The sequence below is a fragment of the Streptomyces longispororuber genome (assembly GCF_024448165.1).
GTDB classification, from domain to species: domain Bacteria; phylum Actinomycetota; class Actinomycetes; order Streptomycetales; family Streptomycetaceae; genus Streptomyces; species Streptomyces longispororuber_A.
In genome coordinates, this window is sequence record NZ_JAMOLN010000070.1 from 1 (window position 1) to 42520 (window position 42520).

48 protein-coding genes, 1 tRNA gene and 1 riboswitch are annotated in these 42520 nt (G+C 69.7%); of the genes, 31 read left to right on the plus strand and 18 right to left on the minus strand.

Features of this window, described 5'->3' with window-relative positions:
- Nucleotides 1-1045: RDD family protein (locus M4J07_RS20525; protein ID WP_255973980.1), on the plus strand; the 1045-nt coding region annotated here is incomplete at its 5' end.
- 222 nt (nucleotides 1046-1267) lie between these two features.
- Complete coding sequence (locus M4J07_RS20530) at nucleotides 1268-1984, plus strand: RDD family protein (RefSeq protein WP_255973982.1); 717 nt, start codon at nucleotides 1268-1270, stop codon at nucleotides 1982-1984.
- Nucleotides 1985-2049: 65 nt separating this feature from the next.
- On the opposite strand, the gene M4J07_RS20535 is transcribed toward M4J07_RS20530, so the two are convergent.
- Entirely contained in the window at nucleotides 2050-2343 is a 294-nt protein-coding gene (locus tag M4J07_RS20535) for a hypothetical protein (protein ID WP_255973984.1), read from the minus strand.
- A 347-nt stretch (nucleotides 2344-2690) separates the two neighbouring features.
- Between M4J07_RS20535 and M4J07_RS20540 the strand changes: the two genes are divergently transcribed.
- On the plus strand, nucleotides 2691-5111 hold the full coding sequence (locus M4J07_RS20540; RefSeq protein WP_255973986.1) for an immune inhibitor A domain-containing protein: 2421 nt from the start codon (nucleotides 2691-2693) through the stop codon (nucleotides 5109-5111).
- 133 nt (nucleotides 5112-5244) lie between these two features.
- The gene (locus tag M4J07_RS20545) at nucleotides 5245-5562 is read left to right on the plus strand and encodes a hypothetical protein (RefSeq protein ID WP_255973988.1); all 318 of its coding nucleotides are present in this window, start codon (nucleotides 5245-5247) and stop codon (nucleotides 5560-5562) included.
- Here M4J07_RS20545 and M4J07_RS20550 read toward each other — a convergent pair.
- Both M4J07_RS20550 and M4J07_RS20555 read right to left on the minus strand, forming a co-directional pair.
- Nucleotides 5559-6149 carry an isochorismatase family protein gene (locus M4J07_RS20550; protein WP_255973989.1) on the minus strand — a complete coding sequence of 197 codons (591 nt, stop codon included), beginning with the start codon at nucleotides 6147-6149 and terminating at the stop codon, nucleotides 5559-5561. The two genes, M4J07_RS20545 and M4J07_RS20550, sit on opposite strands and share 4 nt — an antisense overlap.
- 96 nt (nucleotides 6150-6245) lie before the next feature.
- Nucleotides 6246-7574 carry a nicotinate phosphoribosyltransferase gene (locus M4J07_RS20555; protein ID WP_255973991.1) on the minus strand — a complete coding sequence of 443 codons (1329 nt, stop codon included), beginning with the start codon at nucleotides 7572-7574 and terminating at the stop codon, nucleotides 6246-6248.
- A gap of 81 nt (nucleotides 7575-7655) precedes the next feature.
- Between M4J07_RS20555 and clpS the strand changes: the two genes are divergently transcribed.
- From clpS to M4J07_RS20585, 7 genes are all read left to right on the plus strand, one after another.
- The gene (clpS, locus tag M4J07_RS20560; protein ID WP_255973993.1) at nucleotides 7656-7973 is read left to right on the plus strand and encodes an ATP-dependent Clp protease adapter ClpS; all 318 of its coding nucleotides are present in this window, start codon (nucleotides 7656-7658) and stop codon (nucleotides 7971-7973) included.
- A 21-nt stretch (nucleotides 7974-7994) separates the two neighbouring features.
- Complete coding sequence (locus M4J07_RS20565; RefSeq protein WP_255973995.1) at nucleotides 7995-8597, plus strand: DUF2017 domain-containing protein; 603 nt, start codon at nucleotides 7995-7997, stop codon at nucleotides 8595-8597.
- Between the two features lie 358 nt (nucleotides 8598-8955).
- Entirely contained in the window at nucleotides 8956-10392 is a 1437-nt protein-coding gene (locus M4J07_RS20570) for an amino acid permease (protein ID WP_255973996.1), read from the plus strand.
- A 76-nt stretch (nucleotides 10393-10468) separates the two neighbouring features.
- Nucleotides 10469-10885, plus strand: coding sequence for a Mov34/MPN/PAD-1 family protein (locus M4J07_RS20575; RefSeq protein WP_255973998.1), 417 nt, complete (start codon nucleotides 10469-10471; stop codon nucleotides 10883-10885).
- 91 nt (nucleotides 10886-10976) lie between these two features.
- Nucleotides 10977-11078, plus strand: a complete 102-nt coding sequence (locus M4J07_RS48520; RefSeq protein WP_317453331.1) for a putative leader peptide — start codon at nucleotides 10977-10979, stop codon at nucleotides 11076-11078.
- A gap of 90 nt (nucleotides 11079-11168) precedes the next feature.
- Nucleotides 11169-11447 (plus strand): MoaD/ThiS family protein, encoded by a 279-nt coding sequence (locus M4J07_RS20580; RefSeq protein ID WP_255974000.1) that lies wholly within the window; start codon nucleotides 11169-11171, stop codon nucleotides 11445-11447.
- 9 nt (nucleotides 11448-11456) lie between these two features.
- Nucleotides 11457-12407 (plus strand): PLP-dependent cysteine synthase family protein, encoded by a 951-nt coding sequence (locus M4J07_RS20585; RefSeq protein ID WP_255974002.1) that lies wholly within the window; start codon nucleotides 11457-11459, stop codon nucleotides 12405-12407.
- Between the two features lie 225 nt (nucleotides 12408-12632).
- Here M4J07_RS20585 and M4J07_RS20590 read toward each other — a convergent pair whose 3' ends face one another.
- Entirely contained in the window at nucleotides 12633-13070 is a 438-nt protein-coding gene (locus M4J07_RS20590; RefSeq protein WP_255974004.1) for a type II toxin-antitoxin system PemK/MazF family toxin, read from the minus strand.
- A gap of 204 nt (nucleotides 13071-13274) precedes the next feature.
- On the opposite strand from M4J07_RS20590, the gene M4J07_RS20595 reads away from it, so the two are divergent.
- Nucleotides 13275-14027: an MBL fold metallo-hydrolase gene (locus M4J07_RS20595; protein ID WP_255974006.1), complete on the plus strand. Its 753-nt coding sequence runs from the start codon at nucleotides 13275-13277 to the stop codon at nucleotides 14025-14027.
- Between the two features lie 96 nt (nucleotides 14028-14123).
- Here M4J07_RS20595 and M4J07_RS20600 read toward each other — a convergent pair whose 3' ends face one another.
- A complete protein-coding gene (locus tag M4J07_RS20600; RefSeq protein ID WP_255974008.1) occupies nucleotides 14124-15386 on the minus strand; it encodes a PTS transporter subunit EIIC in 1263 nt (420 codons plus the stop codon).
- A 240-nt stretch (nucleotides 15387-15626) separates the two neighbouring features.
- Complete coding sequence (locus M4J07_RS20605) at nucleotides 15627-16913, minus strand: PTS transporter subunit EIIC (RefSeq protein ID WP_255974010.1); 1287 nt, start codon at nucleotides 16911-16913, stop codon at nucleotides 15627-15629.
- Nucleotides 16914-17019: 106 nt separating this feature from the next.
- On the opposite strand from M4J07_RS20605, the gene M4J07_RS20610 reads away from it, so the two are divergent.
- The 4 genes from M4J07_RS20610 to rdgB all read left to right on the plus strand — a co-directional run bounded on the left by M4J07_RS20610 (nucleotide 17020) and on the right by rdgB (nucleotide 19300).
- Complete coding sequence (locus M4J07_RS20610) at nucleotides 17020-17337, plus strand: PTS glucose/sucrose transporter subunit IIB (RefSeq protein ID WP_305127954.1); 318 nt, start codon at nucleotides 17020-17022, stop codon at nucleotides 17335-17337.
- A gap of 81 nt (nucleotides 17338-17418) precedes the next feature.
- Nucleotides 17419-18153 (plus strand): ribonuclease PH, encoded by a 735-nt coding sequence (gene rph, locus M4J07_RS20615; RefSeq protein WP_255974014.1) that lies wholly within the window; start codon nucleotides 17419-17421, stop codon nucleotides 18151-18153.
- 138 nt (nucleotides 18154-18291) lie between these two features.
- On the plus strand, nucleotides 18292-18684 hold the full coding sequence (locus M4J07_RS20620) for a type IV secretion system protein (protein ID WP_255974016.1): 393 nt from the start codon (nucleotides 18292-18294) through the stop codon (nucleotides 18682-18684).
- 10 nt (nucleotides 18685-18694) lie between these two features.
- The gene (gene rdgB, locus M4J07_RS20625) at nucleotides 18695-19300 is read left to right on the plus strand and encodes an RdgB/HAM1 family non-canonical purine NTP pyrophosphatase (RefSeq protein WP_255974017.1); all 606 of its coding nucleotides are present in this window, start codon (nucleotides 18695-18697) and stop codon (nucleotides 19298-19300) included.
- A gap of 42 nt (nucleotides 19301-19342) precedes the next feature.
- On the opposite strand, the gene M4J07_RS20630 is transcribed toward rdgB, so the two are convergent.
- From M4J07_RS20630 to bcp, 3 genes are all read right to left on the minus strand, one after another.
- Nucleotides 19343-19417, minus strand: a tRNA-Leu gene (locus tag M4J07_RS20630).
- Between the two features lie 119 nt (nucleotides 19418-19536).
- Nucleotides 19537-21039 (minus strand): glycine betaine/L-proline transporter ProP, encoded by a 1503-nt coding sequence (gene proP, locus M4J07_RS20635; protein WP_255974019.1) that lies wholly within the window; start codon nucleotides 21037-21039, stop codon nucleotides 19537-19539.
- A 134-nt stretch (nucleotides 21040-21173) separates the two neighbouring features.
- Entirely contained in the window at nucleotides 21174-21641 is a 468-nt protein-coding gene (gene bcp, locus M4J07_RS20640) for a thioredoxin-dependent thiol peroxidase (RefSeq protein WP_255974020.1), read from the minus strand.
- Between the two features lie 134 nt (nucleotides 21642-21775).
- Here bcp and M4J07_RS20645 point away from each other — a divergent pair, with 134 nt between their 5' ends.
- The 3 genes from M4J07_RS20645 to M4J07_RS20655 all read left to right on the plus strand — a co-directional run bounded on the left by M4J07_RS20645 (nucleotide 21776) and on the right by M4J07_RS20655 (nucleotide 22978).
- A complete protein-coding gene (locus M4J07_RS20645; RefSeq protein ID WP_255974022.1) occupies nucleotides 21776-22114 on the plus strand; it encodes a DUF3618 domain-containing protein in 339 nt (112 codons plus the stop codon).
- 44 nt (nucleotides 22115-22158) lie between these two features.
- Entirely contained in the window at nucleotides 22159-22503 is a 345-nt protein-coding gene (locus M4J07_RS20650) for a GroES family chaperonin (RefSeq protein WP_255974023.1), read from the plus strand.
- A 49-nt stretch (nucleotides 22504-22552) separates the two neighbouring features.
- A riboswitch (guanidine-III (ykkC-III) riboswitch) is annotated at nucleotides 22553-22625 on the plus strand.
- A 32-nt stretch (nucleotides 22626-22657) separates the two neighbouring features.
- Nucleotides 22658-22978 carry a DMT family transporter gene (locus M4J07_RS20655; protein WP_255974025.1) on the plus strand — a complete coding sequence of 107 codons (321 nt, stop codon included), beginning with the start codon at nucleotides 22658-22660 and terminating at the stop codon, nucleotides 22976-22978.
- Here M4J07_RS20655 and M4J07_RS20660 read toward each other — a convergent pair.
- Nucleotides 22923-25262, minus strand: a complete 2340-nt coding sequence (locus tag M4J07_RS20660; protein ID WP_255974027.1) for a transglycosylase domain-containing protein — start codon at nucleotides 25260-25262, stop codon at nucleotides 22923-22925. The two genes, M4J07_RS20655 and M4J07_RS20660, sit on opposite strands and share 56 nt — an antisense overlap.
- Nucleotides 25263-25416: 154 nt before the next feature.
- Here M4J07_RS20660 and M4J07_RS20665 point away from each other — a divergent pair, with 154 nt between their 5' ends.
- The 4 genes from M4J07_RS20665 to M4J07_RS20680 are packed head-to-tail and all read left to right on the plus strand — an operon-like array spanning nucleotide 25417 to nucleotide 28949.
- The gene (locus tag M4J07_RS20665; protein ID WP_255974063.1) at nucleotides 25417-26220 is read left to right on the plus strand and encodes an ABC transporter permease; all 804 of its coding nucleotides are present in this window, start codon (nucleotides 25417-25419) and stop codon (nucleotides 26218-26220) included.
- A gap of 40 nt (nucleotides 26221-26260) precedes the next feature.
- Nucleotides 26261-27037: an ABC transporter permease gene (locus M4J07_RS20670; protein WP_255974065.1), complete on the plus strand. Its 777-nt coding sequence runs from the start codon at nucleotides 26261-26263 to the stop codon at nucleotides 27035-27037.
- Nucleotides 27038-27043: 6 nt separating this feature from the next.
- Nucleotides 27044-28057, plus strand: coding sequence for an ABC transporter ATP-binding protein (locus tag M4J07_RS20675; protein ID WP_255974029.1), 1014 nt, complete (start codon nucleotides 27044-27046; stop codon nucleotides 28055-28057).
- Between the two features lie 19 nt (nucleotides 28058-28076).
- Nucleotides 28077-28949, plus strand: coding sequence for a DUF1707 SHOCT-like domain-containing protein (locus tag M4J07_RS20680; RefSeq protein ID WP_255974031.1), 873 nt, complete (start codon nucleotides 28077-28079; stop codon nucleotides 28947-28949).
- A gap of 156 nt (nucleotides 28950-29105) precedes the next feature.
- On the opposite strand, the gene M4J07_RS20685 is transcribed toward M4J07_RS20680, so the two are convergent.
- Entirely contained in the window at nucleotides 29106-30428 is a 1323-nt protein-coding gene (locus M4J07_RS20685; protein WP_255974033.1) for an SGNH/GDSL hydrolase family protein, read from the minus strand.
- Nucleotides 30429-30948: 520 nt separating this feature from the next.
- Between M4J07_RS20685 and M4J07_RS20690 the strand changes: the two genes are divergently transcribed.
- A complete protein-coding gene (locus tag M4J07_RS20690) occupies nucleotides 30949-32160 on the plus strand; it encodes a DUF445 domain-containing protein (protein WP_255974034.1) in 1212 nt (403 codons plus the stop codon).
- 307 nt (nucleotides 32161-32467) lie between these two features.
- On the opposite strand, the gene M4J07_RS20695 is transcribed toward M4J07_RS20690, so the two are convergent.
- Nucleotides 32468-32920, minus strand: a complete 453-nt coding sequence (locus M4J07_RS20695) for a GNAT family N-acetyltransferase (RefSeq protein WP_255974036.1) — start codon at nucleotides 32918-32920, stop codon at nucleotides 32468-32470.
- A 105-nt stretch (nucleotides 32921-33025) separates the two neighbouring features.
- On the opposite strand from M4J07_RS20695, the gene M4J07_RS20700 reads away from it, so the two are divergent.
- Nucleotides 33026-34045: a GlxA family transcriptional regulator gene (locus M4J07_RS20700; protein WP_255974038.1), complete on the plus strand. Its 1020-nt coding sequence runs from the start codon at nucleotides 33026-33028 to the stop codon at nucleotides 34043-34045.
- On the plus strand, nucleotides 34042-34401 hold the full coding sequence (locus M4J07_RS20705) for a VOC family protein (protein ID WP_255974040.1): 360 nt from the start codon (nucleotides 34042-34044) through the stop codon (nucleotides 34399-34401). Before M4J07_RS20700 ends, M4J07_RS20705 begins: the two co-directional genes overlap by 4 nt.
- A 3-nt stretch (nucleotides 34402-34404) precedes the next feature.
- Here the strand turns inward: M4J07_RS20705 and M4J07_RS20710 are convergent, their stop codons facing one another.
- The 3 genes from M4J07_RS20710 to M4J07_RS20720 all read right to left on the minus strand — a co-directional run bounded on the left by M4J07_RS20710 (nucleotide 34405) and on the right by M4J07_RS20720 (nucleotide 36022).
- The gene (locus M4J07_RS20710; RefSeq protein ID WP_255974042.1) at nucleotides 34405-34716 is read right to left on the minus strand and encodes a hypothetical protein; all 312 of its coding nucleotides are present in this window, start codon (nucleotides 34714-34716) and stop codon (nucleotides 34405-34407) included.
- Between the two features lie 111 nt (nucleotides 34717-34827).
- Nucleotides 34828-35220: a VOC family protein gene (locus M4J07_RS20715; protein ID WP_255974044.1), complete on the minus strand. Its 393-nt coding sequence runs from the start codon at nucleotides 35218-35220 to the stop codon at nucleotides 34828-34830.
- A gap of 10 nt (nucleotides 35221-35230) precedes the next feature.
- On the minus strand, nucleotides 35231-36022 hold the full coding sequence (locus tag M4J07_RS20720) for a hypothetical protein (RefSeq protein ID WP_255974045.1): 792 nt from the start codon (nucleotides 36020-36022) through the stop codon (nucleotides 35231-35233).
- A gap of 474 nt (nucleotides 36023-36496) precedes the next feature.
- Here M4J07_RS20720 and M4J07_RS20725 point away from each other — a divergent pair, with 474 nt between their 5' ends.
- Entirely contained in the window at nucleotides 36497-36970 is a 474-nt protein-coding gene (locus M4J07_RS20725) for an NUDIX hydrolase (protein ID WP_255974047.1), read from the plus strand.
- Nucleotides 36971-36984: 14 nt separating this feature from the next.
- Here the strand turns inward: M4J07_RS20725 and M4J07_RS20730 are convergent, their stop codons facing one another.
- The gene (locus M4J07_RS20730; protein ID WP_255974049.1) at nucleotides 36985-37185 is read right to left on the minus strand and encodes a DUF397 domain-containing protein; all 201 of its coding nucleotides are present in this window, start codon (nucleotides 37183-37185) and stop codon (nucleotides 36985-36987) included.
- Nucleotides 37182-38030 (minus strand): helix-turn-helix domain-containing protein, encoded by an 849-nt coding sequence (locus tag M4J07_RS20735; protein WP_255974051.1) that lies wholly within the window; start codon nucleotides 38028-38030, stop codon nucleotides 37182-37184. Before M4J07_RS20735 ends, M4J07_RS20730 begins: the two co-directional genes overlap by 4 nt.
- A 216-nt stretch (nucleotides 38031-38246) precedes the next feature.
- Between M4J07_RS20735 and M4J07_RS20740 the strand changes: the two genes are divergently transcribed.
- Both M4J07_RS20740 and M4J07_RS20745 read left to right on the plus strand, forming a co-directional pair.
- A complete protein-coding gene (locus M4J07_RS20740; RefSeq protein WP_255974053.1) occupies nucleotides 38247-38882 on the plus strand; it encodes an ATP-binding protein in 636 nt (211 codons plus the stop codon).
- Nucleotides 38883-39040: 158 nt separating this feature from the next.
- The gene (locus tag M4J07_RS20745; RefSeq protein WP_255974055.1) at nucleotides 39041-39973 is read left to right on the plus strand and encodes a YDG/SRA domain-containing protein; all 933 of its coding nucleotides are present in this window, start codon (nucleotides 39041-39043) and stop codon (nucleotides 39971-39973) included.
- Between the two features lie 18 nt (nucleotides 39974-39991).
- Here the strand turns inward: M4J07_RS20745 and M4J07_RS20750 are convergent, their stop codons facing one another.
- Nucleotides 39992-41029: an SEC-C domain-containing protein gene (locus tag M4J07_RS20750; RefSeq protein ID WP_255974057.1), complete on the minus strand. Its 1038-nt coding sequence runs from the start codon at nucleotides 41027-41029 to the stop codon at nucleotides 39992-39994.
- A gap of 382 nt (nucleotides 41030-41411) precedes the next feature.
- On the opposite strand from M4J07_RS20750, the gene M4J07_RS20755 reads away from it, so the two are divergent.
- Nucleotides 41412-42209 (plus strand): class E sortase, encoded by a 798-nt coding sequence (locus M4J07_RS20755; RefSeq protein WP_255974059.1) that lies wholly within the window; start codon nucleotides 41412-41414, stop codon nucleotides 42207-42209.
- An 11-nt stretch (nucleotides 42210-42220) separates the two neighbouring features.
- Nucleotides 42221-42430 (plus strand): DUF3311 domain-containing protein, encoded by a 210-nt coding sequence (locus tag M4J07_RS20760; RefSeq protein ID WP_255974061.1) that lies wholly within the window; start codon nucleotides 42221-42223, stop codon nucleotides 42428-42430.
- Nucleotides 42431-42520: the final 90 nt, after the last annotated feature.

Sequence of the window (42520 nt, forward strand, 5' to 3'; positions counted from 1 at the left end):
GGACGGCACCGTCGCGATCAGGGCCGTGCGCCCCGGCGCCGACAAGGCGCCGCGCGCCGACGGCACGATGGCGATCCGCGCCGTGCCGCAGCAGGGCGCGCCGTCCCCGGCCGAGCAGACGGCGCAGCCCGCCGCACCGTCGCAGGCGCAGGCCCGCGCGGGCCTCAACCCGCAGCCCGCGCCCGCCGCTTCCCCGGCGGACCCGCGCCTCGGCACTCCGGCCCAGGGCCCGGCCCACCAGGACCCGCGCGCGGCCGCCGCCCCGGCACCGGCACCGGCCCCCGCACCGGCTCCGGCGCCCGCCCCGAGCCGGCCCGCGCCCGCGTACGGCTACCCGCCCCAGCAGCAGGTGCAGCCCCCGCAGCAGGCTCAGCCGCAGCCCGTGCTCCCGACTCCCGTCACGCAGGGCCCTGGTGGCGGTTCGCCGTCGTGGGCGCAGCAGGTGCACCAGTTGGCGGGACCCGCCCAGGTTCCCGCCCCGGCCGCGGAGCCGGAGGGGCCGGTCACCCCGTTCAAGCCGGTGGCCAGCGACCCGTTCCTCGCCGCCGCGCAGGCCGCCGCGGCCGTCCGCCCGGCGGGCCTCGGCAAGCGGTTCGTGGCGCGGCTCATCGACACGCTCGTCCTGGGCGCGGTCACCGCGGCCGCCGCGGTGCCGCTCGGTACGAAGGCGATGGACCACATCGACGGCAAGATCGACGCGGCGAAGGCGTCCGGCCGGCAGGTCACGGTCTGGCTCCTCGACGGCACGACCGGCACGTACCTCGGCATCGTGCTCGCCGTCCTGCTGGTCTTCGGTGTCCTCTACGAGGCGCTGCCGACCGCGAAGTGGGGGCGCACGCTCGGCAAGAAGCTGATGGGGCTGAGCGTGCGGGACATCGAGGAGCACGCCTCCCCGACGTTCGGCTCGGCCCTCAAGCGCTGGCTCGTCTACAGCGTGCCCGGCGTCCTCGTCATCGGCGTCCTCGGCGTCCTGTGGGGCGCCTTCGACCGCCCGTGGCGCCAGTGCCTCCACGACAAGGCGGCCCGCACGTTCGTGGCGGGTTAGCTGCGGCTGCGTGGGGGCTTCTCGCGCACCGGGGAGAGGCCGCCCGAAGGGCGTGCCTCTCAGGGGCGCGGGGCTGTGTCACTGGCGGCTCCGCCGCGGGGCGCGAGCAACCACGACGAGACCCGCACCCGGCAACGATCGCCGCCCCGCAACGGCGGAAGGCCTCATCCGGACGGCCGCCCGCCGGGTGCGGCGCAACCCCGTTCGCGATCCACTCGGGCCATGAGTACCGAACCGCCGCCCAACGGCTCCGGCCAACCGCCGGAGGACGACCCCTTCCGCAAACCGCCGCCGACCACCCCGCCCGGCGGCGGATCGCCGTACGACAGCCCGCAGGACCCGTACGGCGGCCAACCCCAGAACCCCTACGGCGCCACGCCCCCGCCGGGCGGCGGCACCCCGCCCCCGTACGGCGGCGGTACGCCCCCTCCGTACAGCGGTGACCCCTACGGCTCCGGCGGCTACGGCGGCGGCCAGGACCCGCTCGCCGGGATGCCGCCCCTCGCCGACAGCGGCAAGCGCGTCCTCGCGCGCATCATCGACATCGTCCTGGTGTCGATCGTCGTGGGCCTGCTGTCGTGGGCGTTCGGGATCTCCGAGTACGAGACCGACCCCGACAAGATCGAGTACGGCAAGCAGTTCGGCCAGTCGCTGCTCGCGGCCGTCCTGTACATCGGCTACGACGTCTTCATGACGGCGAAGACCGGTCAGACGCTCGGCAAGAAGTGGCTGAAGCTGCGGGTCGCCAACCTCGACAACGGGGCCACGCCCAGCGCTCAGACCAACCTGATCCGCGCGGTCGTGCTGTGGGTTCCCGCCGTGTTCTGCTGCGCCTGCATCTGGACCGCGATCTGTGGCGGCTGGAGCTTCTTCGACAAGCCCTACAAGCAGGGCCTGCACGACAAGGCGGCCAAGACGGTGGTGGTCAGCAGCGCCTGAACCGGCGCGTCACAGCGCGACAGCGGCGACGTACACAGCACCAGCCGATCCGGCGGGTCCGTGCCTCACGGGCCCGCCGGTTCGCGTTCCCTGACGGACTCGGCCGCGGTGCCGCGCGCCGGGGACGGGATGCGCCGCGCGGTCACGGGCCCGTCCGCCGCCGGCTCGGACTGCGGCTGCGCGCCCGCTTTGCGCGTCGGCACGCTCATGGCCACGAACAGACCGAGGATGACCGCGGAGATGGCGATGACGCCGATCCCGGGACCCGAACTCGTCTGTGACAGCAGCAACATGGCGAGGGTCGAGAGAATGACGGTGGCCGAACCATAGGCGAGCTGTGCGACAGTCGGGCGAGGCATGGCGGTATCCGTCCTCGTGACATCGGGGGAGCAGGGTGCGGCTCGACCGGTGGGTGTGCCGTCGATCCGACTCTATTCCGACGTGTGCCCGAGTGGAACGGCCAGTAAGCATGACCTAACCCACAGTGCCGGTGCATGGGGGGCGCACGGAGTCATCACGTCCACCAAGTGGACGGTCGGACGCGCCCGTTGGGTTTCGGCGCGCATGTCCGGATTCCGGAGCGGCACCCCTGCATAGTGCAACGGAAACGCAACAGTCAAGGACTGTTATTTCTCCCCTACCTCCGGTCAAATGGCGTCACTTGTGATGCGTGGCTCTTCAGCCACGGAGGAGGGGAAAGACTCAAGTGACCACCAAGAGACGGGCGTTGAGATCCGCCGCCGTGCTCGTGACCCTGGCCGCCACCGCGGCCACGGGTTCCATCGCGGCGACGACGGCGCAGGCCGCCACCCCGGCCGACCCCGCGGCCGCCAAGCAGGCGGCCGACGTGAACCAGTCCGAAGCCGTCCTGGACAGCGAGGGCAACGTCGTCGAGGGCCCCGCGGCCAAGACGATGGAGCAGCAGCGCCGCACCGCCCTGGAGCAGGTGCTCGCGGGCAAGGCGAAGGTCGAGGAGAAGAACGGCTCGAAGGTCGTCAGGCTCGGCGGCGGCAAGTCCAAGTACGTCGAGCTGGGCCGCGAGCGCACGGACAAGATCTTCACGATCCTGACCGAGTTCGGCGACAAGGTCGACAACACGACGCTCGTCGACCGGCTCGACGACAACACCCCCGACCTGAAGCCGAAGTACGGCGGCACGCCGGGCCCGCTGCACAACCAGATAGCCGAGCCGGACCGCGCCAAGGACAACTCGACGGCCTGGCAGGCGGACTACGGCAAGAAGCACTTCGAGGACCTGTACTTCGGGTCGGGCAAGGGCGTCGACTCGCTCAAGACGTACTACGAGAAGGCGTCCTCGGGCCGCTACTCCGTCGAGGGCGAGGTCACCGACTGGGTCAAGGTCCCGTGGAACGAGGCCCGTTACGGGTCCAACTACTGCGGCGGCAACAACTGCCCGAACGTCGAGGACCTGGTCCGCGACGGCATCAGCGCCTGGGTCGACGAGCAGAAGGCGGCGGGCAAGTCGACCGCCGACATCAAGGCCGACCTCGCGCAGTACGACCAGTGGGACCGCACGGACCACGACAACGACGGCAACTTCAACGAGCCCGACGGATACCTGGACCACTTCCAGATCATCCACGCCGGCGAGGACGGCTCGGCGGGCGGCGGCGCGCAGGGCGGCGACTCCCTGTGGGCGCACCGCGGTTACGCCTACAGCCGCGACGACGGCGACACCGGTCCGGCCGACTACAAGGCGGGCGGCGTCGCGATCGGCGACACCGGCCTGTGGGTCGGCGACTACACGATGCAGCCGGAGAACGGCGGCCTCGGCGTCTTCGCCCACGAGTACGGTCACGACCTCGGTCTGCCCGACCTGTACGACACCACGTACGTCGGCGAGAACTCGGTCGGCTTCTGGTCGCTGATGTCGGCGGGCTCCTGGCTCGGCACCGGCAAGGAAGCGATCGGCGACATGCCGGGCGACATGACCGCCTGGGACAAGCTGCAGCTGGGCTGGCTGGACTACGACAAGGCCAAGGCGGCGACCTCCTCCAAGCACAAGCTGGGCGTGGCCGAGTACAACACCAAGAACCCGCAGGCCCTCGTCGTCGAACTGCCGAAGAAGACCGCGGTCACCGACATCGTGGCGCCCTCGCAGGGCTCCAAGCAGTGGTGGTCGGACTACGGCGACGACCTCGACAACACGCTGCAGCGCACGGTCGACCTGACCGGGAAGTCGAAGGGCTCCCTGGAGCTCGACGCCTGGTGGGACATCGAGCAGGACTACGACTACCTGTACACGCAGGTCTCCACGGACGGCGGCGCCAGCTGGAAGGCGATCGACGGCACCGCCGACGGCCAGACCATCACGCGTGACGGCGGCGACAAGCCCGCGATCACCGGCACCAACGGCAAGTTCCAGCACCTGGTCTTCCCGCTGGACGCCTACGCGGGCCAGAAGATCGACGTCCGGTTCCGCTACAAGACGGACGGCGGCGTGGCCCAGAAGGGCTTCGCCTTCGACAACCTGGCGGTCAAGGCGGACGGCGCCACGCTGTTCTCCGACGACGCCGAGTCCGAGGCGGCCGGCTGGACGAGCCGCGGCTTCTCCCGCGTCGGTGCCTCCATCAGCGGCGAGTTCCCGCAGTTCTACATCGCCGAGAACCGTCAGTACGTGTCGTACGACAAGACCCTCAAGGTCGGCCCGTACAACTTCGGCTGGCGTGACGGCGGTGCCAAGAACAACTGGGTCGAGCACTACTCGTACCGTCCCGGCCTGGTCGTCTGGCAGTGGGACACCTCGCAGCGCGACAACAACATCGGGCTGCACCCCGGCAAGGGCCTGATCCTTCCGATCGACGCCCACGCCAAGCCGCTGAAGTGGGCGGACGGCAAGCTGATCACGAACAAGATCCAGCCCTACGACGCCGCCTTCAGCTGGTTCCCGAACCCCGGCTTCTCGCTCCACAAGCTGGGCGTCGAGACGAAGGTCCCGGCGCAGCTCGGCGTCCCGGCCTTCGACGACCACAAGGGCACCTACTGGTACGCGGAGAACCCGACCGGCAGTGTCCAGACAACTGACACCAACACCAGGATCTCGATCGTCCAGCAGCCGCTGGACGGCTCGACGATCACGGTCAAGGTCGGTCCCTCGACCAAGTAGTCGGTAAAACCGCAGGTCACAAACGTGTCGGCCGCGACCTTGCTAGCTGGGGCTAGCGGGTCGCGGCCGATCGTGTTTAGGTGCGTCCTGTGGGTTTCTTATTGACACTACGTCTCACGGGGGTGTGACAGTCATGTCCGCAGGAGGGTTCTGCAAGCTGCCGGGCGGCAGCGTGGTGGTGGCTCTGACCCTGCCCGCACCGGGCTCGTCGGAGGGCGCCGTACGGGTCCTCGTGCACTCGGTGAACCGCGCCCGCGCCCTGACCCGCCTGCGCAATCTGGGCCTGCGCGCGGTGTACCTGCGGGGCAACGCGCACCCGCCGACGCCGGACGAGATCACCGCGGTGCTGCACCATCCGGACGGCCTGGTGTGGCGCACCGCCCCCGACCGCTCCACGGGTGAGTTGTGGCACCCGATACGGGCCCTGCTGCACCCCAAGGTCGTCGCCTAGGGCACGACGGGCTTGCCGCTGAGGTCGACCCCGGCCTCCTTCAGCTCCACGAGCGCCGCCTCGGTGGTGGCGGCGGCGACCCCCGCGGTCAGGTCCAGCAGGACCTGCGTGCGGAAGCCCTCCCGCACCGCGTCCAGGGCCGTGGCCCGCACGCAGTGGTCCGTGGCGATGCCGACCACGTCCACCTCGGTGATCTCCCGGGCCCGCAGCCACTCCGCCAGCGGCACCCCGTTCTCGTCGGCGCCCTCGAAACCGCTGTATGCGGCCGCGTACGCGCCCTTGTCGAAGACGGAGTCGATCGCGCCGGAGGCGACGGCGGGCGCGAAGTTCGGGTGGAAGCCGACGCCCTCGGTGCCGGCGACGCAGTGCGCGGGCCAGGAGTGGACGTAGTCCGGCGCGTCGGCGAAGTGGTTGCCGGGCGCGACGTGGTGGTCACGGGTGGCGACGACGTGCTGGTAGCCGCCGCCGGCCGCCTGGCCGATCAGATCGGTGATCGCGGCAGCGACATCGGCACCTCCCGCCACCGCGAGGCTGCCGCCCTCACAGAAGTCGTTCTGCACGTCTACGACGATCAGGGCGCGGCGCATGGTCGGTGTCCTCTGCTTGGAGACTACGAGCGTAGAAGCTTCAAGTGCGTTGCGGGAGAGGGCAATCGGGGCGCACCGGCCCGCTCCCGCACCGGGTCACGCGTACTCGGTGGGAAGGACGGCCTCGCCCCGGGACAGCTGCGTCGCCGACAGCGGGAGCCCGTCGCGCGCCGCGATGTGCCGCTCGCGCACCGCGTCCAGCGGCTCACGGGCCACCACCTCACCGCCCTTGACCAGCTCGACCAGGAGCTGCCGGTCCACGAGATCCGCCGGCACCGGGCCCGTGCCGACGACCTCGGCCTCGGCCACCCCGTCCCCGTCGAGCCGGCGCGCCGCCCACTTGCGGCCGCCGATGGACGTCTTGCCGCCCGCCGACTTCTTCGCGACGGGTACCAGCGGCGCCTTCGGGTCGGCGGACTCGGCGCGCGCCACCAGCTTGTAGACCATGGAGCAGGTCGGGTGCCCGGAGCCGGTCACCAGCTGCGTACCGACGCCGTACGCGTCGACCGGCGAGGCCGCGAGCGAGGCGATGGCGTACTCGTCGAGGTCGGAGGTGACCACGATCTTGGTGTCCTTCGCGCCGAGCTCGTCGAGCTGCTGGCGCACCCGGTGGGCGACGAGCAGCAGGTCACCGGAGTCGATCCGGACGGCGCCGAGCTTCGGCCCCGCGATCTCGACGGCGGTCCTGACCGCCTCCCGCACGTCGTACGTGTCCACGAGCAGCGTCGTGCCCTCGCCGAGGGAGTCGACCTGGGCGCGGAAGGCGTCCCGCTCGGAGTCGTGCAGCAGGGTGAAGGCGTGCGCGGACGTGCCGACGGTCGGGATGCCGTAGCGGAACCCGGCCGCGAGGTCCGAGGTCGTCGCGAAGCCGCCCACGTACGCGGCGCGCGAGGCGGCGACGGCGGCCAGCTCGTGGGTGCGGCGCGCGCCCATCTCGATCAGCGGCCGGTCCCCGGCGGCCGAGGACATCCGGGAGGCCGCCGCGGCGATCGCCGAGTCGTGGTTGAGGATGGAGAGGATCACGGTCTCCAGCAGCACGCACTCGGCGAAGGAGCCCTCGACGCGCAGCACGGGGGAGCCGGGGAAGTAGACCTCGCCCTCCGGGTAGCCCCAGATGTCGCCGGCGAAGCGGTAGTCCGCGAGCCAGGCCAGCGTCGGCTCGTCCACCACGTTCCGCTCGCGCAGGAAGCCCAGCACGTCCGCGTCGAAGCGGAAGTTCTCGACGGCGTCCAGGACGCGCCCGGTGCCGGCCACCACGCCGTAGCGACGGCCCTCGGGCAGGCGGCGGGTGAAGACCTCGAAGACCGAGCGCCGGTCGGCGGTGCCCGCGTGGAGGGCGGCCTGCAGCATCGTCAGCTCGTAGTGATCGGTGAAGAGCGCTGTCGACGGAACGTCCACCGGCAGGCCAAGGTCCGCTGTGTTCATAGGCTGGATGCTACCCCCGATTAGCGTCAAGGTGACGATTTCTGGAGTCCATTTGTGCGTACGGCGGGCGGTGGTGGCAGCATGGGCCGTGTGACGGCTCCAGCACCCCTTGAGATCGAGAAGCCCGAGACCACTGAGGACCTCTCCGTGGTCCCCGAGCCGGACGTCCCCTGGATCACGCTCGTCCACAACGACCCGGTCAACCTCATGAGTTATGTGACGTACGTGTTCCAGACGTACTTCGGGTACTCCAAGGACAAGGCCACCAAGCTGATGCTGGACGTCCACAACAAGGGGCGCGCCGTCGTCTCCTCCGGCACCCGTGAAGAGATGGAGCGCGACGTCCAGGCCATGCACGGATACGGCCTGTGGGCCACGCTGCAACAGGACCGCAAGTAGCAGGGAAGTAACGCCGTACTCATGCCTGGACACTTCGAGCCGATCCCCGGTGGCGGCGCTGCCGTCGCCCTCGACGACGTCGAGATCTCCATCATCCGCTCGCTCGCCGTGCAGCTCCTGGAGCTCATCGGGCCCGGGCCGGGCGGCGAGGAGTCCGACGACCCGCTCGCCGAGCTCTTCGCCGAGGGCCCCAGCGAACCGCCCGCCGACGCCGTCCTGCGCCGGCTGCTGCCGGACGCGTACGGCGGTCCCGGCGCCCCCGACGATCTGGCGTCGCAGGCCGAACTGGGCGCCTACTCCTCGGAGTTCAGGCGCTTCACCGAGAACGACCTGCGGGCCGGCAAGCGCACGGACGCGCTCGCGGTGATCCGCTCGCTCGACGCGCTCAGCCCCGCGGGCGACGGCGGGGCGGTCCTCAAGCTGTCCCAGGACGAGTCGGTCCAGTGGATGCGCGCGCTCAACGACCTGCGGCTCGCGATCGGCACCCGCCTCGACATCGTCGACGAGGAGGACACCGACCTCCTCTACCGGCTGCCCGACGAGGACCCGCGCAAGCCGATGGTGATGGCCTATCTGTGGCTGGGCGGTCTGCAGGAGACCCTGGTCGAAACCCTTATGGCCTGACGTGTCGGGACAAGGCGGGACAGTTCGACGTCACCGAATGTAAGCGCGTTCGCTCAGCGGACGCTCAAATCCGGATAACGATCGCGTCACCGCGCCGGACCTTTTTCCGGCGTGAAGGGACCTTTGTCCGGTTCTCCTCATGGCGTACGCCACATGTGCCTCGGCCGATCACTCCTGCCGCCGTGATAAATCTTCACGACCACCTGACGGACGCCACCCCTGTCCTGTCAGAGGGCGCCCTTACCGGCCGACCGCCGGTAGGCACAGCTCCATCCATCCAGGGGCCCAGCCCCGAAGGATCGTCACAGTCGATCCGAGCCGCGTACGGCACGGATCGGCATGGAGAAAGGCGCACTTCATGACCTCAGTGCAGGTCGACAAGCACAACGCCGGCAATGAGGCCGTGAGCGACCCGGCCGAGGGCGGCGAGGGTTACAAGCGCGGGCTCGGCGCCCGGCAGATCCAGATGATCGCCATCGGCGGCGCCATCGGCACCGGCCTCTTCCTCGGCGCGGGCAAGGGCATCTCCAAGGCGGGGCCCAGCCTGATCCTCGCGTACGCCATCGCGGGCGTGGTCATCTTCTTCATCATGCGGGCGCTCGGCGAGCTCCTCATGTACCGCCCGGTCTCCGGCTCGTTCTCGGAGTACGCGCGCGAGTTCATCGGCCCCTTCGCGGGCTTCGTCACCGGATGGACGTACTGGCTGTTCTGGGTCATCACCGGCATGACCGAGGTCACGGCGGCGGCCACCTACATGACGTACTGGTGGGGCATCCCGCAATGGGTGTCCGCACTCGTCTTCACGATCATCCTGTACGGCGCCAACCTGATCTCCGTGAAGCTCTTCGGTGAGCTGGAGTTCTGGTTCTCCATGGTCAAGGTCACCGCCATCGTCGGCATGATCCTGATCTGCGCCGGCATCCTCACGCTCGGCTTCTCCGACGCCGGCGACACGGCCTCCGTCACCCACCTGTGGGACCAGGGCGGCTTCTTCCCGCACGGCGTCGGCAACACCCTGATGACCCTGCAGATGGTGATGTTCGCGTTCCTCGCCGTCGAGCTGGTCGGTGTCACCGCGGGTGAGTCCAAGGACCCGAAGAAGGTCCTGCCGAAGGCCATCAACACCGTGCCGTGGCGCATCGCCGTCTTCTACGTCGGCGCCCTGATCATGATCCTCTCGGTCGTGCCGTGGACGGAGTTCCAGCCCGGCGTCTCGCCGTTCGTGCACGCCTTCGAGAAGATGGGCCTGGCCGCGGGCGCGGGCATCGTGAACTTCGTGGTCCTCACCGCCGCCCTGTCGTCCTGCAACTCGGGCATGTACTCCACCGGCCGCATGCTGCGCGACCTCGCGCTCAACGGCCAGGGCCCGTCCTTCTTCACCAAGCTGACCCGGAACGGCCTGCCGCTGATCGGCACGTCCTTCTCCGCCGCGATGATGCTCGTCGGCGTCTGGATCAACTACCAGTGGCCGGGTGAGGCGTTCAACTACGTCGTCTCCTTCGCCACCATCTCCGGCATGTGGGCCTGGATCATCATCCTGGTCTGCCAGATCCGCTACCGCCTCAAGTCCGACCGCGGTGAGCTCCCGAAGTCCGAGTTCCGGGCGCCGGGCGGCATCTGGGCGAGCATCTTCTCGCTGGCGTTCATCGCGATGGTGATCGTGATGATGGGCATCGACAAGGACGCCCGCGTGTCCCTGTACGCGGCCCCGGTCTGGGGCGTGATCCTGGGCGTCGCCTACGCGGTGCTCAAGAGCCGCAACCCGCAGGGCGCGGCCTTCGCCAAGCGGAGCTGACCTCGCACGTCTCACCAGCTGGGCCGCCTCGTACCGCACTCCGGTACGAGGCGGCCCTTCTGCTTATCCTGACCGCATGCTGAAGATTTCCCAGGCCCTGTTCGACCAGATCGTGGACCACGCCCGCAAGGACCACCCCGACGAGGCCTGCGGCGTCGTCGCCGGACCGGTCGGCGAGGGCCGCCCCGAGCGCTTCATCCCGATGCTGAACGCCGCCCGCTCGCCCACGTTCTACGAGTTCGACTCCGGCGACCTGCTCAAGCTCTACCGCGAGATGGACGACCGCGACGAGGAGCCGGTGATCATCTACCACTCGCACACGGCCACCGAGGCGTACCCGTCGCGCACCGACATCACGTACGCGAACGAGCCGGGCGCCCACTACGTCCTGGTCTCCACCGCCGACACGGACGACGCGGGCCCCTTCCAGTTCCGCTCGTTCCGCATCGTGGAGGGCGAGGTCACCGAGGAAGAGGTCGAGGTCACCGCCTGAACGGAGACCACATCCCAGCAACCGGACGATTTTCGACCGCATGCTGAGATCACATTCGGGGACCCCGGCCGGGAATCGATACGATGAGCCCATGGTTTTCCACGACGTGAGCGAAAAGACGCCGGGCATGCTGCTCGTTGCGCGGCTGCACGTCGACCTGTGCCGCCTCGCCAGCGCCATCTGTCCGCGCTGAGCCGCACCGCCGTACGGCCCCACCCCGCAGTACGGAAGCGCCTCCGCGCGCTCACCCACACGACTCCCGACTCCTGACAGGAGCCCCAGCATGGCCATCGAGGTCCGCATCCCGACCATCCTCCGCACCTACACCGACGGCGAGAAGGCCGTCCAGGGCAGCGGGGACACCCTCGCCGAGCTGTTCACCGACCTGGACTCCCGGCACTCGGGCATCGCCGCCCGCATCGTGGACAACGGCCAGCTGCGCCGCTTCGTGAACGTCTACCTGAACGACGAGGACGTCCGGTTCCTCGACGGCATCGAGACCAAGCTCGCCGACGGCGACAACGTGACGATCCTGCCGGCCGTGGCCGGCGGAATGCGCTGAGCGGGACGTATGCGTTACGACAGCCCCCTGGCCGCGGTCGGCAACACCCCTCTGGTGCGCCTGCCGCGGCTGTCGCCCTCCGACGACGTACGGATCTGGGCGAAGCTCGAGGACCGCAATCCGACCGGCTCGGTCAAGGACCGCCCCGCGCTCCACATGATCGAGCAGGCCGAGAAGGACGGCCGGCTCACCCCCGGCTGCACCATCCTCGAACCCACCTCGGGCAACACCGGCATCTCGCTCGCGATGGCCGCCCGCCTCAAGGGCTACCGCATCGTCTGCGTCATGCCGGAGAACACCTCGCAGGAGCGGCGCGACCTGCTCGCCATGTGGGGCGCCGAGATCATCGCGTCCCCGGCCGCGGGCGGCTCCAACACGGCCGTCCGCATCGCCAAGGAACTGGCCGAGCAGCACCCGGACTGGGTGATGCTCTACCAGTACGGCAACCCGGACAACGCGGGCGCGCACTACGCCACGACCGGGCCGGAGATCCTGGCGGACCTCCCCTCGGTCACGCACTTCGTGGCGGGGCTCGGCACGACCGGCACGCTCATGGGCGTGGGCCGGTTCCTGCGCGAGCACAAGCCCGACGTCAAGATCGTCGCGGCCGAGCCGCGCTACGACGACCTGGTGTACGGGCTGCGCAACCTCGACGAGGGGTTCGTCCCCGAGCTGTACGACGCGTCCGTCCTGACGACCCGGTTCTCGGTCGGCTCGGCCGACGCGGTGACGCGTACGCGGGAGCTGCTCCAGCTGGAGGGCATCTTCGCGGGGGTCTCCACGGGGGCCGCGCTGCACGCGGCGATCGGGGTCGGCAAGAAGGCGCTGAAGGCGGGGGAGTCGGCCGACATCGTCTTCGTCGTCGCCGACGGTGGCTGGAAGTACCTGTCGACCGGGGTCTACACGGCCGCGACGACGGAGGAAGCGATCGAAGTACTCCACGGTCAGTTGTGGGCCTGAGCGTCTGACCGATTCCGGGCTCGTCGGTCGGGTGCGGGCCGGTGGGGGCTGGTCGCGCTCCGCGGCGGAGCCGCTGATCGAACAGCCCCGCGCCCCTGAGAGGCACGCCCTTCGGGCGGCCTCTCCCTGGCGGGGGAAGGCTGCGCGTCAGCGCATGCCTTCCAGGGGCGCGGGGAACTGCGCGAGAAGCCCCACCGGCCCGCAGAATGGCGACGTACCCGCGGCTCAGCGGCCCAAGTGGCGGACCTGGTCCCACAGGACCGGGTCGACTACGCCCGCACGGCGCCGGAAGTCTCCCAGCGGGACCTCGCGGAGCTCGTCCGTCTCCAGGAAACTCGCCCGCCCCTGCGCATCCCCGACCGACCCGGGCGGCAGCGGGATCACTCCAGGCCGCTCGTCGTGATACCGGCTGGTGATCTTCGCGACGAGCGCGGTGTCACCCCGTAGCGACAGGACCAGGCACGGCCGGTCCTTGCCGCCGGGCCCGTCCTCGTAGGGCACGAGCGCCCACCAGATCTCCGTCGGCTGCGGCCCCCCGGCCACCCGCGCGCGCGGCGCGTGCCGGACCCGCTGCCGGGAACCGCGACCCCACCCGTCGACCAGCGCCGCGACCAGCGCGAGCAGTACGACGGCCGCGAGCGCCAGCCACCAGGACGTGTCCATAGGCATGACGGTACCGGTGGGGCGCGCGGGGCGCGCCACCGGACCGCGCCCGTCCGGAGCCCCCCGAACCGGTGACAGCGCAGGTGAGTTCGCCCACAACGGCCCGTGACGGAGGAGCCACTCGACCTTTTGCGCCTTACGCTCGACGGACCCCTTGGTTCAAGCCCCGCATTCCGACCGCCAGCGCGGAGGTTGAAGGCTCTTATGAAGCTCACCGTCGTCGGCTGCTCGGGGTCGTTCCCGTCCGCGGATTCGGCCTGCTCGAGCTACCTCGTCGAGGCCGACGGCTACCGGCTGCTTCTCGACATGGGCAATGGCGCCCTGGGCGAGTTGCAGCGCCACTGTGGTCTCTACGACCTCGACGCGATCTTTCTCAGTCATCTGCACGCGGACCACTGCATCGACATGTGCGCGTACTTCGTCGTGCGCTACTACCGCCACGACGGCGGCCGCTGCGACCCCATCCCGGTCTTCGGACCGGAGGGCACCGAGCAGCGGCTGACCACCGCGCACGCCGACACCCCCTCGGCCTCCGCCTTCAGTGAGGTCTTCGACTTCCACACCGTCAAGCCGGGCGCGTACGAGATCGGGCCCTTCTCCGTGCGGATGGAGAAGGTCTGCCACCCGGTCGAGTCGTACGCGATCCGCGTCGAGCACGGCGGCCGGTCCCTGACGTACTCGGGGGACACCGGGCCGTGCGCCGCGCTGGACGAACTGGCCCAGGACACCGACCTGTTCCTGTGCGAGGCCGCGTTCACGCACGGCAAGGAGAACATTCCGGCGCTGCACCTGAACGGCCGCGAGGCGGGCGAGTCGGCGCAGCGGGCCGGGGCGCGCAGGCTGGTCCTGACGCACATCCCGCCGTGGACGGACCCGCAGGTGAACCTGACGGACGCGCGCGCGGTGTACGACGGCGCCGTCGAGCTGGCCGCGCCCGGAGTGACGTACGAGATCTGACGTCGCGGCGCGACGCCGAAGGCCCCCGGAACCGAAGCGGTTCCGGGGGCCTTCGTGCGTGTCAGCCGTGTCAGCCGTGTCGGCCGGTGCGGGGCCTCACGCCTTGGTGAGGTCCTCGACCTCCTCCTCGGGCTCGCGGCCCGGGGTGGTGAGGTTGAACTTGATGATCGCGAACCGGAAGGTCACGTAGTAGATCACCGCGAAGACCAGGCCGATCGGGATGATCATCCATGGCTTGGTGGCGTGGGTCCAGTTCAGCGCGTAGTCGATGAAGCCGGCCGAGAAGTTGAAGCCGGCGTGCACCCCGAGGGCCCAGGTGATCGCCATGGACGCGGCGGTCAGCACCGCGTGCAGGACGTACAGGATCGGCGCGATGAACATGAACGAGAACTCGATCGGCTCGGTCACACCGGTGACGAACGAGGTCAGCGCGAGCGAGACCATCATGCCCATCACGGCCTTGCGGCGCTCGGGGCGGGCGCAGTGCGCGATGGCGATCGCGGCGGCCGGCAGGCCGAACATCATGATCGGGAAGAAGCCGGACTGGAACATGCCGGCCGACGGGTCACCGGCCAGGAAGCGCGGGATGTCGCCGTGGACGACCTCGCCCGCGGAGTTGGTGAAGTCACCGAGCTGGAACCAGGCGACCGTGTTCACGAACTGGTGCATGCCGATCGGGATCAGCGCGCGGTTCACACCGCCGAACAGGGCGGCGCCGCCGGAGCCGAGGCCGGTCATCCACTCACCGAAGTTGGAGATGCCGGTGCCGATGGGCTCCCAGACCAGGCCGAAGAAGACACCGGCGATGATGCCGACGAAGGCCATGATGATCGGGACGAGCCGGCGGCCGTTGAAGAAGCCGAGCCAGTCGACGAGCTTGGTGCGGTGGTACCGCTGCCACAGGATCGCGGCGAGCAGACCCATGACGATGCCGCCGAGGACACCCGGGTCGTTGTACGTCGCGGCGACGTCGACGCCCTTGTTGGCGGTCGTGTTGACGACGGCCTCGGTGACCGGGAAGGCCTGCAGCACCTTGCTGTAGACGAGGAAGCCGACGAGCGCGGCGAGCGCCGTCGAGCCATCGGACTTCTTGGCGAAGCCGATGGCCACGCCTATGCAGAACAGGATCGGCAGCGCGCCGGTGATGGCGCCACCGGCGTTGTTGAAGACAGCGGCGACCTTGTCCCAGCCGAGGCCGTCCTTGCCGAAGATGTCGTCCTGGCCGAGTCGCACCATGATGCCCGCGGCAGGCAGCACCGCGATCGGCAGCTGGAGGCTGCGACCCACCTTCTGGAGGCCCTGGAACAGGCCGGATCCCCGCTTCTTTGCGGGAGCCGCCGTAGCGCTGGCGGTGCTCATCAACTTCCTCCATGTGCTGGGGTGCTGCCGGGGACGGAATGGGAAAGAAGGGGGTTGGGCAGCAGCCAGATGGTCTACACCACTCAGTGGTGTAGACCTGTTGTAGCACGGTGAAGGCGGGATAAGGAACCCGTGATTCTTGTGGGGTGGAACATATGCGCCGCTGACGGCTCATACGTGACGAAGGGCCCCCGGACCAGAGGTCCGGGGGCCCTTCGCGAGGGGCAGTTGGGCGGGGTCTCACGCCTTGGTGAGGTCCTCGACCTCCTCCTCGGGCTCGCGGCCCGGGGTCTTCAGATCGAACTTGGTGATCGCGAAGCGGAAGATCACGTAGTACACGACCGCGAAGCACAGACCGATCGGAATGATCATCCATGGCTTGGTGGCCAGGCCCCAGTTGATCACGTAGTCGATCAGACCCGCCGAGAAGCTGAAGCCGTCCTTGACCCCGAGTCCCCAGGTCACCGCCATCGAGACACCGGTGAGCACCGCGTGCACCGCGTACAGCAGCGGGGCGATGAAGACGAAGGAGTACTCGATGGGCTCGGTGATACCGGTGACGAACGAGGTCAGCGCCAGCGAGAGCATCATGCCGCCGACCGCCTTGCGACGCTCCGGGCGTGCGCAGTGGTACATCGCCAGACAGGCCGCCGGGAGGGCGAACATCATGATCGGGAAGAAGCCCGTCTGGTAGATGCCCGCGGTCGGGTCGCCGCTCAGGAACATGTTGATGTCACCGTGCACGACCGTGCCGTCCGGCTTGGTGAACGAGCCGAACTGGAACCACAGCGGGACGTTCAGGAACTGGTGCAGGCCGATGACCAGCAGCGCGCGGTTGGCGACGCCGAAGATGCCGGAACCGATGGCGCCCAGGTCCTGCAGCCAGTTGGAGAAGGACTCCAGCGCGTCACCGACCGGCGGCCAGATCCACAGGCAGATCACGGCGAAGACGATGCCGATGAACGCCATGATGATCGGGACGAGCCGGCGGCCGTTGAAGAAGCCGAGCCACGAGACCAGCTTGGTGCGGTGGTAGCGGACCCAGAAGAACGACGCCAGGAAGCCCATGATGATGCCGCCGAACACGCCCGGATTCTGGTACGTGAACGCGGCCACCGTGCCGTCCGCCGCCTGGCAGCCCGTGGCCACCGCCTTCGCCCCGCTCGCACAGTCCACCGGGAACTGGTGCAGCACGCCCCGGTAGACGAGGAAGCCCGCCACCGCCGCGAGGGCCGTCGAGCCGTCCGCCTTCTTGGCCATGCCGATCGCGACACCGATGCAGAACAGCAGCGGCAGTCCGAGGTCGGCGTCGAGCAGGGCGCCACCGGCACCCGCGAAGACCTTCGCGACGTCGGTCCAGCCGAGCCCGTCGTCACCGAAGACGTCGGGCTGGCCGAGCCGGTTGACGATGCCGGCCGCAGGCAGCACGGCGATGGGCAACTGCAGGCTGCGCCCCATCTTCTGGAGACCCTGGAAGAAGTTGCTCCAGGGACTCGGCCGGGGTGCTGCGGCTGCGTTCGCGCTCATGGGCGTCCTCCCGGAACAAGCCACGTTTGGCGGTCGTTGGATACTGGTGTAGACCAGTTGCGGGACGGGTCGGTCCACGTGATCGTCATCATTCGTCACGGCAGGGATGACCGCGCGCGAAGTTGGTCCAACCGTGGGTTACCGTGACAAAGCGGCCCATAGGCGGGCCCGGGAAAACAGGGAGAACGAAATGGCCACCAAGGCTGAGAAGATCGTCGCCGGGCTCGGCGGGCTCGACAACATCGAAGAGGTCGAGGGCTGCATCACCCGCCTGCGGACCGAGGTCATCGACCCCTCCAAGGTCGACGAGGCGGCGCTGAAGGCCGCCGGCGCCCACGGAGTCGTGAAGATGGGCACCGCGATCCAGGTCGTCATCGGCACCGACGCCGACCCGATCGCCGCCGACATCGAAGACATGATGTGACCTGCTGAGGCCACGTCGGCGAAGGCCCCGCCCCCGCACACAGGGGGTGGGGCCTTCGCCGTACCCGATACGCTCACCCCTATGTCTCGCATCGACGGCCGCACCCCCGACCAGCTCCGCCCGATCACCATCGAACGCGGCTGGAGCAAGCACGCAGAAGGCTCCGTCCTCGTCTCCTTCGGCGACACCAAGGTCTTCTGCACCGCCTCCTTCACCGAAGGCGTCCCGCGCTGGCGCAAGGGCAGCGGCGAGGGCTGGGTCACCGGCGAGTACTCGATGCTGCCGCGCGCCACCAACACCCGCGGCGACCGCGAATCCGTCCGCGGCAAGATCGGCGGCCGCACCCACGAGATCAGTCGCCTCATCGGCCGTTCGCTGCGCGCCGTCATCGACTACAAGGCCCTCGGCGAGAACACCATCGTCCTCGACTGTGACGTCCTCCAGGCCGACGGCGGCACCCGCACCGCCGCCATCACCGGCGCCTACGTCGCCCTCGCCGACGCCATCGCCTGGGGCAAGTCCAAGAAGCTCATCAAGGCCGGCCGCGAGCCGCTCACCGGCACCGTCTCCGCCGTCTCCGTCGGCATCGTCGGCGGCGTCCCGCTGCTCGACCTCTGCTACGAGGAGGACGTGCGGGCCGACACCGACATGAACGTCGTCTGCACCGGCGACGGCCGCTTCGTCGAGGTGCAGGGCACCGCCGAGGCCGAGCCGTTCGCCCGCGACGAACTCAACTCCCTGCTCGACCTGGCCGTTTCCGGCTGCGACGAGCTGGCCGCCGCCCAGCGCAAGGCACTTGAGGGCCCGCTCGCATAACTGCTTGGCCAGGTAAAGAAATCCCCAAGTAAGGTGGCGGTCGTACAGCAACCGCACAGCCACCGACTGCGTCACTACGGACAGGTGGACGGCACACGACGCCGTTCTCCTGTCCGTACTTCAGGGGAGGACCGTTCCATGGCCGCGCGCCGTCACCGACGTACCGCCGTAATAGCCGTAGCCGCGGCACTGATCGCGGCCCCGGCCGCCGTCGGCTGCTCGGCAGTCGACAAGGCCCTCGACTGCGTCCAGACCGCCGACTCCATCGCCGACAGCGTCACCGACCTGCAGACGGCCGTGGAGAACGCGGCGAACGACCCGGGCCAGGCCGACGAGGCGCTCGACTCCATCGACAAGAACCTCGACAAGATCGGCGACAAGACCGACAACGCCGACGTGTCGAAGGCGGTCGACGACCTCAACAAGGCGGTGGGCAACGTCCGCACGGCCATCAAGAACGGCGACGAGACGCCCGACGTCACCCCCGTCACGGACGCGGCGGGCGAACTGACCAAGGTCTGCACCCCGTAATACTGGGGGCATGACCCGCCTCATCCTCGCCACCCGTAACAACGGCAAGATCGTCGAACTCCGCGCGATCCTCGCCGACGCAGGCCTGCCCCACGACCTCGTCGGCGCGGACGCGTACCCCGACGTCCCCGACGTCCGGGAGACCGGCGTCACCTTCGCCGAGAACGCCCTCCTCAAGGCCCACGCCCTCGCCCGGGCCACCGGCCTGCCCGCGGTCGCCGACGACTCCGGCCTCTGCGTCGACGTCCTCGGCGGCGCCCCCGGCATCTTCTCCGCCCGCTGGGCCGGCCGCCACGGTGACGACAAGGCGAACCTCGACCTCCTCCTCGCCCAGCTCGGCGACATCGACGACGACGTCCACCGCGGCGCCCACTTCGCGTGCGCCGCGGCCCTCGCCCTGCCGGACGGCACGGAGCGCGTGGTGGAGGGCCAGATGCGCGGCGTCCTGCGCCACGCACCGGCCGGCACGAACGGCTTCGGCTACGACCCGATCCTCCAGGTCGAGGGGGACACGCGGACGGCTGCCGAGCTGAGCCCCGACGAGAAGAACGCGATCTCGCACCGGGGGAAGGCGTTTCGGGCTCTGGTGCCGGTGGTGCGGGAGTTGTTGGGCTGAGCACGGGAAAAGCGCTCCCCGGAGGGAGCGCTTTTCTTCGCGTGGGCCCGGTGGGACTCGAACCCACGACACACCGGACCTAAACCGGCGCCCTCTGGCCAGCTGGGGTACGGACCCTTGCGGGCCACTCTACTGGGTGAGGTGATGGCGATCGGCGAAATGAAAATCGGACTGTCGCGCCCGAAATGCGGGACAGCCCGATGGGTGTGGGCGGACCGCATAAGGCGGGCGGGCGGTCAGAACTTCGGCACCGGAGCCTGCGCCTCCACCATCTCCGCCGCCTCCTCCTCGGTCTCCACCGACGGCGGGGACCCGGCCAGCGGCTGCTGGGCCGTCTCCTTCATGCAGGCCACCGCGATCACGCCGACCAGGGCCGCGGCCATCGCGTAGTACGCGGGCATCATGTCGGTCCCGGTCACGCTGATCAGGGCCGTGATCACCAGCGGGGTCGTACCGCCGAAGATCGACGCCGAGAGGTTGTAGCCGACCGAGAGGGAGCCGTAGCGGACCTGTGTCGGGAACAGGGCCGGAAGCGCCGCCGACATCGTGCCGAGCATGCAGACCAGGGAGAGGCCCAGCATCAGCATGCCGAGCGAGACGGCCCACAGGGCGCCGTTCTTGACCAGCAGGAACGAGGGGATGGAGAGGACGAAGAAGCCGAGCATGCCGGCCATCAGGAGCGGCTTGCGGCCGAAGCGGTCGGAGAGCTTGCCGACCTGGTTGATGACGCACATCAGGACGATCATCGTCGCGATGAGGATGAGCAGGCCGTGCGTCTCCGAGTAGCCCATCTCGTCCGAGAGGTACGTCGGCATGTACGACAGGAGCATGTAGTCGGTGATGTTGTACGCGCCGACCAGGCAGATGCACAGGATGAGCGTCGGCCAGTAGTCGCGGAAGATCTTCGCCAGGTCGCCCTTGGCCGTCGTCTCCACGGTGGACGCCGCGTCCGTCGCCTTGTGGGACGACTCGTCCTCCAGTTTCTGGAAGGCGGGGGTCTCGTCCAGGCGCAGTCGCAGGTAGAGGCCGACGAGGCCGATCGGTCCCGCGACCAGGAACGGGACGCGCCAGCCCCAGGACTCCATGCCGTCGCTGCCGAGCCAGGTGGTGAGGATCGTGACCAGGCCGGCCGCGCCCACGTAACCGGCGAGCGTGCCGAACTCCAGGAAGCTGCCGAAGTAGCCGCGGCGCTTGTCGGGGGCGTACTCGGCGATGAAGGTGGAGGCGCCGCCGTACTCGCCGCCCGTGGAGAAGCCCTGGATCAGGCGGAAGAGGATCAGCAGGACCGGGGCCCAGAAGCCGATGGTGGCGTACGACGGGATCAGGCCGATGGCGAAGGTGCCGACCGCCATCAGGATCATGGTCATCGCCAGGACCTTCTTGCGGCCGATCTTGTCACCCATCGGGCCGAACACCATGCCGCCGATGGGGCGCACCAGGAAGGACACGGCGAAGGTCGCGAACGACGAGATCAGCTGGACCGTGTCGTTCCCGGACGGGAAGAAGACATGGCCGATCGTCACCGCCAGATAGGAGTAGATGCCGAAGTCGAACCACTCCATGGCGTTGCCGAGCGAGGCCGCCTTGACCGCCCTCTTCACCGCGGCGTCGTCGGTGACGGTGATGTCGGTACGGCGCAGCGGCGGGTTCTTGCGCCGTTTGACGGCGCGGAACAGTGCCCGGTGACGCTTGACCGCCTCCGGGTCGGGCGCCGGCCCTTCCTCGGTCTCGGTGGTCATGGGGTGGATCCCTTCTCTGGACGCAATCGGTGCCAGGGGATCACTTGCTCGATGGTGGCGGTCGCAAACGAAAGTCCCCGTCCGAGGGGACTTTCGTCACAGCGCGGGTACCCGGTGGGGTCGTCCGGAATCGGTCAGATGCCGAGGTCCTTGATGATCTTCGCCACGTGGCCGGTCGCCCGGACGTTGTAGAGGGCGTGCTCGACCTTGCCCTCCTCGTCCACGACGATCGTGGAGCGGATGACGCCCATGTAGGTCTTGCCGTAGTTCTTCTTCTCGCCGAACGCGCCGTACGCCTCCAGGACCTTCTTGTCGGGGTCGCCGACGAGCGTGACCTTGAGGTTCTCCTTCTCGCGGAACTTGGCGAGCTTCTCCGGCTTGTCGGGGGAGACGCCGATGACGTCGTAGCCGGCGGCGGCCAGCAGGTCGAGGTTGTCCGTGAAGTCGCAGGCCTGCTTGGTGCAGCCGGGGGTCAGCGCCGCGGGGTAGAAGTAGACGATCGTCTTGCGGCCCTTGTGGTCGGCGAGGGAGACCTCGTTGCCGTCGGCGTCGGGGAGGGTGAAGGCCGGGGCGGTGTCGCCGGGCTGCAGTCGCTCGCTCATGTCGCTCGCATCTCCTTGCGGGTGGGTGACTCCGGACGAGCGTAATGGGCGTAATGGGGGTGCCGGGGGGTGGCGGTAGCCGCGAGCTGACAGACTGTCCACCACCTATACGCAGCGACCATGGAGGCAGCGCGGTGTCGGACACGTCGAGTACGCCGGATACGCGGACGCCGGCGCAGATCGAGGCGGACATCAAGCGCCGCCGCGAGACCCTCGCCGAGACCCTCGACGAGATCGGGATCCGGGTCCATCCGAAGACGATCGTCGGCGACGCCAAGGCCAAGCTGGTGTCGAACGTCGACCACACGCTCGGGCGGGCGTACGTCGGGGCCAACCGGCTCGTCTCGGACGTGAAGGGCCAGTTCGTCTCGGAGGAGGGCGCGCCGCGCCTGGAGCGGATCGTGCCGGTCGCGCTCGTCGTGGTCGGGGTCGTCGGGCTCCTCGCGCTGAACTCGCGGCGCCGCAAGGGCTGACCCGAAGGCGTACACGGGCGCGTGGGACAGGTAGGTTCATCGGCGTGAGCGAGAAGACCCACCACGACGACAAGTTGCCCATCCGCATGCTGCACGACCGTGTGCTCGTGCGGCAGGACTCCGCGGAGGGCGAGCGGCGCAGCGGCGGCGGCATCCTGATCCCCGCCACGGCGGCGGTCGGCAAGCGCCTGGCCTGGGCCGAGGTCGTGGCCGTCGGGCAGAACGTGCGGACCGTGGAGCCGGGTGACCGGGTGCTGTACGACCCGGAGGACCGGGCGGAGGTCGAGGTGCGCGGGACCGCGTACGTGCTGATGCGCGAGCGGGACCTGCACGCCGTGGCGGCCGACCGCTTCGAGGGCTCCGAGGATTCGACGGGCCTGTACCTCTAGAGTCTGCCGAAGGGGCTGGTGACCACCGTCACCAGCCCCTTTTACGCGTTCTTTGCTACCTTGGAGTCATCCCGACGAGACGCGCCGTACCGGGCAAGCAGTGCTGGCAAAGACGACGCACCCCCTGTTGAAGCAACTGACGGAGGTGCCTCTCATGGCCTGGGTCCTGATCGTGATCGCCGGACTGCTCGAGGTCGGCTGGTCGATCGGCATGAAGTTCACGGACGGGTTCACCCGCCTGTGGCCGAGTGTCTTCACCGGCGCCGGCATCGTCACCAGCATGGTGCTGCTGTCCTACGCGGCCAAGTCCCTGCCCATCGGTACCGCCTACGGCGTGTGGGTGGGCATCGGCGCCGCGGGCGCGGCCGTCGTCGGCATGCTGGTCCTCGGCGAACCGGCGACGGCCGCTCGGATCTTCTTCATCGCGCTGCTTCTTGTGGCGATCGTCGGCCTGAAGGTGACATCAGGCCATTGAGCGGGCCGCCGCCGTCGGCGCCGCCGTCCGTGGTGGTGCCGCCGGTGTCCTGACCGCCGTCCGTTTCCCCGTTCGTGCCGCCGTCGGTGGTGCCGCCGTCCGTCTGGCCCTCGGTCTGCCCCTGGTCGGTGCCGCCGTCCTGGTCGCCGGTGGTGGCGCCGCCGGTGGCGGGGGGCCCGGAGGTCGGGGGCGCGGGTTCGTCGGACGTGGCGGGGGCCGACGGTGACGTGTCGGTCTCCGCCGGGGTGGAGGGCAGCGGCAACTCCTCGGCGCCGTCCTCCAGTTCCAGGTCGAAGTCGTTCGCGGGCGTGCCGGCCAGTGCCTTCTTCGTGAACTGGGCCCAGATCTGCGCGGGGAATCCGCCGCCGTTGATGCGCGGCAGGCCCGCCGCCCCGTAGAGCGAGGTGTGCGCGCCGGTGTCCGGGTCCTGGCCCATCACCGCGACCACGGTCGCCAGATCCGGCGTGTACCCCGCGAACCAGGCCGCCTTGTCCTCCTCCGCCGTACCCGTCTTGCCGGCGGCGGGGCGGCCCGCGGCCTGGGCGGCGGTGCCGGTGCCGCCCTCGACGACGGACTGCAGGACCGACGTCGTGGTGTCGGCCGATTCGCGGCCGACCGACTGCCGGGTGTCCTGCTCGGGCAGCTCGACGTCCTCGCCGTCCTTGCTGATGGACTCCAGCAGCGTGTACCTGCCGTGCTTGCCGTGGTTGGCGAGCGTCGCGTACGCCTCGGTCATGTCCAGGACGCTGGCGGTGGCCGGGCCGAGCGCGATGGAGGGCGACGCCGTCAGATCGGGGGTGCTCTCCGGGAGGCCGAGGTCGATCGCCGTCGCCTTGACCCGGCCGGGGCCGACGTCGACGGCCATCTGCGCGTACACCGAGTTCACCGACTTGTCGGTGGCGGCCCGCACGGTGATGGGGCCGTAGGAGACGCCGTCCTCGTTCTCGGGGGCGTACGTGCCGCCGTCCCAGCCCTGCACGGGGCGCTTGTCGGTGCCGTCGTAGATGGTGTTGGGCGTGATGACGCGGCCGTCCTGCGTCGTCGAGCCGTTCTCGACGGCGGACGTGAACACGAACGGCTTGAAGGTGGAGCCGACCTGGTAGTCGCGGCGCGTGGCGTTGTTGACGTACTGCTGCGTGTAGTCGATGCCGCCGTACATGGCGAGGACCTTGCCGTTGGCCGGGTCGATGGCGGCGCCGCCCGCCCGTACGTTCCGGTCGACCTTGCGGGCGTCCTTGTCGATCTGTGCCATCAGCCGGTCGTCGACGGCGTCCACGAACGCGTCCTGCTTCTTCTTCTGGAGGGTGGTGGTGATGCGGTAGCCGCCGGTGGCGAGGGTGTCCTCGTCGAGGATCTTGTTGTCGATGATGAAGTCCCGCACGGCGTCCCGGATGTAGCCGCGCTGTCCGGACAGGCCGGTCTGGCCCTTCGCCTCGTCGGGCACGGGGAACGTCATGGCCGCGCGGTCGGCCGCGGACAGCCACTTCTCCTTGACCATGCCGTCCAGGACGTAGTTCCAGCGGGCCACGGCCCGCCCCTTGTTCTCCGGGTGCGCGATCACGTCGTAGGCGCTCGGGGCGTTCAACAGGGCGGCCAGATAAGCACCTTGAGCGGTCGTCAGGTTCTCGACGTCGGTGCCGTAGTACGCCTGGGCGGCGGCCTGGATGCCGTACGCGTTGCGCCCGAAGTAGCTGGTGTTGAGGTAGCCCTCCAGGATGTCGTCCTTGGACTCCTCCCGGTCCAGCTTGATCGAGATGAAGAACTCCTTCACCTTCCGGGAGACCGTCTGCTCCTGGCCCAGGTAGTAGTTCTTCACGTACTGCTGCGTGATCGTGGAGCCGGACTGCTTGCCCTTGCCGGTGACCGTGTTCCAGGCGGCGCGCAGCATCGCCTTCGGGTCGACCGCGGACTCGGAGTAGAAGTCGCGGTCCTCCGCGGCGAGCACCGCGTGCTGCACGGCCTTGGGGATCTGGGCCAGCTTGACGTTCTCCCGGTTGACCTCGCCGTCCCGGGCGATCTGGGTGCCGTCGGCGTACAGGTACACGTTGCTCTGCGCGGTCGCCGCCGAGTTGGCGGGCGGGATGTCCACGAGGAAGTAGCCGAGGGCGAACAGGCCGACGCACAGCAGGACGAAGCCGATGAGGCCGCCCAGCAGCATGCGCCAGGTGGGGACGAGGCGTCGCCAGCCCGTGCGCTTGGGGCGCCCCGGCTTCTTCGCCTTCCCCTTCCCCGGGTCCGCGCCGGTCGGCTCCTGCGCAGGCTGCTGCGGCTCGTCGGTGCTCATGTCCTGTGGAACTCCTGAATCGCGTCGTACGTCACGTACGCCTCGTATGACACATAAGACTCCTACATCACCCCGAAAATGCGTGGCAGGCGACGCCCGCCCTCCACTAGGCTCCTGCGCTTCGGTCCGATCCCGGGAGGCGTGCGTGGGACAAGTGCGGCTGTACGCGGCCGTCGCCGCCGGCGGGTTCCGGCGCTACGCGACCTACCGGGGCGCCACCTTCGCGGGCGTCTTCACGAACACCGTCTTCGGCCTGATCATCGCCTGCACGTACATCGCGCTGTGGGACGAGCGGCCGCACCTCGGCGGCTACGACCAGGCGCAGGCGCTCACCTTCGTGTGGGTGGGGCAGGCGATGTTCTCGGTGATGATGCTCGGCGTGCCCTCCGGGTTCGAGGCCGAGCTCGCCGAGCGGATCCGCAGCGGTGACATCGGCGTCGACCTGTACCGGCCGTGCGACCTCCAGGCCTGGTGGCTGGCGCAGGACCTGGGGCGGGCGGTGTTCCAGCTGCTCGGGCGCGGTGTCGTGCCGATGGCGGTCGGCGCGCTGGTGTTCCGGCTGGCGCTGCCCACCGAGCCGTGGCGCTGGCTGGCCTTCCTGTTCTCGGTGCTGCTCGGCCTCCTCGTCAGCTTCGGCCTGCGCTATCTCGTGGCGCTGTCCGCGTTCTGGCTCCTGGACGCGAGCGGGGTGGCGCAGATGTACGGCATCACCGCCACGTTCTTCTGCGGAATGCTGCTGCCGCTGAACGTCTTCCCCGGCGCGTTCGGCGACGTCGCCCGCGCCCTGCCGTGGTCGGCCCTGCTGCAGGTGCCCGCCGACGTCCTGATGGGCACGGCCGGCGGTCGCGGAGTGCTCGGCAGCTACCTCTTCCAGGCCGCCTGGGCCGCCGCGATCCTCGGGGTGGGACGGCTGCTGCAGACGGTCGCGACCCGGCGGGTGGTGGTGCAGGGTGGCTGACCCGATCGGCCAGGTCCGCGCCGGAGCCCGCGCGTTCCGCATGATCAGCGGCATGTGGATCCGCTCCACGCTCACCTACCGCGCCTCGTTCGCGATGACGACCGTCGGCAACTTCGCCCTGACGGGCCTGGAGTTCGTCGGCATCCTGCTGATGTTCTCGCAGGTCGACCGGCTCGGCGGCTACTCGCTGCCGGAGATCGCCTTCCTCTACGGGACGGCGGGCGCGGCCTTCGGGCTCGCCGACCTGTTCGCCGGTTCGCTGGGGCGGCTCGGCACGCGGGTGCGGGACGGGACGCTGGACGCGTTCCTGGTGCGGCCCGCGCCGGTGCTCGCGCAGGTGGCGGCCGACCGGTTCGCGCTGCGCAGGCTGGGCCGGGTCGTGCAGGGGCTCGCCGTCCTCGGGTGGTCGCTGCTCGCCCTGGACGTCGCCTGGACGCCGGTGAAGGTGCTGCTCGTGCCGGTGCTGCTGATCAGCGGCGGCGCGATCTTCTCGGCCGTCTTCATGGCGGGCGCGGCCTTCCAGATCGTGGCGCAGGACGCGGCCGAGGTGCAGAACGCGGCCACGTTCGGCGGCAACGCCATGCTCCAGTACCCACCGACCGTCTTCGGCGACAACCTGCTGCGCGGCGTCACCTTCGTCCTGCCGCTCGCCTTCGTGAACTGGCTGCCCGCCCTCTACATCCTTGACCGCCCCTACCCCCTCGACCTGCCCAGGTCGCTCGCCTTCGCACCGCCCCTGGTGGCCGCTGCCTGCCTGGCCGCGGCGGGGCTCGCGTGGCGGGCGGCACTTCGCGCGTACCGCAGCACAGGGAGCTGAACACGTATGTCGGACACGGTGGTCGACGAGGCGGTGCCGGGCGCGGCGTCCGCCGCGGCCTTCATCGAGGTGGACGGGGTCGAGAAGGTCTTCGACGTGCGCCGCAAGGCGGGCTTCCTGCGGCGCACGCGGCACGAGGTGCGGGCCGTGGACTCGCTCTCCTTCACCGTGGCGCGCGGCGAGATGGTCGGCTACATCGGACCGAACGGGGCGGGCAAGTCGACGACGATCAAGATGCTGACCGGCATCCTGACGCCGAGCGCGGGCCGGCTGCGCGTCGCCGGGATCGACCCGTCGCGGCAGCGGGCGCGCCTCGCCCACCGGATGGGGGTCGTCTTCGGGCAGCGCACGACGCTCTGGTGGGACCTGCCGCTGATCGACTCCTATCGGCTGATGCGGCGGATGTACCGCATCCCGGACGGGCGCTACGCCGAGAACCTCGCCCGCTGCGTCGAACTCCTGGAACTCGGCGACCTGTTGGAGGTGCCCGTACGGCAGCTCTCGCTCGGGCAGCGGATGCGCGGGGACATCGCGGCGGCGCTGCTCCACGACCCCGAGGTGCTGTACCTGGACGAGCCGACGATCGGCCTCGACGTCGTGTCGAAGGTCAAGGTCCGGGCGTTCCTGCGGGACTTGAACAAGGAGCGGGGCACCACCGTCCTGCTCACCACGCACGACCTCACCGACATCGAGCAGCTGTGCCGCCGGGTCATGGTCATCGACCACGGGCGGCTCGTGTACGACGGGGAGCTGGACGGACTGCACGACCTCGGCGGCGGTGAGCGCACCCTCGTCGTCGACCTGGAGCGCGAACTGCCGCCGCTGGACGTCGAGTTCGCCCGGGTCGTACGGGTGGAGGGGGCGCGGCAGTGGCTGGCGTTCCCGGCCGGGCAGTCGGCGGCGCCGCTCGTCGCCCGGATCGCCGAGCGGTACCCGCTGGCGGACCTCTCCGTCCGGGAGCCGGACATCGAGTCGGTGATCGCGCGGATGTACGCCCGGGACGCCTCCGTCGCGCCCTGACGCCCTTAGTCTGAACCGTATGACGGACTCATCCGGCGCAGACTCCGGCGCAGACCTGCCCGACCGCTCCGACGACTCCTCCGCGGCGCCCGATCTGCGGGCCTCCGACGCCGACCGCGAGCAGGTCGCCGAGCGGTTGCGGGACGCGCTCGCCGAGGGCCGGCTCGACATGGAGGAGTTCGAGGAACGGCTCGACGCGACGTACAAGGCGCGTACGTACCGGGAGTTGGCGCCGCTGACCCGGGACCTGCCGGGGCCCGGGGCGCCGGCCGCGCCGGTGAACCTGGTGAAGGGGCCGCTGCCCGAGGGCGCGGTCGACTGGGCGGCGCGGATCGGTGGCGAGGCCACGTCCACGTGGGGCGTCGGCGTCCTGTCCGGGTTCCAGCGCAAGGGGCGGTGGACGGCGCCGCGGCAGTTCAACTGCTTCACGTTCTGGGGCGGCGGTGAGATCGATCTGCGCGAGGCGAACTTCGAGGCCAAGGAGGTCGTCGTCAACTGCGTCGCGATCATGGGCGGGATGAACGTGGTGGTGCCGCCCGGCGTCGAGGTCGTCGTGCGCGGCATCGGGATCATGGGCGGTTTCGACCACTCGGAGGAAGGGGTGCCCGGGGATCCGGGGGCGCCGCGGGTGGTGGTGACCGGGTTCGCCTTCTGGGGCGGGGTCGGGGTGGAGCGGAAGGTGACGCGGGCGGAGCGGCAGCGGCTCAAGGCCGAGCGGAAGGCGGCGCGGCGTGGCCTCCTTGAGGGGGGTGGGGGGCGGCACGAGCTGTTGCACGGGGATCGGTTCGACCGGCACGCCGACCGGTTCGACCGGCACCGGGAGCGGCTCGAGGAGCATCTTGACCGGTTGGAGGAGCGGCGCGAGCGGCGTGACCGCCGGCACCGGGACTGAGCGCTCCGCGGTGCCGTGGGTCTTTGCCGCGCCGTGGCCGGGCCCCGTGTGAGTGGTGCGCCGCACCGGGGGCCGCCTTGCTCACCCTGCCGCCCCAGGCGGCAGATTGCCCAAGGCGGGGGTGGGGAGCCGATGTGTTGGACGGGGTGCCGCTCGCTAGAGTTCCGCGCCCGTTGAGCCCTTGAGGGACGACACGTCGAAGCGCTCGGCCATCCGTCGGTAACCCGCGTCGCTGGGGTGCAAGTGGTCGCCCGAGTCGTACTGCGGCAGCAGCTTGCGGGGGTTGTAGGGGTCGCGGAGCGCCTTGTCGAAGTCGACGTAGTTGTCGAAGACCTTGCCGCCGCGGATCTGCTCGTTCACGCCCTGGCGGACGGACTCCAGGTGCGGCTTGTAGCCGCGGTGGCCCTGGAACGGCATGAGCGTCGCTCCGACGACCCGCAGACCGCGCTGGTGCGCCTGGCGGACCAGCTCCTGGAGACCCTCCACGATCTTGTCGGGGTCGGTCTGCTGCGGGTTGCGCAGGATGTCGTTGATCCCGAGGTCGATGACGACGGCCCGGACCCCGGACCGGCTCAGCGCGTCGCGCTCGAAGCGGGACAGGCCGCTCGGGTTGTTGGCGGGGCGGCCGTAGCCGTCGGACAGGACGCGGTTGCCGCTGATGCCCTGGTTCACGACGCCGTAGCGCGGGGCACCCGACTCCGTGCGCAGCCGCGCCGCGAGGACGTCCGTCCAGCGGCGGTTGGCGCCCATCGTGGAGGTGATGCCGTCGGTGAGCGAGTCACCGAGGACGACGACCGTGCCCTGCGCCTCGTTGCTGAGCACGTCGAGCGCGGTCACATAGCGCCAGTACGGGCTCTGCTCGGTGTACTGCGTGCCGTTCGGCTCCTCGACGAGGTCGCCGTTCGCGACGTACGACATCTGCCGCGCCTGCGGGTGGTACGTGACCGGTCCCGACGGGGTCGGCGAGTACGTGGTGACCAGCATGTCGGAGTCGCCGGGCACCTGGAGCCGGACGGCGTCGCTGAGGACCTGGCGGCCGGCCGGGATGACGACCGAGGTGTTCCCGGCGAACGTGAGGCGCCGCACCGTGCCGGCCAGCGCCGCCGGGCTGCCCGGCGCCGAGGCCACGGCGAGCGAGGCGTGCGTGACGCTGAGGGGCTGCTGCCCGTACAGATTGGAGAGCGTGATGCGGGCGCTGGTGCCGGCGATGCTGGTGTGCACGACGTTACGGATGGACCGGCCGAAGAACCCGTTCGTCTCCGTGCCGGGCTCGGCCCCTGCGGGCGAGGCGGACCAACTGCCCGCCCAGGTACCGGTGGAGGCAGGTGCGGCCGAGCCGCGCGGGTGCGCGCCGCCCGCCTGGATCTCTCCGTCGTCGCCGCGCAACACGCCGGAGAAACCGACGTATATGGCGGCCGAGATCACGACGACGACCGCGACGAGCGCGGCCAACAAGGCATAACCGTGACGCCTGGTCATGCGGTGTGTGTCTCCTCGGGCAGGGGGAGCCCGAGGCTCCGGTGTGATGAACCCATGATGCGGCATGGGTCAGGACCGTCGAACAAGGGGGCCGACACTGCCCCCCTCCGCCCATGGAGACGCCGGGAACTCGTGGTTCGTTCCGGTAGTGGGTCAGGAAGGGACAATGTGTGAGGGGAACGACAGTCGGCCGGGCGGACGACGGGAAGGCGATCGACGCGGCAGCGCGTCATACAGGGCGATGCGCACGGCCGACGTGCGGGACCGACGCGGATGATCGAAGCGGAGTGGCTGAGTGGACGGCGACGTGGGCAACGAACCGAGCGGACCTGGCGGAGCGAGTGGACCGAGCGGGCTGAACGGACCGACGGAGAGAACGCTGGACCGGACGGCGGACAAAGCGGGTGAACCGGACAGTGGGGAGTATGCCCGCACGGCCCCGGCCCAATCCCGCGCCGGCCGTCGCTTCACCGCGGAGTTCAGCCCCGCGGACGAGGAGAAGCGGCGCGGCGTCCGCCGGATGAAGCTGACGGCGACCGGCCTCCTCGTCTTCGTCGCGGTCGTCTACGTCCTGGCCACCTGGGCGGAGCACGCCGGGGCGGGCGCCTGGGCCGGATACGTCGCGGCGGCCGCAGAGGCGGGCATGGTCGGCGCCCTCGCCGACTGGTTCGCGGTCACCGCGCTCTTCCGCCACCCGCTCGGCATCCCCATCCCGCACACCGCGATCATCCCGAAGAAGAAGGACCAACTGGGGCTCTCGCTGGGCGAGTTCGTCGGGGAGAACTTCCTCTCCGGCGATGTCGTACGGGACCGGCTGCGGGCCGTCGGCATCGGCAGCCGGCTCGGCGCCTGGCTGTCCGAGCCGGAGCACGCCGACCGGGTGACGGCCGAGCTGGCCACCGCGCTCAGGGGAGCCCTGACCGTCCTGCGCGACTCCGACGTGCAGGCCGTCGTCGGCGAGGCGATCACCCGCCGCGCCGACAACGCGGAGATCGCGCCGGGCCTCGGCAAGATGCTGGAGAAGGTCGTCGCCGACGGCGGGCACAAGCGGGTCGTCGACCTGGTGTGCACACGGGCCGCCGACTGGCTGGTCCTGCACTCGGACTCCGTGATGGACGCGGTGCAGGGCGGAGCCCCCGGCTGGACCCCGCGGTTCGTCGACAAGCGGGTCGGGGAGCGCGTCTACAAGGAGCTGCTGCGCTTCGTCACGGAGATGCGCGACATGCCGGAGCACCCGGCGCGTGGCGCGGTCGACCGTTTCCTGCGCGACTTCGCGGGCGACCTGCAGTCGGACTCGGACACCCGGGCGCGCGTCGAGCGCCTGAAGTCGGAGGTCATCGGCCGCTCCGAGGTGCAGGACCTGATCGCCTCGACCTGGTCGGCGGTCCGCTCGATGATCGTCGCGGCCGCCGAGGACGAGCGCAGCGAGCTGCGCCTGCGGGTGCGGGCGTCGCTGCTCTCGCTGGGGCGGCGGATGGCCATCGAGCCCAAGGTGCAGGCCAAGGTCGACGGCTGGGTGGAGGGCGCGGCGGTGTACGTCGTCACCACGTACCGCGCCGAGATCACCTCCCTCATCACGGACACCGTGGCGGGCTGGGACGCGGAGCACACGTCCCGCAAGATCGAGGCGCACATCGGGCGCGATCTGCAGTTCATCCGGATCAACGGCACGGTGGTCGGGTCGCTCGCGGGCCTGCTGATCTACACGGTGTCGCGGGCGCTCGGGGCGTGATCCCTGGTCGGCGGGGGACCTGTGGAGCCCTTTCCCTCGACGAGGAGGGGTAATGCTCATGCAGCACCAGCAGCACTGGTAGCACCAGCAGTACCCCGGACCCTGCACCGGAGCCGACACTCCCGCCGGGACCCCCACCCCTGGCGGGCCTGGTCGCGGCGGCGTTCGCGGTACGGGCCGAGCGGCGGTCGCTGGAGGACATCGCGCAGCCGCTGTCCGCGGTAGGGCCCCGGGCCGGCGCGGTCGTCTGATCAGGCGGTGGCGCCGGCGCCGGCGGTGCCGGTGTGCGGGCGGCGCGGTCGTCCGGTCAGGCGGTGGCGGTGTACGGGCGGCGCGCCATGAACACGTCGACCGGGTCCTCGCGCTCGACGGTGAACCCGCGTCGCTCGTACAGCCGGCGGGCCGCGCTGCCCTGGAGCACGTTCAGCCGGACCGGCACGTCCTCGCGGTCACAGCGTTCCAGGAGCGAGTCGAGGACGGCGGTCCCGATGCCCCTGCCCTGCAGTTCCGGGGCGAGGAGGAAGTGCTCGAACCAGTAGCAGTCCGCCGCCCGGCGCAGCGCGACGGCCCCGGCGAGCTCCCCGTCCACCTCGATCACCCAGGTGTGCGCGGGCGCCCACGCGTCGCGCAGCCGCTGCCGCACCCGCCCCTCGTCGTACCGGCCGAGCCGCTCCAGGTCGGGGCGCATCGCGACGGCCCGTATCTCGGCCACCGCCGTCACGTCGGCCGCCGTGGCAGGCCGCAGGGTCCAATCCGCCATGGTCGGGAGGCTAACCCGGCGGCGCGCGGGCCGGTGGGCCGTGCCGACGGGTGAGACGGCGGTCTCGGGCTGCCGTGCCCCGGCGCCACGTGAAAGGGTCCAGCCATGGCGGGACGACAGCACGGGGACGACCACGGGCCCCCGGTAGGGGTGTCGCCGGTGGCGGTCCTGGTCAGGGACGGCGTCCTCCCCATGGAGCTCGGCCTGGTGCACCAGCTCTTCGGCGCGGCCCGCGACCCGTCGACGGGGGAGCGCCTCTACGACGTCCGCACCTGCGCGCTGCGCCCCGGAAGGGTCCGTACGGACGCCGACTTCCCGATCTACGCGGAGCACGGCCCGGTGACGGCGGCGCAGGCGGACACCCTCCTGATCCCGGCCTCCCACGAAACGGACGAGAAGCTCCAACCCGGTTCTCTGCCGGCGCAGTTGGCGGAGGTGATCGGATCGGTCACGGCCCGGGGCGGCCGGGTGGCATCGATCTGCACGGGCTCGTTCGTCCTGGCGGCGGCGGGCCTGCTCGACGGCCGCCGCGCGACGACGCACTGGATGTCATCGGCCCTCTTCGCCCGCACGTTCCCCGAGGTGACGGTCGACGCGGACGTCCTCTACGTCGACGAGGGCGCGGTCCTGACCTCGGCCGGCGAGGCGGCGGGCATCGACCTGTGCCTGCACATGATCCGCGAGGACCACGGCGCGGCGGTCGCGGCGGAGGTGGCGCGCCGCACGGTGGTGCCCCCGCACCGGGAGGGCGGCCAGGCCCAGTACATCCGCCGCCCGGTGGAGGAGCCGGGCGTCACCTCGACGTCGGCCTCGCGCGCCTGGGCCCTCGCCCGGCTGGCCGAACCGCTGACGCTGACCGATCTGGCGGCCCGGGACGCCATGTCGATCCGCACGTACAACCGCCGTTTCCGCGAGGAGACGGGCCTCACCCCGATGACCTGGCTGGCCCGCCAACGGGTCGACCGGGCAAGGGAGTTGCTGGAGCAGACGGACCACACGGTGGACCGGGTGGCGACGGAGACCGGTTTCGGCACGGCGGTGTCGCTGCGGCAGCACTTCCAGGCGGTGGTGGGGGTGTCGCCGGGGGCGTACCGGTCGACGTTCCGGGGGAAGCAGGGGAGATGACCGTACGCAGAATCGTCCCGAACGTCCCGGTGGAGTCCCCCGAGGCCCTGGCGGCCAACCGCGCCTTCTACGGCGCGCTGGGCCTGGCGGAGGCCATGAATCTGGGCTGGATCCTGACCATGACGTCCCCGACGAACCCCACGGCCCAGATCAGCTTCCTCACACGCGACGAGACGGCCCCGGTGGTCCCGGACGTGAGCGTGGAGGTGGACGACGTCGACGCGGTCCACACGGCGATGAAGGCGGCGGGCGCCGAGATCGTCCACGACCTGCGGGACGAGGACTGGGGCGTCCGCCGCTTCTTCGTACGCGACCCGCAGGGCCGGGTCGTGAACGTCCTGAGTCACCGGTCCTAGGGTCTAGGCGGCGGCCTTCCGGTCCACGATCACGTACGACGCGGCGGCCACGGCCCCGGCGACCCCGAAGACGGCGGGCCACGCCCCGACCTTCTTGGCCAGCGGATGCGACCCGGCGAACGCGGCGACGTACGCCCCGGTCAGCGCCCCCGCCACCTTCCCGCCCCGCGCCTTGGTCCACTGCGTGGCGGCAGCGGTCCCGGCCACAGCGAGCACGACCCCGCCCAGCTGCCGCTTCTTGGTGAACCGCGCGACGGCGTACCCCCCGACGAGGCCGGCGGCGGCGATGGGGGCGGTAGGAATACGGGCGGCCATGAAACCCTCCGGCAAGTCGGCTATGTCAACGCTGACGCCCTTCGACGCCATTTGCGAGGCTACGCCGGGCCGCACGCCCGCACTCCGACGCCCCCTGGACTGTGCCCCGGGTCACGCACCCCAGGTCCTGGCCCGCGCGGCGAACACCTCCGCATCACTGTGAACGGGCACGACACAAGTGATGTGCCCGCCAGGAACCCGCAGCACCCGGCACTCGGCCCACTCCCCGACCTGCACGGCCCCGAGCCCCACCAGCCGAGCGGTCTCGGCGTCGACGTCATCGGTCTCGACATCGAGATGCACCCGCGGAGCATCCCCGTCCCCTCCCAAGGCCTGCACCGCGGCAATGGCCCCGTCGATGGCCCCATGAAGGATGGTGAACTGCTCGTTCCCCACCTCAGGCTCGACCTCGACCCCGAGGGCCTGCCGCCAGAACTCCACGGCGGCCCCGGCCTGCTCCTTGGGCGTATCGATCAGTACGGCGAAGAGTCGACTTCGATGCATGCACCACACGCTAACCGGAGCACGCCGCGAACACCCCCACCCCTGAACTCTCCCTACAGTCCCGGCACTTGCCGCTCTCCTGCCCCCACGGCAACGGATCCCGACACTCAGGACACTCGAACACCCGCCGCCACGCCCGCTTCCGCGCGGGCCGCTTCCGCACGAGCCGATCGGCGATGAGCCGAGCAGCGGAGTACACCTTGGCAGGCAACCCGCTACTGACGGCATCAACGATCTCAGCGGCAGAAGCCCCTCTCTCCAGCCACACCCCCACCTCGGGCACGAGCTCCCGCACGCGCGGCTCGGACAGCCGAAGCCGCGGATCGACGTCCCCGAGCCGCCGAAGAATCCGCGCGCTCTCGACGGCATGCGGATCGTCGAGATCGGCGACGGCGGGAGGGCAGGGAGGGTTCTTCCTCCCGTCCCTATAGGAGTCCATCCCCCCGCTAGGGGAAAACGCTCCCGGTTCCCCGGTTCCCACCCGTGTGGGAACCGGCTCACTGGCCCCCGGAACCTCGTACACATCAACGCTGGAGACGATCCGCCGGGTAGAGGACTCCCGCTCGGTCCGAGTAACCCAATACCCCAGCTCCCGCAGCTCCTTGACGGCCTTGGACACGGCAAGCCGCCCTTGCGGGAAACCGTCGCTCAGCGTCCGAACATTGACCTGGGTGCCGCTGGGCAGCGACAGGACGTAGACAAGGATGCCGCGCGCAGTATGGGACAGACGCGGATCGCGGATGGCCTTGTTGGCGATGACGGTGAAGTCCCGCTCATGCCGGCGGATACGATGAATCTGCATGGGAGTGCTTGCTCCTGATGCCGGACCCCCGGAGGTTGGCGCCTCGCGGGGGTCACCTATGTCTGTAGTTGTGTACGGAGCGGTGATCACGCCTAGACGGAGAGTGACACACGCGAACCGCGCCAGGCAATCCATGGCCAGAACTCACAACACCCCTCCACGCAACAAGACTTGCCACCCGCACCACAGCCCAACGGGCACTCGCCCAGCCACAGAGAGCGGCGCCCAACCCCCGCAGGCCGCACTTCAGCGCTGACCAACCCCCCTGCCCCAACGAAACCCCAGCCGAAGAACGCCAGCCCCAACTAGCGGACGGCGAAGCCAGATAGGGAGGGAGGCATCAGCAACCCCCCACCCCACCAGCCACGCAATCCAAGAACCAGAACCCACCGGCCCGCACCCAACTCAAACCCACGGCCACCACCCCACCGGCGCTGGGCGCCGGACCGGATACGGTCTGGTGGGAGGTGCGGAATGAGTTTTAGGTTGGCTGCGTACGCCGTGTGCATGGAGGACGGTCGAGTGCTGCTCGCTCGCCACGTGTCGCCGACGGGCAAGAGCACGTGGACCCTGCCGGGTGGTCGGGTCGAGCACACGGAGGACCCGTTCGACGCGGTGGTCCGCGAGGTCGCCGAGGAGACGGGCTGCGACGCGGTGGTCGAGCGCCTGTTGGGCGTGGACTCCCGGGTGATCCCCACGGCCGAACGCACTGTCCCCGGCGGACCGGCGCATCAGAACGTCGGCATCTTCTACGAGGTCCGCATCACCGGCGGCCAACTCCGCCCGGAGCCGAACGGCGAGATCGCCGAGTCGGTCTGGACCTCGATCCCCGACGTCGCACGCCTGCGCCGGTCATCGCTGGTCGACATCGGCCTGGCCTTGGCCCAGACACGTCCGGCAACCGGCCACGTCGCTGCCGTCTCGGTAGGCGGCCTGATCCAGCACTGAACGTGGCTCCTCCGTCAGTGCACCGACCGAAGGAACTCGGCCCATGCCCGCGCACCACACCGGATGGTGTCGCCATCGACGACCTTCGAGTCCCGCACCAGGGCGCCGGCCCCCGACGGGAACGCACACTCCACGCACTCGCCTCCCGCGCCGTTGCTGTAGGAAGACTTGCGCCAATGAGGCTGGTCATTCTCGGGACGTATGTTGGGGCTCATCGAGCGTGCTCCTTGAGGATGCTCTTCACCAGTAGAGGGGATCGCTGGGGACTCAAGGCCGCTGCCCTCAGTCCGTTGAACGCTCTCGTGTATTCGCGAACGTGGTGCTCGCCCTCCAGGTACGTAGCATCGGTAAGGCCGTCACGATAGACAACGTCGGGGTCGCCCTGGTCGGGGAATCCGAGGATGGTGAACGGGCCCGTCACTGGATGGGTGCCCGCGTCGAAGGGCAGGATCTGGAGTGTGACGGCGGGCAACTGAGCTACGTCCAGCAGATGTTCAAGCTGCTCACGCATGATGGAGCGGTCGCCGATGACCTGCCGAAGCGCGCACTCATGGACGATGAACCATGCATCGGGTGCCCCTTTGCGGGACAGCATCTCCTGACGTTCGAGCCGTACGCGGATTGCCCGGTCCGCGTCCTCGGGCGTCATGTGCGAGCCCGCGACGTGCAGTTCTGTCATGTACGAGGTCGTCTGCATCAACCCTGGCACCAACTCGCATTGGTACTGCCAGAACGATGAGGCCTCCTGTTCCAGGCCGATGTAGATGTTGAACCACTCGGGAACGCCCGAGCCGTGGACCTGCCACCAGCCCTTCATCTTGGCCTGCCGTGCCAGGGACTTGAGGAACTCTCTTATGTCGTCGCTGGTTTCGTAGAGACGCCCCAGGGCGTCCACGTCAGACGGCTGGACGCGTCCGGTCCCTGTCTCCATCCGGTTCACCTTGGAGGCGCTCCAGTCCAGCGCGGCCCCAACCTGCGCACAGGTCAGGCCACTTGCCTCGCGGAGCTTCTTCAGTTCGATCGACAGTCGCCGTCGTCGCGCCGTCGGTGATCCGGCCATCTCGTCGTCCTCCTCGCTAGCGAGGCTCAGTCTCTGCGCCAAGGAGTGTGCTTGCCAATCACTCGAACGTGGGAATCCCTTCCTGCAAATTGCATATAGCGATGTGCTGACGCCACGCTGTGAGGGTGGCTCGCGGCTTCAAGTGCACCAAGGGCCACGCAGATACCGCGAGTTGATCATCGGAGCAGTAGTGATCCTCTACGGGGAGGAAAGCTTGTGATCCAGCAGAACTGTGTGTTCCGTAAGCCCTGGGGCTTGGCCTTCATGGCAGAGCCCAGTGAGGTGGCTGGCCTGCGGCGCGTCATGCGGCTTCACCTGCGGTACTGGGGCCTGCATCATCTCGTTGATGCCGCCCAGACCTGTGTGACTGAGCTTGTTGCCAATGTCATCGCCCACGTGGGACCCGGCACGCCAACGGAACTCGCGCTGTCGATGAACGGGACCTACCTGCGCATCGAGGTGCAGGACCCCGACCTACGAGCGCTGCCCACCCTCCTGGATGCCGCCGCCGACGCGGAGAGCGGGCGCGGCATGAAGCTGGTTGATGCGGTAGCCCACAGTTGGGGAGTGCTCCTCAAAGCTGAACGCAAGGTGGTCTGGTGCGAGCTGGCGACCGGGCTGCGGTTCCCCGGAGGTCACGTGACAGATGACCGAGTTGACCGCACGGAAGCGCTACTTCGCCTCTATAGAGGGGCTGGCGAAGCGACCCGTGCTAACTCCCAACTCGGCAAGACGGCGGCGGTTGCGATGGTCGCTGATCTGCTCCGGTGGGCCTGTGCACATGGGTATGACCCCGATGAAGTACTGGACAGCGCGCAGGGGAGCTTCGAGGCTGAGGAGCTGACTTGCTGAGGTCCGAGAGATGCCGACCTCGTTGCAGCGACTCCTGCGCCATCGTCGACGCGTAACTCCACAAGCTGGCGATCAATTCAAGCCATTAATTGATCGTTTGGTGTCAAAGTGGCTCTGAGTTGCCAGGGTGGTGGCCTGCCGTTCGGCAGCATGCTCTCATGTCAACTCCTTCGCGTAGAACCTCTAAGAAGATCTACTTCGGACCTCCCCCGGGTGTCACTCCCGGTCAGCGATTCAAGGGGCACACCGAACTGCATGCTGCGAGTGTGCATCGGTTCAGGGGGCAGGGAATCTCCGGAACGGAACACGAGGGCGTTGACTCCATCGTTGCGAGTGGCGGCTACGCGGCAGATCGCGACGAGGGGAACGTCGTGATCTATACGGCCATGGGGGGCAGTCCCGACGATGACGGCCACATAACAGAGGACCAAGAGTTGGTCGGCCGCAATGCAGGTCTCGTGCTCAATGAGCGAGAAGGTCTGCCTATTCGCTTCGTGCGTGGCTTGAATATTCGAAGCGGGAAAGCACGGGGCGGCTACGAGTACGCGGGCCTATATCTCGTTGAGGAGCATTGGAGTTGCCGTACGGAACGGGGCCACCTCATGTGGCAATTCCGTCTTGTCAGGGACGAAGGGGAGGTTGTGCCAGCCGGCGTCGCGGTTGAGATCGACGATGACATGACTGACCTTGAGCGCGCCACCGCCCGTTTCGTCACTGCTCAACGCCGGGTTCGGAACACTCGGGCGTCTCGAAAAGTCAAGTCGATCTACGGCAACATCTGTCAGATCTGTCGTATCCCGGTGGTTGTCGATGGGGATGGAGCCCCCTACAGCGAGGGGGCTCACATACAGGCTCTAGGCGAGCCTCATCGCGGGCCCGACGTGACGTCGAACATTCTCTGCCTGTGCCCGAACTGCCATGTGAGGTTCGATAACGGCGCTCTGCTGATAACGGATGACCTCAAGGTTGTGGACGGTTTTACGCGGGAGCTGATAGGTAGCCTCAACGTTCGGTACAACCAACACCGGATAGGAGTGGACTTCTTGCGGCAGCACCGGTCTCGTTGGGCTGACAGAAGTCAGGGGCTCTGAGGTCCCAGGGTGCGGAGGCTACTGACCGTGGCACGCCCCATAAGAACTCCCCGACCCGCACCAACACAAAGCCCCATCCTCCGGCGGCCAGACAACCGCCCGCCCCCGCGCCGCCAGCGTCGTCGCGTACTGCGGCAGCAGCGACGCCTCGCTCGGCGAAGAAGCCTCCGACGCCGCGAACGCCTCGTACGAGGGCACGGTCCCCGTCACGATGCCGAGGTTCCCCGTGCCCGACGCCGACAGTTCCCTCAACGCCTCCTCTATCGACGCCAAGTGGGCCTCGTAGGAGGGGTATTCGGAGGTCAGGGACGGGTACGCCGCGATCAGTTCCGCGTACTCCGTCGACGACCAGTGCAGGACCGCCACCGGGAACGGGCGGGAGAGGGCCTCCCGGTACGAGCCCAGTTCCGCGCGCAGGCGCGTGATCTCGGCCTGGAGTTCCGCCGGGTTCTCCGAGCCGAGGGCCCACAGCCGCTTCGGGTCGTGGAGTTCGTCGAGGGAGACCGCGGTGCGGTTCGCCTCGTCGGCCAGGGCGTCCCACTCGTCGTGCGGCGCGCCCATCAGGCGGCGTACGCGGTGCCGGCCCAGGAGGAGCGGGTGCCGGGGGAGGGGCGACGGGGAGCCCGGTGCCCGTTCCGCGGCCGGGACCAGGAGTTCCAGCGCCTCCGTGAACGTGTCGTGCGCCTCTTGCAGCTCGTCGTGGGATTCGAGGGACTCCGCCGCGATCACCCAGGGCGCGGGTTCGCGCGGAGCCGTCGTGCGGATGCCCGTGATGATGGCGCGGGCCTCGGCCTCGTGGCCGTACTCCCAGAGGTTCGCCGCCTTGAGGGCGCGGACCAGGGCGGGGGCCTGGACGTCGGGGGAGGCGAGCAGGGCGTCGTAGTGCGCGGTCGCGCGCTCGCGGGCGTCGGCCAGTTCGTAGTGGGCGGCGGCCTGGAGGAGCAGCTGCTCCGCGTCCTCGGGGTACATCGCCGCCGTGCGCTCCAGGCGCTCGGCTTCCGCGACGTGGTCGGCGCGATCGTTCTCGGCTGGCGTGGCAGGCGTGTCGGGGCGCATGGAGGACACGGTACTGCCGCGGGCCCGTGCGCGGACCGCCCCCATCGGGCCCGGTCAGGAATCCGGCCCGGTCAGGAAACCGGCCCGGTCAGGAAACCGGCCCGGTCAGGATTCCGGACCGGTCGCCCGGGTGGGCTCAGGCGGGCGCCGCCGCCCGTCTTGTCCGTCAGCGCGTGCGCGCGTCGAGTCGACTGATCACGCTCCGTCAACCCATAAGGAGGCGAGGGAGAGGCAAGTGGTCGTCAATTTGCGCTTGGGCATGGCGAGTTGGCGGCGTGCGATCTATCTTGCGCGCGTGCCGCAGCGTACGCGTACGGACCATGACCATGACCATGACCGTGACCATGACCATGGCGATGACGACGACCGGCGACCCAGTATCGTGGCCCACGGGCACCGCCCCGCCCGGCCCGTGCGGTCGCCCGGTGTCCGGCTGCTCTGGACCGGGGCCGAGGCCGCCGTCACCCTCGGCCTCGTCCTGCTCCTGCTCGTCGTGCACCAGCTGTGGTGGACCAACCGGGAGGCCAAGGCGGGGGCCGAGCGGCAGGTGCGGTCCCTTGAGCGGGAGTGGGGGCAGCCGCAGAAGCAGGGGCAGGAGCCGTCGAGCGGCGGTGAGTCCACCCCGGCGGGCGGGGCCGACGACGATCCCGCCGTCGGAGGCACCGGAAGCACCGGAGGCACGCGCGCCGAGCCGCAGTCCCGCACCGCCGTCGCGCCCCGCCCGAACTGGGACCAGGCCTACGCCATCCTCTCCATCCCCCGCCTCGGCCTGCGCGCCCCCGTCGCGCAGGGCGTCAGCAAGCCGAACGTCCTCAACCACGGCTACGTGGGCCACTACCCGGGCACCGCCCAGCCGGGCCGCGCCGGGAACTTCGCGCTGGCCGGGCACCGGAACACCCACGGGGAACCGTTCCGGTACATCAACCGGCTGCGGCGCGGCGACACCCTCACCGTGGAGACCAAGAGCGCCACGTACACGTACGTCGTCGACCGGACGCTGGGGCAGACCGCGCCGAGCGACGGGGGCGTGATCGATCCCGTGCCGCGCAGTCGTGTCGTGCCGTCCGCCGGGTACCGGGAGCCGGGGTACTACATCACCCTCACCACCTGCACCCCCGAGTACACGTCCAAGTACCGGCTCGTGGTGTGGGGGAAGCTGAGCTCGATGCGGCCCCGTTAGGCTCCTTCCTCGTGATCAACCGGCCCCACCTGCTCTGGCTCCTCGTGCCCTTCGTGCTGTACATCGGCGCGCTCCCGTTCGTGAACCGCGTCGAGCCCGTCGTGCTCGGGCTGCCGTTCCTGTTCGCGTGGCTGCTCGCCGCGACGCTCCTCACGCCCGTCGCCGTCTGGCTGGCCTGGCGCGGGGACCACAAGGGGACCCGGGGGCGCGGCCATGAGTGACGGAGCCGTCGCCACCACCCTCTTCGGTGTCTTCATGGTCGTCACCGTCGCCCTGGGGCTGCTCGCCGTGCGCGGCAAGGGCAGGGGCGG

Bases quoted from the DNA above. Each gene is read 5' to 3' on its own strand.
- M4J07_RS20700 (WP_255974038.1), top strand. From the start codon at position 33,026: ATGGCGGGACGACAGCACGGGGACGACCACGGGCCCCCGGTAGGGGTG.
- M4J07_RS20595 (WP_255974006.1), top strand. From the start codon at position 13,275: ATGAAGCTCACCGTCGTCGGCTGCTCGGGGTCGTTCCCGTCCGCGGAT.
- M4J07_RS20590 (WP_255974004.1), bottom strand. From the start codon at position 13,070: ATGGACACGTCCTGGTGGCTGGCGCTCGCGGCCGTCGTACTGCTCGCG.
- M4J07_RS20715 (WP_255974044.1), bottom strand. From the start codon at position 35,220: ATGCATCGAAGTCGACTCTTCGCCGTACTGATCGATACGCCCAAGGAG.
- M4J07_RS20675 (WP_255974029.1), top strand. From the start codon at position 27,044: ATGTCGGACACGGTGGTCGACGAGGCGGTGCCGGGCGCGGCGTCCGCC.
- M4J07_RS20720 (WP_255974045.1), bottom strand. From the start codon at position 36,022: ATGCAGATTCATCGTATCCGCCGGCATGAGCGGGACTTCACCGTCATC.
- M4J07_RS20580 (WP_255974000.1), top strand. From the start codon at position 11,169: ATGGCCATCGAGGTCCGCATCCCGACCATCCTCCGCACCTACACCGAC.
- proP (WP_255974019.1), bottom strand. From the start codon at position 21,039: ATGACCACCGAGACCGAGGAAGGGCCGGCGCCCGACCCGGAGGCGGTC.
- M4J07_RS20565 (WP_255973995.1), top strand. From the start codon at position 7,995: ATGCCTGGACACTTCGAGCCGATCCCCGGTGGCGGCGCTGCCGTCGCC.
- clpS (WP_255973993.1), top strand. From the start codon at position 7,656: ATGGGCCGTGTGACGGCTCCAGCACCCCTTGAGATCGAGAAGCCCGAG.
- M4J07_RS20680 (WP_255974031.1), top strand. From the start codon at position 28,077: ATGACGGACTCATCCGGCGCAGACTCCGGCGCAGACCTGCCCGACCGC.
- M4J07_RS20725 (WP_255974047.1), top strand. From the start codon at position 36,497: ATGAGTTTTAGGTTGGCTGCGTACGCCGTGTGCATGGAGGACGGTCGA.
- M4J07_RS20750 (WP_255974057.1), bottom strand. From the start codon at position 41,029: ATGCGCCCCGACACGCCTGCCACGCCAGCCGAGAACGATCGCGCCGAC.
- M4J07_RS20550 (WP_255973989.1), bottom strand. From the start codon at position 6,149: ATGCGCCGCGCCCTGATCGTCGTAGACGTGCAGAACGACTTCTGTGAG.
- M4J07_RS20570 (WP_255973996.1), top strand. From the start codon at position 8,956: ATGACCTCAGTGCAGGTCGACAAGCACAACGCCGGCAATGAGGCCGTG.
- M4J07_RS20620 (WP_255974016.1), top strand. From the start codon at position 18,292: ATGGCCGCGCGCCGTCACCGACGTACCGCCGTAATAGCCGTAGCCGCG.
- M4J07_RS20530 (WP_255973982.1), top strand. From the start codon at position 1,268: ATGAGTACCGAACCGCCGCCCAACGGCTCCGGCCAACCGCCGGAGGAC.
- M4J07_RS20670 (WP_255974065.1), top strand. From the start codon at position 26,261: ATGATCAGCGGCATGTGGATCCGCTCCACGCTCACCTACCGCGCCTCG.
- M4J07_RS20605 (WP_255974010.1), bottom strand. From the start codon at position 16,913: ATGAGCGCGAACGCAGCCGCAGCACCCCGGCCGAGTCCCTGGAGCAAC.
- M4J07_RS20690 (WP_255974034.1), top strand. From the start codon at position 30,949: ATGAAGCTGACGGCGACCGGCCTCCTCGTCTTCGTCGCGGTCGTCTAC.
- M4J07_RS20695 (WP_255974036.1), bottom strand. From the start codon at position 32,920: ATGGCGGATTGGACCCTGCGGCCTGCCACGGCGGCCGACGTGACGGCG.
- M4J07_RS20710 (WP_255974042.1), bottom strand. From the start codon at position 34,716: ATGGCCGCCCGTATTCCTACCGCCCCCATCGCCGCCGCCGGCCTCGTC.
- M4J07_RS20735 (WP_255974051.1), bottom strand. From the start codon at position 38,030: ATGGCCGGATCACCGACGGCGCGACGACGGCGACTGTCGATCGAACTG.
- M4J07_RS20705 (WP_255974040.1), top strand. From the start codon at position 34,042: ATGACCGTACGCAGAATCGTCCCGAACGTCCCGGTGGAGTCCCCCGAG.
- M4J07_RS20610 (WP_305127954.1), top strand. From the start codon at position 17,020: ATGACCGCGCGCGAAGTTGGTCCAACCGTGGGTTACCGTGACAAAGCG.
- M4J07_RS20535 (WP_255973984.1), bottom strand. From the start codon at position 2,343: ATGCCTCGCCCGACTGTCGCACAGCTCGCCTATGGTTCGGCCACCGTC.
- M4J07_RS20730 (WP_255974049.1), bottom strand. From the start codon at position 37,185: ATGAGCCCCAACATACGTCCCGAGAATGACCAGCCTCATTGGCGCAAG.
- M4J07_RS20685 (WP_255974033.1), bottom strand. From the start codon at position 30,428: ATGACCAGGCGTCACGGTTATGCCTTGTTGGCCGCGCTCGTCGCGGTC.
- M4J07_RS20545 (WP_255973988.1), top strand. From the start codon at position 5,245: ATGTCCGCAGGAGGGTTCTGCAAGCTGCCGGGCGGCAGCGTGGTGGTG.
- M4J07_RS20745 (WP_255974055.1), top strand. From the start codon at position 39,041: ATGTCAACTCCTTCGCGTAGAACCTCTAAGAAGATCTACTTCGGACCT.
- M4J07_RS20600 (WP_255974008.1), bottom strand. From the start codon at position 15,386: ATGAGCACCGCCAGCGCTACGGCGGCTCCCGCAAAGAAGCGGGGATCC.
- M4J07_RS20555 (WP_255973991.1), bottom strand. From the start codon at position 7,574: ATGAACACAGCGGACCTTGGCCTGCCGGTGGACGTTCCGTCGACAGCG.
- M4J07_RS20585 (WP_255974002.1), top strand. From the start codon at position 11,457: ATGCGTTACGACAGCCCCCTGGCCGCGGTCGGCAACACCCCTCTGGTG.
- M4J07_RS48520 (WP_317453331.1), top strand. From the start codon at position 10,977: ATGGTTTTCCACGACGTGAGCGAAAAGACGCCGGGCATGCTGCTCGTT.
- bcp (WP_255974020.1), bottom strand. From the start codon at position 21,641: ATGAGCGAGCGACTGCAGCCCGGCGACACCGCCCCGGCCTTCACCCTC.
- rph (WP_255974014.1), top strand. From the start codon at position 17,419: ATGTCTCGCATCGACGGCCGCACCCCCGACCAGCTCCGCCCGATCACC.
- M4J07_RS20575 (WP_255973998.1), top strand. From the start codon at position 10,469: ATGCTGAAGATTTCCCAGGCCCTGTTCGACCAGATCGTGGACCACGCC.
- M4J07_RS20655 (WP_255974025.1), top strand. From the start codon at position 22,658: ATGGCCTGGGTCCTGATCGTGATCGCCGGACTGCTCGAGGTCGGCTGG.
- rdgB (WP_255974017.1), top strand. From the start codon at position 18,695: ATGACCCGCCTCATCCTCGCCACCCGTAACAACGGCAAGATCGTCGAA.
- M4J07_RS20660 (WP_255974027.1), bottom strand. From the start codon at position 25,262: ATGAGCACCGACGAGCCGCAGCAGCCTGCGCAGGAGCCGACCGGCGCG.